Genomic DNA, 56,605 nt, shown 5'->3' on the forward strand with positions numbered 1-56,605 from the left:
GATCCGCTTCTGGATCATCGCCTTGGTGCTGGCGCTGATCGGGCTGGCAACCCTCAAGGTCCGCTGACCGCGCGGGGGTAGGTAGGGTGCGTGCTCAGCACGCACCCTACGGCGCATTGGCCCCGGATCAGCGCAACCCGGCGCAGAAATCCTGAATCCGCGTGCAGGCTTCTTTCAGCGCCGCATCCGATGTCGCATAGCTGACCCGGAAACAGGGCGAAGTGCCGAAAGCCGCACCGAAGACCACGGCGACACCCTTTTCCTCCAGCAGCGCCGTGGCAAAGGCTTCATCATCCGCAATATGCGCCCCCCCCGCCGAGGTCTTGCCGATGCAGCCCGCAATCGAGGGATAGACGTAGAACGCCCCTTCCGGTACCGGGCATTCCACCCCTTCGGCGGCGTTCAGCATCTCGACCACCAGATCGCGGCGGCGCTGGAACAGCGCATTATTGGTCGCGATATAATCCTGCGGGCCGGTCAGCGCCTCGACCGCCGCCCATTGGCTGACCGAACAGGGGTTCGAGGTCGATTGCGACTGGATCTTGCCCATCGCCTTGATCAGCTCCACCGGGCCTGCCGCATAGCCGATGCGCCAGCCGGTCATGGCATAGGCTTTCGATACCCCGTTCACCGTCAGCGTGCGCTCGTAAAGCGCGGGTTCGACCTGCGCAGGCGTGCAGAATTTGAAATCATCATAGACAAGATGCTCATACATATCATCCGACATCACCCAGACATGGGGATGGCGTAACAGAACATCGGTCAGCCCTTTCAACTCGTCCCAGGTATAGCCCGCGCCGGTCGGGTTCGAGGGCGAGTTGAAGATCAGCCATTTGGTGCGCGGCGTGATCGCGGCCTCCAGCGCCTCGGGCGTCAGTTTATAGGCGGTCGCAGCGGTGGCTTCGGCAATCACCGGCTCGCCCCCGGCCAGCAGCACCATATCCGGGTAGCTGACCCAATAGGGGGCCGGGATCACCACTTCATCGCCCGCGTTCAGCGTGGCCATCAATGCGTTATACAGCACCTGCTTGCCGCCGGTGCCGATTGTCACCTGCGCGGGCGTGTAGTCCAGATCATTGTCGCGCTTGAGCTTGGCGCAGATCGCTTTCTTCAGTTCCGGAATGCCGTCAACAGCAGTGTATTTCGTTTTCCCGGCATCAATCGCCGCTTTTGCAGCCTCCTTGATGTTCTGCGGCGTGTCAAAATCAGGCTCACCGGCACCAAGGCCGATGACATCTTTGCCTGCGGCTTTCAACTCGGCGGCCTTCGTGGTCACTGCAATCGTGGGCGATGGTTTTACGCGGGACAGCGTGTCAGAGAGAAAGGCCATGAGGGAGAACTCCAGTTTGTATCTCGGGCGCGCTTTTCTTATGGTGGACCCAAGTGCCGTTCAAGCACAAACAAATCCCGAAAGGACGTGACATGATCGAAACAACCGAAGCGCAGGACTGGTACTCCGGGGAATACGCCACATTCGGCGATCGCCTGACCGCCGCGCGAGAGGCGCAGGGGTTAAGCACTTCCGAGCTTGCCCGCCGTCTTGGTGTGAAGCTGAAAACCATTCAGGCCTGGGAGAATGACACCTCCGAGCCGCGCGCCAACAAATTGCAGATGGTGGCGGGGCTGCTGAATGTCTCGATGCGCTGGCTGCTGACCGGCGAGGGCGAGGGGGTTTCCGAACCGGCCACCCCCGAAGAGATGGAAGCCGGCGCCAAGGCGCTCCTGCGCGATATTCAGCAGATGCGCCAACAGATGACCGCGCTTGCGATCCATATGGGCAAGGCCGAGAAGAGCCTGCGCACGATCCTGAAAGAGGCGTTCTGAGCATGGAGATGTCGGCGCAGGATGCGCGGCTGAAAAAACTGCGGATGCGGTCCTGGCGGCGGGGCATGAAGGAAATGGATCTCATCCTCGGCCCCTATGCCGATGCCGAACTCGACCGCTTCACGCCCGAAGCGCTGGACGCCTATGAGGCGCTTCTGGACGAGAATGATCAGGATCTGTATCTCTGGGTGACAGGCGCGGTCGTCTGTCGGCCCGAGCTTGCGCCGATGATCGCCCGGATCGCAGAGGCGGCGGGGCTACGCCGGGTCTAGAAAATGATCTGAAAATTAACCCGATTTTCGTCATTGGCCGTCATTCTTGCCAGAGATTTTGCAGGAATGGAGCAGTCTGTGACAGTTCAGCACAATATGGGCCTGCCGCTGCGGGGGGAATATCTGGCGCGCTATCTCGACAATCTCGCATTGCTGGAACGACTGCACCGCCTGCTTCTGGATGTCATCAAGGATGATTTCGAACGTCTGGGCATTGTCGATATCAACCCGGTGCAGGCACTGTTGCTGTTCAACATTTCCGATCACGAGGTGACGGCGGGCGAGTTGAAATCGCGCGGCTATTATCAGGGCTCGAATGTCTCCTACAATCTCAAGAAACTGGTGGAACTCGGCTATATGCATCACGAACGCTGTGCGGTGGACCGCCGCGCCGTCCGTGTCCGGCTGACCGATCAGGGCCAGCGCGTGCGCGAGCGCATCCTCGATCTCTTCGCGCGCCACGCGCTCAGGCTGCACGAAGAGGGGGTCATCGAATTCGCAGCGCTCGATGCCGTCGCGCGCACGCTCAAACGGATGGAACGCTTCTGGACCGATCAGATCCGCTATATCTACTGACCCCCGCCCACTTATCGCCAGCGCGCCAGGCCTTGCCCCGCCGATGCAGGGCAGCCGGATCGCGGCGCAGACAGGGTGCCGCCTCAGCGAAAGGGGGGCGAATACAGCAGCCCGCCCTGCGTCCAGGGCACATTCAGTCCGCGCGACATGCCGATCGGGGTCTGCTCGCCGATGGTGCTGGCAAACAACTCGCCGTAATTCCCGACGGTGGAGATGGCGCGCGCCGCCCAGTCATCGCTGATCCCCAGCATCGCCCCGAACCCGCCCTCGCTGCCCAGCAGACGCCGGATTTCAGGATGCGGGCTGTTGGTTTTCAGCTCTTCCAGATTGAGCGAGGTTATCCCGAGTTCCTCGGCGGCGATCAGCGCGAAAATGGTCCAGCGCACGATATCGGCCCAGGCGTCGTCGCCCGCACGCACTACCGGCCCCATCGGCTGCTTCGCCGTGACTTCCGGCAGGATCACATGCTCGCCGGGCTCGGCCAGACTGGCCTTGAGCGCGGAGAGCACTGCAATATCCGCAGTATAGGCGTCGCAGCCTCTCTCAAGATAGGTCGCCTTGCCGTGATCGGTATTTGCCACCGGGATATGGTCGAAGCGCAGCCCGTTGACCTGTGCATAATCCGACAGGCTCTGCGACGCCGTGGTGCCCTGCTCGGCACAGACCTTCGCAGCGTCCAGTTCCCTGACGGATGTGGCGCCGCTTGCCCGCGCCACCATGACCCTCTGCTCACCGTAATAGGCGGGTTCCACGAAAGAGACCGCGCCGCCGGCATTGCGCCGGAAGGTCCAGGTCTTGCTGCGTGCCAGCAGATCGACCTCACCATCGGCCAGAGCATCCAGATATGTCTCGGCACGCAGTTTCACGAAGGAGACGGCGTTGCGATCCCCCAGAATTGCCGCGGCCAGCGCGCGACACAGGCCCACATCGAAACCGTGCCAGTTCCCGTTTGCATCCTTTGCCGCGAAACCGGGTTGATGCTCATGTGTCCCGCAGATCAGTTCGCCACGCGCCTGCACCGTCTCCAGCGTTGTCTGCGCCACAACCGGCCCTGCCACGCAAAACGCGAGAGCAAGCGCCATGGTGAAACGCTGACATGTCATCGTGACCTCTCTGGCAGGGGTGCCACTTTGGCGATGTTTCGTGGCCCTGTACCACGCCGGGTTGCACAGGCTGCCCGAAACTGCGCCGAATTCAACCACGGGGTCAAGGGACGAATGTCCCCAAAGCCCGTCGGAAGAGTTCACAGTCACGGGGGGCGGCGGACCGGAAGGCCCGTCTACTGCCCGAAAACCGGCCCCGCTGCCTGCGCCTGCAGCGCTCTGCTCCGGGCGCTCCCGGACCCGCCCCGCCACAGCCCCGATGCAGACATGTGACGCCGCTTGCACGGCCTGTCGCCCGGCGATCCTGCCGGAATCGGATCTTGCCGGTCTCATCCGTAACAAATCCTTGAGTTCGCGGCCTATCTGCCTATGCTGCGCCGCAGCCAGAAAGTCACCCGTCATGCCGAAATACCTCACGCTCACCGATTACGCCCAGATCACCGGTTCCGCGCCGATCAAGCGCGAGACCCATGGCTGGCGCGCAAAATGCCTGCAGCGGCTGGTGCGGATGGATATGCCCGTGCCGCAGACGATTGCGCTCTCCTTCGGTGTGGTGCGCGAAATCGCGACCGGCGCGCAGATGAACCTGCGCCATCTTCTGGGGCATTTCCCGCAAGACCAGTTGCTTTCGGTGCGCCCGAGTGCCGAGCATCCGCAATGGGGCGGGCCTGCCGCGATCCTGAATATCGGCATGAATGACGAGAAACACGCCCAGATCAGCGCCGCGCATGGCGAACCTGTGGCGACCGCGCTCTATCTGCGGTTCGTGCAATCCTATGCCGAACATGTCGCGCATCTCGACCCGGATATGTTCGACGCGCCCGATCCCTGCCTGCCCGCGCTGCAGGCGGCGCTGCGCGATTACGAGATGGAGATGGAAGAACCTTTCCCTCAATCGCCCGCGCAGCAGCTTGCCGATGTGCTGCGCTCGATGGCGCGCGCCTGGGAGGGCACCTCTGCGCGCCTGTTGCGGCAGGCCAAGGGCGCCCCAGCCGATGCCGGGCTGGGTCTGGTGGTGCAGGCCATGGCGGGCGGGATGGGCACAGGCTTCAGCGGCGCCGGGCTGATCCGTTTCATCGATGCCGAAACCGGTGCGCCCACCGTTGCGGGCCGGTTCAAGACTCAGGGCATCAATGGCATGGACGCCATGCAGAACGGGCAGGACACGCTCTTTATGGCCCGCGATCCGCGTGGCCCCTCGCTGGAAGAACATTGCCCCGAGGCCTATGCCGAACTGCTGCAGCACGGGGCCCGCTCCCGCGAGCGCTTGCGCGAGGAAATGGAAATCGAGTTCACGCTTGATAACGGCAAGCTCTGGGTGCTGGATGCGGTGACCGTGCCGCGCTCGTCGCGGGCTTCGGTGCGGGTGGCGGTCGATCTGGCCAATGACGGCTTCATCGAGCGCGATGAGGCCCTGATGCGCATCGCGCCCAAGGCCCTGAGCGAAATGCTGCACCGGCAGGTTGATCCGCAGGCCCGCGCCGAGGTTTTCGTGCGCGGCATCGCTGCCAGTCCCGGCGCCGCCATCGGGCGGATCGTGTTTTCCTCGACCGCCGCGCAGGCCTGTGCCGCGCGCGACGAGCCCTGTATCCTTGTGCGCCGCGAGACCACGCCGGAAGATATCCGCGGCATGCATTCCGCCCATGCCGTGCTGACCGAGCGCGGCGGCATGACCAGCCATGCGGCGGTGATCGGGCGCGGGCTTGGCGTGCCCTGCGTCGTGGGCGCCTCGCGCATGGAGATTGATGAGCGCCGCAAGACATTGCGCGCGGGCAGCCATGTGCTGCAGGAAGGCGACATGCTGACCGTCGATGGCACCAACGGCCTTGTACTGATCGGAGAGGTCGCGCTGCTGGAGCCCGCCTTGGACGACCGTTTCGCCACGCTGCTCGACTGGGCCGATGCACGGCGCGATATCGGCATCCGCGCCAATGCCGACACCCCCGCCGATGCCCGCCTTGCGCGCGAGTTCAAGGCGCAGGGGATCGGCCTGTGCCGCACCGAGCATATGTTCTTCGAGGATGACCGCCTGACCCTGATGCGCGAGATGATCTTCGCGGATACGCCCGAGGATCGCTCTGATGCGCTGGAACGTCTCTTGCCGATGCAGCGCGCCGATTTCCGCGAATTGTTCGAGATCATGCAGGGCCAGCCGGTCTGCATCCGCCTCTTTGACCCGCCGCTGCACGAATTTCTGCCCCATTCCAAGGAAGGGCTGCGCTTTCTCGCGGATGCGCTGAACAAGCCCCTGTCGGAAATCACCCGCCGCGCCGAGGCCCTGTCCGAGTTCAACCCGATGCTGGGCATGCGCGGCGTGCGTCTGGGCGTCACGATCCCCGAGATCTACGAAATGCAGGCGCGGGCGATTTTCGAGGCCACGGCGGAACTGGCGCGTCAGGCAACGCCGGTGGTGCCCGAAGTGATGATCCCGCTGGTCTCGGCCATGCGCGAGGTCGAACTGATCAAATCGCGGATCGATGCGGTCGCGGCCATGGTGCGCTCGAAACAGGGGATGGATTTCAGCTACCGGATCGGCGTCATGGTCGAGACACCGCGCGCCGCACTCCGGGCAGGGGATATCGCGCTGCATGCCTCGTTTCTGTCCTTCGGCACGAATGACCTGACCCAGATGACCTATGGCCTGTCGCGCGACGATGCCGGGCGCTTCATGTCGGATTACGTCCAGCAAGGCGTCTTCCCCGAAGACCCGTTCCATGTGCTCGATCTCGACGGGGTGGGCGAGTTGCTGGAACTGGGGGCAGGGCGCGGGCGGCGCTCACGAAGTGACCTTACATTGTCGATCTGTGGCGAGCATGGCGGCAACCCGGAATCGATTCGTTTCTGCCGGGCGCTGGGCTTCGATTATGTCTCCTGCTCGCCTTTCCGCGTGCCCGTCGCGCGTCTGGCGGCGGCCCAGCTTGCCATCGAGGATCAGTAACGAACCGTCTGGTTTCACAGTAATTTTACTGCCCAAAAAACCGGCTGTCCTGAGCGGATAAGCGGCATTCCCCGCCGTTTCTGGACCTTTTGGTCATTTTCGGCTATGCGTCTGCCGCTGAAACTGACCGGAACTTTGGGAAATGGTCGCGCATCGCGCCGCCATATAATGCATGATTGTTCGTATTCAGGAACTGGCCGCAGCGACACCTGCGCGGGTGAAACGCTTCGCGACCCGGCAGACGCGGGCGCTCGGGCGCGTGCGGCCCGGCGCATTGGCGCGGCGCAAAAGCCTGACCTTCTCGACCATCTGCACCATGGCAGCACTTGTGGCTCTGCCCAGCGTCGGCTCGCGGCTGGAAGATGCCACGCTTCATTCCGAAGCCCGCGCAAGGCTGGTCATGGCCTCGCTGCAGGACACGAACCCGGCCCATCGCAACAGGCTGATGGTTGATCTGCCCGCGACCGAGGACGCGCGCCTTGCAGCACTGACACCAGAATCCCCGGTCCCGACCGCCACAGCATTCGGCGTCATCCTCCAATCCCCTCAGGCGGCGGCCCCGATCGCGCCGCCCGTGCCGCTCACACTGGACAGCACGGCCGAGGCAATGCCAGAGAACCCGCTGCGCTACTCGCTGCACCCGATGGCGCGGCCATCCGAGGCGACGGTTCAGGATGCAGCAGGGACCGAAACGCGCCTCTCCACCCAAGGCGCCCTCGCTGCGCCCGTGGCTCTGACCCCCCCGACCCATGCGCCGCTCGCCTCGCTGCGCCCGGCGGCACGCCCCGCCAGCATGAACCGGCGCACAGTGCAATATAGCCGCAACTGGCTGCGCTCCGTGCCGCTCCGCGATCTGACCGAGCAGGAAGCCTGCCTCGCAACCGCCATCTATCACGAGGCGCGCGGCGAGAGCATCAGAGGCCAGTTCGCCGTGGCCGAGGTGATCGTCAACCGCGCCGCCTCGCGCAATTTTCCCAATTCGATCTGCGGCGTCGTGTATCAGGGCGCGCGGGGCCAGCGCGGGGGCTGCCAGTTCAGCTTTGCCTGCGATGGCCGCCCCGAGACCATGCCCAACCGCAATGCCGCCAACAAGGCCCGGCGCATCGCCATGCTGATGTCCGAGGGCGCATTCAGCCGCCTGACCGAGGGCGCGCTCTATTTCCACACAACCGCCGTCCGTCCCGGCTGGTCGCAGCGTTTCACGCAAACCTCGCAGATCGGCGCGCATCTCTTCTATCGCGGCTGATCGCGTCATCACCCTGTCTTTCCGCCCGGATACTCCCGCGCATGTCGTAACTCGGGGACATGCAGGCGCAATCGTGACTTGCGACCCCCTTCTGAGGGGGTAAAAGCAATCCCGCAGAGGCAAGGACAGGAAAGGCCCGCGCATGACGTCTGATATCCGCCTGGCTTTTGCCCATCCCGAAGCCCGCGCCGAGGCTTCGGCCGGTGCAAATCCGCGTGACCGGATCAGCCTGCGCGATCATGTCGTCGAGGTCGAGATCGGCGCCTTTCAGGCCGAACGCGGCGTGCGCCAGCGCCTGCGCTTCAATGTGGTGGTAGAGGTACGCCCGCATCCCGCGCCGCTGGAAGATGATGTGGACCGTATCCTTTCCTATGACCGCATCACCGAGGCGATTGCCGCCGAACTCTCCGCCGAACGGCTGAACCTGCTGGAAACACTGGCCGAACGCGTGGCCGAGCGCATCCTGCAAGAGCCGCAATCCATGCGCGCCTTCGTGCGGATCGAGAAACTGGACCGTGGCCCCGGTGCGCTGGGGGTCGAGATCATGCGCAGCCGCGCCTCCCAGCCGCTGCGCAAACTGGATGACAGCGGCGAGGAACAGGCGGTGCACCCGCTGGTGATCTATCTCGACAATGCGATGATCGACGCGCCCGATCTGGCCGCGCGTCTCGATGCGTTCCAGTCCGAAGGGGCGCCAGTGATCCTCTGTGTCGGCATGCCACCGCAGCCCGTGGCCGAGACCGGCCACCGCGCCACCCAGCGCCGGATTGATCTTCTGGCCATCGAGCAGAACGCCTGGCGCCTCGCCTCGCTCGATCCGCGCTGCGTGGTGGTGGCCAGCCGGACCGAAATCGACTGGGCGATGAAACACGGGCAGATGATCGTCTGGGCGCCTTCAAAGCTGATCCTCGATTCCACCGACAGCCCGGATGCCGCGGCGCGCGATGGTCTGGCGCTGGCGCTGTGGCTGGCCGAACATGTGGCCGCGCGCGAATTGCGCCTGCCCGAAGGGCTGTCCGTGCCCCCCGGCAGCCATGTGCCGCAAAGCTGGCTCGCACGCTGAGACTTGCGCCCCGCGCCCGCTTTCGGCATGGAAGCGGGCATGATTTACCGACTGCCACATCTCACTTCCGCCGCGCTGGCCGCGCCCGAATACCCACCCTTGCGGGGGCAGCAGGGCCTGCGCATCGCCGCGGTGGAAGAACGCACCCGCGACGGCGCGCGTAGCCTGCGCCCATTCGACCCCGCGCAGGATCAGGGGCTGGTGCAATTGCCCGCGCCGCTTTGCGGTCTCGACTGGACGCGCCCCCGGATCATGGGCATCCTGAATGTCACGCCTGACAGTTTCTCCGATGGTGGCAGATTCAAGGGGTTTGACGCCGCGCGCCGCCATGCCGCGCATCTGGTGGGTGAGGGCGCGGATATTCTCGATATCGGCGGCGAGTCCACGCGCCCCGGCGCGATTGAGGTGCCCATTGACGAGGAAATCGCCCGCACCGCCCCGCTGATTCGCGCCCTGCGCGCCGATGGGCTGCGCGCCGTGATCTCGATCGACACCCGCAAAGCCGCCGTCGCCGCCGCCGCGATCGAGTCCGGGGCCGATTTCGTGAATGATGTTTCAGCCCTGACATGGGACCGTGACATGGGCCGTGTCGTGGCGGAAGCGGGCGTGCCGCTCTGCCTGATGCATGCGCAGGGCACGCCGCAGACCATGCAGCTCAATCCGCAATATTCTGATGTGACTCTCGATGTTTACGACTGGCTGGCCGCGGCAAGACTGCGCGCCCTGCAGGCCGGAATTGCGCCCGAGCGGCTGATCCTCGATCCCGGCATCGGTTTTGGCAAGACGCTTGAGCATAATCTCGCCCTGATGCAGCGCCTGGGGATGTTGCATGATCTGGGCTGTGTTATCCTTCTGGGCGCATCACGCAAACGCTTCATCGGCACGGTCAGCGGCGTTGAAGTTGCGGCCGCACGCATGGCCGGATCGCTGGCGGTGGCGCTGCACGGGGCCGCACAGGGCGCGCAGATCCTGCGCGTGCATGATGTCGCCGAAACACGACAGGCGCTTGCCCTCTGGCAGGCCCTCAATACAAGAACAGATGAGAGGTCGCAGCAATGACACGCAAGCTTTTCGGCACGGACGGGGTGCGCGGAACCGCAAATACCCACCCCATGACGGCGGAAATGGCCCTGCGCCTTGGCGCGGCGGCAGGCCGTCACTTCCGCCGCAACGGCTCGAACGAACATCGCGTGGTGATCGGCAAGGACACGCGGCTCTCGGGCTATATGTTCGAAAACGCCCTGACCGCCGGGCTGACCTCGACCGGCATGAATGTGCTGCTGCTGGGGCCGGTGCCCACGCCTGCGGTGGGGTTTCTCACCCGCTCGATGCGCGCCGATCTGGGCATCATGATCTCCGCCAGCCATAACGCGCATCAGGATAACGGGATCAAGTTCTTCGGCCCCGACGGGTTCAAACTGTCCGATGCCGATGAAGCCGCGATTGAAGCGATTGTCGCGGGCGAGATCGTGCCCGCGCAACCTGCCAATATCGGTCGTGCCAAACGGATCGAGGCCGCGGGCGGGCGCTATGTGGAATATGCCAAGACGACGCTTGCGCGCGGCACGCAGCTTGGCGGGCTGAAGATCGTGCTCGATTGCGCCAATGGCGCGGCGCATCGCGTCGCACCACAGCTTTTGTGGGAGCTTGGCGCGGATGTGGTGGCCATCGGGGTCAGCCCGAACGGCACGAATATCAATCTCGATTGCGGCTCGACCCATCCGCGTACCTGCGCGGCCAAGGTACTGGAAACCGGCGCGGATCTGGGGATCACGCTGGATGGCGACGCAGATCGCGTGATCCTGATCGACGAACGCGGCCAGATTGCCGATGGCGATCAGCTCATGGCCCTCTTCGCCCGCCGCTTCGCCGAGGCCCAGATGCTGCGCGAGGGCGTGCTGGTGGCCACGATCATGTCCAATCTGGGGCTGGAGCGCTATCTGGACGAGAACGGCATGCGCATGGAGCGCACAGCCGTCGGCGACCGCTATGTGGTCGAACGCATGCGGCAGGGTGGCTGGAATCTGGGCGGCGAGCAATCGGGCCATATCGTGATGACCGATTACGCGACCACGGGCGACGGGCTGATCGCGGCGCTGCAGTTTCTAGCGGCGATGATCGAGACCGGCAAACCCGCCTCGATGCTGGCGCGGTCGTTTGAGCCTGTGCCGCAGATGCTGAAGAATCTGCGCTACGCGCCGGGGGTGGATCTGCTGTCGAAAGCCGAAGTGCAGACCGTGATTGAGGATGCGAAAGCCCGGCTTGACGGGCGCGGGCGGCTTCTGATCCGCAAATCCGGCACCGAACCCTTGGTGCGGGTCATGGCGGAATGCGAGGATGAGGGGCTTCTGGCCGAGATCGTGAACGGCATCATCGCCGAGATGGAAGCCGTGGCCTGAACCGCGCAGAACCCGGACAGACCGGATTTTTCGCTCAGCGGGTCGCTGTTGCTGTGATATCCTGTGCAACATCATCTGCACAGGAGGTTGAACATGCGTCTTACTCCCGTTGTTGTTGCCGCAGCCCTCGCGATGTCCTCCGCGGCCAGTGCCGGTCCGACAGTGGGGCTTGGTCTGTCGTTTTCCTTCGGCTCGGGCACGGTTGATACAGGTGTCGGGATCCGGGTCTTCTCGAACAACAAGCGCAATCGTGCGGTCGGCTCGGCCGGGCTGGATTACATGTTTGGCAGCCAGAGCATGCGCGGAACCATCGGCGCCGGATATCTGACCAGGAACCTCTATGGCGGGTTGGATCTCGGATTTGATTTCGGCACCGGTGATTTCAATTTCGGCCCGAGCCTCGGTGTGACGCGGAGCACGCGCCGCGCCGCGCCGCCACCGCCTGCCGCAGCGCCGCCCTCGGGTCTAGAGTAAATCCTGTGCTTCTCGATTGCATGTGAACAGGTGACTGACCGGCCATGTCGGGCCGCGCCTTTGCACCGCGATTTCCGTGGCGTCCTGTGGTGCGGGTGATGGCGGAATGCGAGGATGAGGGGCTTCTGGCCGAGATCGTGAACGGGATCATCGCCGAGATGGAAGCGGTCGCGTGATCTTGTAGGGTGCGTGCTTTCGCACGCACCTCAGGCGCGTCAGATGGGGTCTTGCCATCGCCCCCCTTTTTCCGCTAGCACAGCATACAGCAGGATACGGGAGACACTGACGCGCGCGTCAGGGCCGAAGGAGCAACCGCCCCGGTAAACTCTCAGGCAAAAGGACCGGTCCTGACGACAGACTCTGGAGAGAGGCGCAAACGCGCCCGCCGAAGGGATAGCGATCTCAGGCGCAAGGGACAGAGGGGGCATGATCCGCGGGGGCATCTCCCGCATATGACATGAACCCCTTGGGCCAGCGCCCGACCCAGCGAGAGGCTGTCCGATGCCCGATCCCGACCTGAAGCGCACCATCCTGCATCCGTTGCATGTCGCACTTGGTGCGAAACTCGTGCCCTTCGCGGGCTATGAGATGCCGGTGCAATACCCGATGGGCGTGATGAAGGAACATCTGCACACCCGCGCTAGCGCGGGCCTTTTCGATGTCAGCCATATGGGGCAGGTGATCCTGCGCCCGAAGACCGGCATGGCGGCGCTTGAACTGGGGCTGGAAGCGCTGATGCCGGTCGCCGTGCAGGGCCTGCAAGAGGGGCGGCAGCGCTACGGGCTCTTCACCAATGTCGCGGGCGGCATCCTCGATGATCTGATGTTCGCCAATCGCGGCGATCATATCCTGATCGTGGTCAATGCCGCCTGCAAACATGCCGATATCGCCCATATGCGCGCGCATCTGGCGGAGGTGGCCGAGGTCGAGCCCGTCACCGACCGCGCGCTTCTGGCGCTGCAGGGGCCAGAGGCGGAAGCGGTGCTGGCAGGGCTTGTGCCGCAAGTGCGCGCCATGCGCTTCATGGACGTGATCACAGTGGACACGCTCTATGGCGCGCTCTGGATTTCGCGCTCGGGCTATACTGGCGAGGACGGTTTCGAGATTTCCCTGCCCGAAGCGCGCGCCGAGGATTTCGCGCGCACGCTTCTCGCGCATGAGGCCGTCGCGCCCATCGGGCTTGGCGCGCGCGACAGTCTGCGGCTGGAAGCGGGGCTGTGCCTCTATGGCCATGACATTGACGAAGAGACCACGCCGGTTGCGGCGGGTCTCTCCTGGGCGATCCAGAAGCCGCGCAGGGCAGGGGGCGCACGCGAAGGCGGTTTCCCCGGCGCCGCGCAGATCCTTGCTGAGCTCGAAACAGGCGCGCAAAAGCAGCGCGTCGGTCTGCGCCCGGAGGGCCGCGCACCGATGCGCGAAGGGGTCATCCTCTGGGACGCGCCCGAGGGCGGACAGGCCATAGGCCGGATCACCTCGGGCGGCTTCGGCCCTTCGGTCGAAGCCCCGGTCGCCATGGGCTACCTGCCCGCTGCCATGGCCGCGCCCGGCACCCGCCTCTGGGGAGAGTTGCGCGGCAAGCGCCTGCCCGCTACCGTCTGCACATTGCCGTTTCGTCCATCCACCTACAAACGCTGAGGAGCGTTGAGCATGAGATACACCGAAGAACATGAATGGCTGCGCGTCGAGGGCGATGTCGTGGTCGTGGGCATCACCGAACATGCCGCCGAGCAGCTGGGCGATGTGGTCTTTGTCGAACTGCCCGAGATCGAGGCCATGGTCGCGAAGGGCGATGAGGTCTGCGTGATCGAATCGGTCAAGGCGGCCTCGGATATTCTCGCGCCCGTGGATGGCGAGATTGTCGCGGTGAATGAGGCGCTGAGTGACACGCCGGGGCTGGTCAATGAAGACCCGCAGGGCGATGCGTGGTTCTTCAAGATGAAGCTCGATGATCTCTCGGTGCTCGACGAATTCATGACCGAGGATGAATACAAGGACTTTCTGGGCTGACCGGTCCCAAAGGGGGCCGCAGAACTGCCGCCCCACCCACCCACCCGCGTCAGTGCTGCGGCCCCCGCGCGCGCTGATGGTCGCCTGTTTTCAATGAGGTTGCGCCAGATGGCTTTCACGCCCACCGACTACAATCCCTATGATTTCGCCAATCGCCGCCATATCGGCCCGACGCCCGAAGAAATGGCCGGGATGCTGGAAGCGGTCGGCTGTGACACATTGGAGCAATTGATCGACCAGACCATCCCGGCCGATCTGCGTCAGGCCGATGCGCTGACCTGGGCGCCCCTGTCCGAAGGCGAGTTGCTGGCCAAACTGCGCGCGGTGGGCGCGAAGAACAAGGTCATGACCAGCCTGATCGGGCAGGGCTATTACGGCACGGTCACACCGCCCGCGATCCAGCGCAATATTTTCGAGAACCCGGCCTGGTACACCGCCTATACCCCCTATCAGCCCGAGATTGCCCAAGGACGGCTGGAGGCGCTTCTGAACTTCCAGACCATGGTCGCCGATCTGACCGGGCTGCCGGTCGCCAATGCCTCGCTTCTCGATGAGGCCACAGCCTGCGCCGAGGCGATGGTCATGGCGCAGCGCGTCGCCAAGTCGAAAATGAAAGCCTTTTTCATCGACGAGAACTGCCATCCGCAGAATATCGCCGTCATGCAGACCCGCGCCGCCCCCCTTGGGATCGAGGTCATCGTCGCCGCCCCCGAGACGCTGCAGGCCGATCAGGTCTTCGGCGCGATCTTCCAGTATCCCGGCACCTATGGCAAGCTGCGCGATTTCACGGGTCAGATCACGGATCTGCATGCGGCCAAGGCTGTTGCCATCATGGCGACGGACCTTCTGGCGCTGACGCTGATCAGGGAACCGGGCGCGATGGGCGCGGATATCGCCGTGGGCTCCGCCCAGCGCTTCGGCGTGCCGATGGGCTATGGCGGCCCGCATGCCGCCTTCATGTCCTGCCGCGATGAGTACAAGCGCTCGATGCCGGGGCGGATCGTGGGCGTCAGCATCGATGCGCGCGGCAACAAGGCGTACCGGCTCTCGCTGCAGACCCGCGAACAGCATATCCGGCGCGAGAAGGCGACTTCGAATGTCTGCACCGCGCAGGCGCTGCTGGCGGTCATGGCCTCGATGTATGCCGTCTTCCACGGTCCCAAGGGCCTGCGCGCGATTGCCGAGCGGGTGCATTTCCACACCGAACGGCTCTATCACGCGCTGCGCGCCGCAGGCGCGAAAGTGGTGGTGAAGGATTTCTTCGATACGATCACGGTCGAGGTTGGTGTCGGGCAGGCCGGTATTCTGGCCGCCGCCCGCGCCGAGGGGCTGAATTTCCGCAAGATCGGGGCCAGCCATGTCGGCATTTCGCTCGATGAGACCACCGACGATCAGGTGCTCCTGCGCGTGTTGCGCACCTTCGGGATCGATGGCGCACCACCCCATCGCGGGCGGCTGGGCTTCTCCGAGACCTTCCTGCGCCAGTCGGATTATCTGACCCATCCGATTTTCCACATGAACCGCGCCGAGACCGAGATGATGCGCTATATGCGCCGCCTGTCCGACCGCGATCTGGCACTCGACCGCGCCATGATCCCGCTGGGATCCTGCACAATGAAGCTCAATGCCGCGGCCGAGATGATCCCGCTCTCATGGCCCGCTTTCGCCTCGCTCCACCCGTTCTGCCCGCCCGATCAGGCGCAGGGCTATGCCGAGGCGATCCATGATCTGGGCGCGAAACTCTGCGAGATCACCGGCTATGACGCCATGTCGATGCAGCCCAATTCCGGCGCGCAGGGGGAATATGCGGGGCTGCTGACGATTCAGGCCTATCACCGCGCGCGCGGGCAGGGGCATCGCGATATCTGCCTGATCCCCACATCCGCGCATGGCACCAACCCGGCTTCGGCGCAGATGTGCGGCATGCAGGTGGTGGTCGTGAAATCCAGCGCCAATGGCGATGTCGATCTCGACGATTTCCGCGAGAAAGCCGCTCAGGCGGGCGACCGGCTGGCGGCCTGCATGATCACCTATCCCTCGACGCATGGCGTGTTTGAAGAAACCGTGCGCGAGGTCTGCCGCATCACCCATGACCATGGCGGGCAGGTCTATATCGACGGTGCGAACCTGAACGCGATGGTGGGGCTCGTGAAACCCGGCGAAATCGGCGGCGATGTGTCCCACCTGAACCTGCACAAGACCTTCGCGATCCCGCATGGCGGCGGCGGTCCCGGCATGGGGCCGATCGGCGTCAAGGCGCATCTGGCGCCCTTCCTGCCGGGGCACCCCCAGACCGGCGGGGCCGAGGGGCCGGTTTCGGCAGCGCCCTACGGGTCGGCCTCGATCCTGCTGATCTCATGGGCCTATTGCCTGATGATGGGCGGGCCGGGGCTGACGCAGGCCACGAAAGTCGCGATCCTGAACGCCAATTACATCGCGGCGCGGTTGCGGGGGGCGTATCCGATCCTCTTCATGGGCAACAAGGGCCGCGTCGCGCATGAATGCATTCTGGACACGCGCCCCTTTGCGGAAGCCGGGGTCACGGTCGACGATATCGCCAAGCGCCTGATCGATAACGGCTTTCATGCCCCGACCATGAGCTGGCCCGTCGCGGGCACGCTGATGGTGGAACCGACGGAATCGGAAACCAAGGTCGAGATCGACCGTTTCATCACCGCGCTTCTGGCCATCCGCGCGGAAATCGCGGCGGTCGAGCAGGGCGAGATCACTGCAGAAGCGAGCCCCCTGCGCCATGCGCCGCACACGGTCGAGGATCTCGTGGCCGACTGGGACCGGGCCTATACGCGCGAAGCGGGCTGTTTCCCGCCGGGCAGTTTCCGGGGCGACAAATACTGGCCGCCGGTCGGGCGCGTGGACAATGTTTACGGCGACCGCAATCTGGTCTGCACCTGCCCGCCGGTGGAAAGCTATCTCGACGCGGCGGAATAGCCACTGCGCGCGGGCAGGGGGAACCTGCCCGCGCTTGCACCCCGGCGCGAGGATCGCGCCTCCCGCTGCACCGCTGCCTTTTCCGTGCGGACCATCAGCAGGTCTACACGGGCGCATCGCCGTCCCGACCGGTTCCCTGTCAACCTCTCGCCCGATTTTGGCCATATCTTGCTGGTAGCACCAAGCGGATCACGGAAGGCACGGGGCGGCGATGACATATCTGCACAAGGGTGAATGGCTGGCGCTTGGCATCATTGCAACAGTGGTGCTCTGGACCGCAATCGCGCAGCAAATCGGCCGGATCGAGATTGACTGGGGCAGCTTCGTGCCCGGTATCCGTTTCTACGGGCTGATCGCAGCTTTCGGTCTGCTGCTGCGCTGGCGCGGCCATGCCGATCATCTGGCCGCCATGTTCATCGTGATCGGCTTGCTGCCGGTCTTCGCCTCGGTCCTCTCGATTGCGAATATGGCGGCATTTCCGCTGCAGCGCCCACTGATCGACGACACGCTTTTCGCCATCGACCGGGCCTTTGGCTATGAATGGGACAAGGCGGTTGCGTGGCTTGCCGCCTATCCGGCATTCTCGCAGCTTCTGGCGAAGATCTATCAATCCTCTTTCCCGCAGATGTTTGTGCTGGTGCTGCTGCTCGGGCTGACCGGGCGCACGGCGCGGCTGCATCATTTCCTGCTGACCGCGATGATCACCTCGCTCGTGACACTGGCCTTCTGGCTGCTCTGGCCCTCTTTCGGCCCAGCCGCCTATCTGGAAATCGCGCCAGAGGTCATCGCTGCGTCAGGGCTGGTTGTCACCCCGGATTATGGCGCGGTTCTCATGCATTTCGCCGAGCATGGTCTGGGGCGCGTGGAATCGCATCTTGTGCTCGGAACCGTGGCCTTTCCGTCCTATCACATCGTCATGGCGCTTCTGGTCGTGTGGTTCGCACGCGGGACAGTGGCGTTCTGGCCTGCGCTCGCGGTCAATCTCTTCATGATCCCCGCCACGCTGACCCATGGCGGACATCACATGATCGACCTTCTGGGCGGGGGGGTCAGCTTCGCGTTTGCGACCCTGCTTGCGGGCAGGCTGTTGCAGGCGCAGAAATCCGCCGCCGCCCCCGTTCCAGCCTAGCCATTCCCGCCCGCAAACCGCCCCGCATCCTCTGCCGCGCGGCGCAGGGCATTGGATTTATTGACGGTTTCCTGATATTCGGCCTCGGGGTCGCTGTCATAGACCACGCCGCCCCCGGCCTGAATATAAAGCGTCTCATCCTTCAGCACGGCAGTGCGCAGGCAGATGCACATATCCATCTCGCCATTGGCCGCGAAATAGCCCGCGCCGCCGCCATAGACGCCGCGCTTTTCGGGTTCCAGCTCGTCAATGATCTCCATCGCGCGGACCTTGGGCGCGCCAGAGACCGTCCCCGCAGGCAGACCCGCCAGGAGCGCTGACAATGCATCCTGCCCCTCGGCCAGTTCGCCGACGACATTCGAGACGATATGCATGACATGGCTGTAGCGCTCGATGATGAATTCCTCGGTCGGGCGCACCGTGCCGATCTTCGCCACCCGCCCCACATCATTGCGCCCCAGATCCAGGAGCATCAGATGCTCGGCCAGTTCCTTCTCATCGGCCAGAAGATCGGCCTCATGCGCGCGGTCCTCCTCGGGCGTGGCCCCGCGCGGTCGGGTGCCCGCGATGGGGCGAATGGTCACTTCGCCCTCGCGCAAGCGCACAAGGATTTCCGGGCTGGCCCCGATCACCTGAAACGGGCCTTCCGCCGCATTCAGGTCGAAATAGAACATGAAGGGCGAAGGGTTGGTGCGCCGCAGCGAGCGATAGAGCGCGAAAGGCGGCAGTGCGAAACGCTGCGACCAGCGCTGCGAGGGGACCACCTGAAAGATATCGCCCGCCCGGATGTATTCCTTGGCCTTCTCGACCGCGGCCAGATAATCGGGCTTGGCGAAATTCGATTGCGGCACCCCGATAGCTGCGCCTTCGCCGCGCAATTCGCGCGGGGCTTGCGGCAGGGCGCGTTCCAGATCGCGCACCGCATCCATCACCCGCTCGGCAGCCTGCGCATAGGCCGCGCGCGCCGTCAGGCCCGAACCGGTCCAGGCCGGGGAGACCACGATCACCTCGCCTTTCACCCCGTCCAGCACCGCCACGACCGAGGGGCGCAGCATCATCGCATCCGGCACTCCGATCGGATCGGGGTTCACATCGGGCAGATGCTCGACCAGCCGGATCATGTCATAGCCCAGATAGCCGAAGAGCCCCGCACTCGCGGCGGGCAGCCCTTCGGGCATCTCGATCCGGCTTTCCGCCAGAGCCGCGCGCAGCGTGTCCAGCGGATGGCCGTCCAGCACCTCCCAGGCGTCCGGGTCGAAACGTGCCGCGCGGTTGATCCGGCTCTGGGCGCCGCGACAATCCCAGATCAGATCGGGTTTCATGCCGATCATCGAATAGCGCCCGCGCAGCTCGCCACCCGTCACCGATTCCAGAATGAAACTGTCGCGGCTGGCTCCCGCGAGCTTGAGATAGAGCGACACCGGCGTGTCCAGATCGGCCGCAAGCCGGGCATAGACAAGCTGGTTCTCGCCGCGCGCCCATCCGGCCTCGAACCGCGCGAAATCAGGGATAAGCTGTGCCATCTGTGATCAGAACCCTGCCTGCACTGCGTCGATGATCTGCTGATTGAGCTGGATCGGCGTGTCCTGACGCAGGCTCGCGGCAAAATAGCCGAACAGATCCTGCGCCATGCTCTGCGCCACCTGCTGCTCCAGCGCCTGACGCAGTCTCGCCACCTCCTCCAGCATCAGATCCGGGCTCTGGACCGCGTTCAACTGCAGCAGATGCAGTCGGGTCGTGCCCTCAACGATACGCACCTCGCCCTCAGCCATCTCAAAACTCTCCGCCACCAGGTCGCGCGGCAGATCCGGCATGATATCCGTGCGCCGCAGCCCGTCAAAGCGCACCGGCACCAGCGCCAGTTCGGGGCCTTCGCTGCCATCGCGCAGGCTCTGGGCCAAGTCCTCGGCCAGCCCGCGCAACCCCTCAAGAACCCGCGCATTGCGCCATTCCGAGATCACCTGAAAGCGCACCTCTTCCAGCGGGCGCGGCGCGGCAGGCAGGCTCTCGACAAATTCCAGCACAAACAGCCCGCCATCTTCCAACTGTCCGATCTCGGGGAAATCGCCCTCCTGCACGGCCTCGGCGGCATTGCGGAACGCCTCATAGGCGGCAATGCCCGATGTCTCGCCGGGCCGCCAGTCGATCTCGCCCTGCTCCATCCGGGTTTCCTGCGCCAGATCCGCGACCGAGGCCCCGCCCGCGATCAGATCCTCAAACAGATCCATGTCATCCATCAGCGCCCGGCGCGCCAGATCCGAGAATTGCTCATCGCGCAACTGATCGCGCACATCCTCAAAGCTGGTTTCCTGCGCGGCAAGGATCGCATTCATGCGGAAAATCGCGGGCCCCAGCGAGGTCTCGACCGGCCCCACAACGCCCGGCCCCTCCAGCGCAAAGACCGCATCCGCCGCCGTGCCCAGCTGGCCGCGCGTCACATCGCCCATATCGGCATCATCCAGATCCAGCCCGCGCTCGGCCACCAGCGCCTCAAACGTGATCTCGCCCGAATTGATCCGCGCCATCGCGGCTTCGGCGCTCGCGGTGTCGGCAAAGACTAGCCGTTCAACCAGCCGCCGTTCGGGCTGCGAGAATTCGGCACTGCGCGCCTCATAGGCCTGCCGCAGGATCGCCTCATCCAGTTCGATCTCGTCGATCATCATTTCCGGCGTGATCCAGGCATAGCGGATGCGCTTGCCCTCGGGCATGGTGTAGCGCTCGATATTGGCCTCATAGAAAGCCTGCAGCGCGGCCGCATCGGGCGTGCCCACCGGCTCTTCCAGCGCATCCGCGCTCAGCGAGATGACGGTCACATCACGGGTCTGGGCCTGATACTCCAGCAGCGGCGTCACATAGGTTTCGGGGGCCGCAGCGCCCGCCGAAACCGCGCGCTGCAGGATAGTGCGCGCCACATCGGCGCGGATCGAATCCTCGAAATCGCGCTCGGACATGTTGATATTCTGCAGCGCGAAACGATAGGCTTCGCGGTCGAAATTGCCACTCAGCCCGCGGAAGGACGGGATCTGCGTGATCTCGCGCTGGATCACACTATCCCCGGCAGAGACGCCCAGCCGCGCGGCCTCATTGTCCAGCACTGCGCCCGTGACCAGTTGTTCCAGCACCATCTGGTCAATCCCGAACAGCCGCGCCTGCTCCATGGTGATCGGCTGGCCGAACTGGGTCTGCAGCGCGCGCAACTCATTTTGCAGCGCGCGGGAAAACTCGCTGGTGGTGATCTTGCGATCGCCCACAGATCCGATCGTGGTCGTGCGCCCGCCAAAGCCCTCGACACCGAAACCAAGCAGGCTGAGCGCAAGCAGCGCCATCAGAAAGCCCGCCGCGATATTCTTCGCATTCATCTTGGTTTTCTTCGGTGGTTTGGACATGATTTCTCTCTGCACTGCGGAACGCGGCCAAGCGGGGCTGCGGGAATTGGAACGTGTGTAAGCAAAGCGATGCGCAGGGGCAAGCGCTGCCGCGTCACGAATTGGCGTGGGTGAAATGCTGCAATCGCTGCGCCAATTCGTTCAGGCCGGTTGCATCGGCATTGGCGAAAGCGATGCGCAGATGCTGGCTGGCGCTTCTGTCGCCCTCGGGCGCGAACATGCTGCCGGGCAAGACCAGCAGGCCCGCCTCTTGCACAAGCTGCCGGGCCAGCCTGTCGTCAGGCATCACGAAAGGATGCGCGACATAGCCGAAATAGGCCCCGGCTCCCTTGATCTGCCAGCCGGGCTGGCGGGCCAGCGCGGCCCGCAAGGCGTGGCAGCGGGCAAGGATCTCGCGCCGCTCGCCCGCCAGCCACTCCTCCAGATGCCTCAGCCCCCAGAGGGCGGCGCGCTGGCCCAGACCCGAGGGGCAGATGGTGACAGAATCGAGGATCTTTTCGATCTGGGCCAGCCGGGCCGGGCTGGCGGCGATGGCCCCTACCCGGTGGCCGGTCAGCCGATAGGCTTTCGAGAAACTGTAGAGATGGATCAGCGTGCCGTCCCAGTCGGGATCGGTGAACAGATCATGCGGCGGGGCCTCATGGCTCAGGAAATCGCGATAGGTCTCATCGAGGATCAGCGCCAGTCCCGTCTCGCGCGCCAGATCGCGGAACCCCGCGATCACGGCAGCCGGATATTCGATCCCGGTCGGATTGTTGGGCGTGACCAGCACAATCGCGCGGCTGCGCGGCGTGATCAGCGCCCTGGCGGCCTCCGGGTCGGGGATCAGGCTGTCATCGCAGGGCAGGGGCACTGCCTCTATCCCCTGCATCGACAGCCACATCGCATGGTTGAAATACCACGGTATTGGCAGGATCACCGCATCGCCGGGGGCGCAGAGCGCGCTGATCGCCGCGCAGAACGCCTGATTGCAGCCCGAGGTGATGGCGATCTGATCCGCGCGCACACCCCCGCGATAAAGCCGCGTCATCCGGGCGGCCAGCGCCGCGCGCAACTCCGGCAGGCCCAGAACCGGGCCGTAGAGATGCGTCGCCGGATCCTCCAGCGCCTCCGCCATCGCCGCGCGCAGAGGGGCAGGCGGGGGCGCGACCGGCGCGGCCTGACTGAGATTGAGCAAAGGGCGCTCGGGCGGAAAGCTCGCCTCGGCGATCCAGCGGCGGGCCTCCATGACCGGCGGGGCCTGTGTCGCGGCAAGATAGGGGTTGAACTGCATATGACCCTCGCGCTGTGCAGGCGGATGATAGGCCGGCACGTAGGCGCGCGCCAGAGGCGGAACTGCACGATTGTATTTGCGCCAGCGGCATGGCACATCGCGCGGATGCTGTCCTATCAACATCTTTATCACGCAGGCAATCTGGCAGATGTGCATAAACATGCACTTCTGGCCTGGGTGCTGGATTACATGACCCACAAGGACAAGCCGCTCAGCTATTTCGAGACCCATGCCGGGCGCGGCTATTACCGGCTCGATTCCTACGAGTCGCGCAAGACCGGCGAGGCCGCAGCCGGTATCGGGCGCGTCGAGCACGCATTCGCCCCCGACCACCCCTATATCCGGGCGATTGATGCCACCCGCGCCGCGCATGGGGCGCAGGCCTATCCCGGCTCGCCCCTGATCGCCGCGCATCTCCTGCGCATGAGCGACCGGATCACCCTGGCCGAGTTGCACCCGCAGGAACATGCAGCGCTTACGCAGATCATGGGCAAGCGCGCCCGGATCGAGAAACGCGACGGGTACGAACTGGTGCAGGCGCTCTGCCCGCCAGAGCCGCGCCGGGGCGTGCTGATGATCGACCCTTCCTATGAGGTGAAGGCCGAGTATGAGACGATCCCGACATTCATCGCCGCCCTCCACCGCAAATGGAATGTCGGCGTGATCCTGCTGTGGTATCCGATCCTTGAGGCCGGGTTGCAGGCGGGCATGATCGCGCGCATCACGCACGATCACCCCGATGCACAGGTTTTCGAAGCCCGCTTCCCCCCGGTCCGCGAGGGGCACCGGATGATCGGCACCGGGCTTCTTGTCCTCAACGCGCCCTGGGGCATGGCGGAAGAAGCCGCGCGCATCACCGCGCTGATGGGCGCCACCTAGCCGCCACTGCCACAAAAAACCTGTGCGCAGGCGCCAAAACCCTTGCCAGCCGCGCCTGTCATCCCTATAGAGCAGCCAATCAAGAAGGCCGAAAGAGCACATCAGCAAGACGGGCAGGGTCGGGCGCAAGCCACGACCCTTTGTGTTTGTTGCCTGTACTCGCGTGATCCGGATGGCCGCTTGAGCCCGAGGAAAGACCGGCGGAGGCAACCGCCAGGCCAGAAACATGATGCAAAGGAAGCAAAACTGAATGTGCGCTAAAGCAACCATGGAAGAATTCGAGGCAATGCTCGCTGAGAGCCTCGAAATGGACACCCCCGATGAGGGCTCTGTCGTTACCGGTACGGTCATCGCCATCGAGGCAGGCCAGGCCATCATCGATGTCGGCTACAAGATGGAAGGCCGCGTCGAACTGAAAGAATTCGCAGAACCCGGCGAAGCCCCGCAGGTCGCTGTCGGCGACAAGGTCGAGGTCTATCTCGAACGCGTCGAGAATGCGCGCGGTGAAGCCGTTGTCAGCCGCGAGAAAGCCCGCCGCGAAGCCGCATGGGACCGTCTCGAAAAAGCCTATGCCGATGAAGCCCGCGTCGATGGCGCGATCTTCGGTCGCGTCAAGGGCGGCTTCACGGTCGATCTGGGCGGCGCTGTGGCCTTCCTGCCCGGCTCTCAGGTCGATGTGCGCCCCGTGCGCGATGCAGGCCCGCTGATGGGTCTGAAGCAGCCCTTCCAGATCCTGAAAATGGACCGTCGCCGCGGCAATATCGTCGTCTCGCGCCGCGCCATTCTCGAAGAGAGCCGCGCCGAACAGCGCGCCGAGGTCATCGGCAAGCTGGTCGAAGGTCAGGTTGCGGATGGTGTGGTCAAGAACATCACCGAATACGGTGCCTTCGTCGATCTGGGCGGTGTGGACGGGCTTCTGCACGTCACCGACATGGCATGGCGCCGCGTCAACCACCCCTCCGAAGTCGTCACCATCGGCGAGACGATCAAGGTGCAGGTCATCAAGATCAACAAGGACACGCATCGCATCTCGCTTGGTATCAAGCAGCTGCAGGCCGATCCGTGGGATGCTGTCGAGACGCAATATGCGCTGGGCTCGGTCCATAAAGGCCGCGTGACCAACATCACCGATTACGGTGCATTCGTTGAACTGGAAGCTGGTGTCGAAGGTCTGGTCCATGTCTCGGAAATGAGCTGGACCAAGAAGAACGTGCATCCCGGCAAGATCGTCTCCACCTCGCAAGAGGTCGATGTCATGGTTCTGGAAATCGACGGTGCCAAGCGCCGCGTGTCGCTGGGCCTGAAACAGACCATGCGCAACCCGTGGGAACTGTTCGCAGAAACCCACCCGGTCGGCAGCCAGATCGAAGGCGAGATCAAGAACATCACCGAATTCGGTCTTTTCGTGGGTCTGGACGGCGATATCGACGGCATGGTGCACCTCTCCGACATCAGCTGGGATCAGCGCGGCGAGGAAGCCATTCAGGATTACCGCAAGGGCGATATGGTCCATGCGGTCGTCTCCGAGGTCGATGCCGAGCGCGAGCGCATTTCGCTCTCGATCAAGGCGCTGGAGAATGACACTTTCTCCGACGCGGTTGAAGGCGTGAAGCGTGGCTCGATCGTCACCTGCACTGTGACCGCCATCGAGGAAGGTGGCATCGAGGTCGAGTATAACGGCACCAAGAACTTCATCCGCCGTTCCGATTTGGCTCGCGACCGTGCCGACCAGCGCCCCGAGCGTTTCCAGGTCGGTGACAAGGTTGATGCGCGTGTGACGAGCGTGGACAGCAAGACCCGCCGTCTGGGTCTGTCGATCAAGGCCCGCGAGATCGCCGAAGAGAAAGAAGCGGTCGAGCAATATGGCTCTTCGGATGCCGGTGCAAGCCTCGGCGATATCCTCGGCGCCGCGCTCAAGGATCGCGGCTGATCTGGCCCGCGCACAGCACGAAAACACTGCAAAAACCCCGGCCTCGTGCCGGGGTTTTTCATTTCCAGCGCCCGAGAGTGCCGCTACGTCACTTGGCGCCCGCACCGGGCACGCCGCTTGACTTGGAAGGGCAAAGCGCAGAACAATCGGCGCAGTTCCCCATGTGCCGGACCGGCCAACAGAAGGGGAAATTCACCATCAGGGAGATCACGATGTCGATGAAATCACTGCTTCTTCCCACGCGCGGCGCGCTTTTGACGGGCGTCGCCGCAACCGCGCTTGTGCTGTCGGGCATGGTCGCGACTGCCGAGACGATCCGCTGGGCGCGGGTGGGCGACTCGCTCACACTCGACCCGCACAGCCAGAACGAGGGGCCGACCCATACGCTGGCGCATCATATCTATGAAACGCTGGTCGAGCGCGAGCTGGATGGCTCGCTCAGCCCGCGTCTGGCGACCGAATGGGGCATCACTGACGAAGATGATACCGTCTGGTATTTCACCATCCGCGAGGGCGTGAAATTCCATGACGGCTCGGAAATGACCGTCGAGGATGTGGTCTTCTCGCTCGACCGTGCCCGCACCACGCCCTCGGGCATGGCAGCCCTGCACGCAGCCGTCGAAGAAGTGACCGCGGTCGATGACACAACCGTGCATGTGCGCCTCTCCGGTCCTGCGCCGCTCTATGTGCAGAACCTGACCAACACTTTCATCATGTCCAAAGCCTGGGCCGAAGCCAATGGCGTCGCCATCGCTCCCAATTACGCAGCGGGCGAGGAAGCCTATTCGATCCGCAACGCCATGGGCACCGGCCCCTATACGCTGGTCGAGCGCGATCCCGAAGTGCGCACTGTCCTGCGTGTCTTTGAAGATCACTGGGATGACGCGCCTGCCGTGACCGAAATCATCTATACCCCGATTGCCGAGGCCGCGACCCGTGTCGCAGCACTCTTGTCGGGCGAAGTCGATATCGTGCAGGACGTGCCGGTGCAGGACATCGCGCGGCTGGAACAGACCGACGGGATCAAGGTCATGCGCGGCCCGGAAAACCGCAATATCTTCTTCAGCTATGACATGAGCTCGGACCGGCTGCGCTCGTCTGATGCGGCGGAAAACCCCTTCGCCAACCCGCTGGTGCGCGAAGCCATGTCGCTGGCGATTGACCGCAACGCGATCCAGCAGGTGGTGATGCGCGGCGAAAGCCAGCCCTCTGCCGCGCCCCTGCCGCCCTTCGTGAACGGCTGGACCGAGGAAATGCACGTCTTTGGCGACCCCGATCTGGCCCGCGCGGGCGAGTTGATGACTGAAGCGGGCTATCCCAACGGCTTCACCGTGCAGCTTGATTGCCCCAATGACCGCTACCTGAATGATGAATCGATCTGTCAGGCGCTGGTGGGGATGCTGGCGCGGATCAATGTCAATGTGAACCTGAACGCGCAGACCCGTTCGCTGCATTTCCCGCTGATCGAGAACTGGGAAACCGATTTCTACATGCTGGGCTGGGGGGTTCCGACCTTTGACAGCCAGTATGTGTTCGATTTCCTCGTGCATAGCCGCGAGGGCAGCTATGGCTCGTTCAACGGCTCGCGCTACTCGAACGCCGATCTGGACGCAAAAATCGAATCGCTGGCGACCATGACCGATCTGGAAGCCCGCGACGCGGTGATCGCCGAGATCTGGGAAGAGGTCATCAACGAGCGCATTTTCCTGAATGTTCACAATCAGGTACTGGCCTATGCCATGCGCGAGGGCGTGACGCTCGATGTGCACCCGGAAAACCAGCCGCGCATGACGACGGTCACATTCGACTGATGCGGGCTTGACCTGCGGACCCGTGCGGGATACCCCGCGCGGGTCAATCTGTTTAGGGCAGAAAGGCTGACCCTTTTAGCCCTGAGATGCGAGGTCCGACATGATCGCCTTCATCCTGCGCCGCCTGGCGCAATCCGTGCTTGTCATGCTGACGGTGGCCCTCGTGGCCTTCGCGCTGTTTCGCTTCGTGGGCGATCCGATCGCCTCGATGGTCGGGCAGGAAACCACGCTGGCTGAACGCGCCGAACTGCGCGAGGCGCTGGGCCTGAATGACCCGTTCCTCATCCAGTTCTGGAATTTCATCCTCCGCGCCGTGCAGGGCGATTTCGGCATCTCCTACCGGTTGCAACAGCCGGTGATGGAACTGATCCTGTCGCGCCTGCCCGCGACGCTGGAACTGGCGCTGGTCTCGGGCGTGATGGCCTTTGTCTTTGGTGTGGGTTTCGGGGTCTATACCGCGCTCAACCGGGGCGGCTGGATCTCGGGCACAGTCATGACCACCTCGCTGATCGGTGTCTCGCTGCCCACTTTCCTGATCGGTATCCTGCTGATCTGGGTTTTCGCGGTCGAGTTGCAATGGCTGCCCTCTTTCGGGCGCGGCGAGACCGTCTATATCGGCAATTGGTGGCGCACCGGGCTGCTGACGGAGTCGGGCCGCGCCTCGCTGATCCTGCCTGCGATCACGCTGGGGCTCTATCAGATGACGCTGATCATGCGTCTGGTGCGCGCCGAGATGCTGGAAGTCCTGCGCACCGATTACATCAAATTCGCCCGCGCGCGGGGCCTCTCGAACCGCGCGGTGCATTTCGGCCATGCGCTGAAAAACACGCTGGTCCCGGTCATCACCATCACGGGCCTGCAGATGGGCAGCATCATCGCCTTTTCGATCATCACCGAGACCGTGTTCCAATGGCCCGGCGTGGGGGCGTTGTTCATCAATTCGGTGCGCTTCGTCGATGTGCCGGTGATGGCCGCCTATCTGATGCTGATCGCGCTCGTTTTCGTCGTGATCAACCTGATCGTCGACCTGCTTTACTATGCCGTGGACCCGCGCCTGCGCGTGGACCGCGCCAATGCCCGGCACTGAGGGGGAAACATGGCTGATTTCGCGCCTGCAGACCGACCCAATTTTCTGGCCCGCGCCTGGGACAGCGATATCGCATGGTCTTTCCGCCATTCACCGCTGGCGATTGTCGCCGCGCTGGTCTCGGTCCTGATCATCCTCGCCGCCGTGCTGGCACCCTGGATCGCCCCGCATGACCCGTTCAACCCGGCCTCGCTGAACCTGATGGACGGCTTCACGCCCCCGATGGAACCCAACCAGTTCACCGGCAATCTCTATTGGCTGGGCACCGACAATCAGGGCCGCGACGTGTTCTCGACCATCCTCTATGGCGCGCGCATCTCGCTTTTCGTGGGCTTCATGGCGGTGCTCTTCGCCATGGTGCTGGGCATCACGCTGGGCCTGATCGCGGGCTATCGCGGCGGCTGGATCGACGCGCTGCTGATGCGGGTCGCGGATGTGCAACTGACCTTTCCGGCGATCCTGCTCGCGCTTCTGATCTTCGGCATCGCACGCGGCTTCATCCCGCCCGCGATGCGCGACGCAATGGCGATCTGGGTGCTGATCGTGGCCATCGGCCTGTCGGAATGGGTGAATTATGCGCGCGTCGTGCGCGGCGCGACCATGGTCGAGAAGAACAAGGAATATGTGCAGGCCGCCCGCGTGATCGGGGTGCATCCGGTGCGCATCCTTGCGCGCCATATCCTGCCCAATGTCATGGGGCCGGTGCTGGTCATCGCCACAATCGGCCTCGCGCTCGCGATCATCGCCGAGGCGACGCTCTCTTTCCTTGGCGTCGGCGTGCCCCCCACCCAGCCCTCGCTGGGCACACTCATCCGCATCGGGCAGGGCTTCCTCTTCTCGGGCGAATGGTGGATCCTGCTCTTCCCCTCGATCACGCTGCTGGCGCTGGCGCTCTCGGTCAACCTGCTGGGCGACTGGCTGCGCGACGCCCTGAATCCGAGGTTGCGCTGATGGCTGAACCTTTGCTTTCCGTCCGCGATCTGGTCGTGGAATTCCCGACAAGGCGTGGCGTGCTGCGCGCGCTCGACAAGGTGTCCTTTGACATTGCCGAGGGCGAGGTTCTGGGCATGGTCGGCGAATCCGGCGCGGGCAAATCCCTGACCGGGGCCGCGATCATCGGGCTTCTGGAGCCACCGGGCCGCGTGGCCTCGGGCGAAATCTGGCTGCGCGGCGAGCGGATCGACAATCTGCCGCGCGAGAAGATGCGCCGCATCCGGGGTCGGCGGATCGGCATGGTGTTCCAGGATCCCCTGACCAGCCTCAACCCGCTTTATACCGTCGCCCAGCAACTGATCGAGACCATCCGCACGCATATGGATGTCTCCGACAGCGAAGCCCGCAAACGCGCCGTGGCGCTTCTCGACCGTGTGGGCATCCCCGCCGCCGCCCGCCGCATCGACGATTACCCGCATCACTTCTCGGGCGGTATGCGCCAGCGCGTGGTGATCGCGCTCGCACTGGCTGCAGAGCCGGAACTGGTCATCGCCGATGAGCCGACCACCGCGCTCGATGTCTCGGTGCAGGCGCAGATCATCGATGTGCTGAAGGAAATCTGCGCCGAGCGCGGCGCCTCGGTCATGCTGATCACCCATGACATGGGCGTGATTGCCGAAACCGCCGACCGCGTGGCCGTGCTCTATGCCGGGCGGCTGGCCGAAATCGGGCCGGTGCGCGATGTGATTCAGGCCGCCGAACACCCCTATACCAGCGGGTTGATGGGCTCGATCCCGACGCTGACCCAGACCGCTGACCGGCTGACCCAGATCCCCGGCTCCATGCCGCGCCTGAACGCCATCCCGCAGGGCTGCCCTTTCAATCCCCGCTGCCCGCATGTGTTCGACCGCTGCCGGGTCGAGCGGCCAGAACTGATCGCGCGCCCGGCCGGGCGGCAGGTCGCCTGCTGGCTCTATGACAAGGAGGCACAGAATGTCTGATGTGCTGCTGTCTGTCGAAGGGCTGACGCGCCGCTTCGATGTGTCGAAACCCTGGCTCAACCGCGTGATCGAACGCGACGAGCGGCAATTCCTGACCGCCAATGCCGATGTAAGCTTCGAGATCCGCAAGGGTGAGACCTTCGCGTTGGTGGGCGAATCCGGCTCGGGCAAATCGACCATCGCCAAGATGATCGTGGGCCTCTTGGAACCCTCCGAAGGGCAGATCCGCTTCGATGGCGATGTGATGGATTTCAACTCGGGCGCGGCGATGCGCCGCTTGCGCCGCCGCTTCCAGATGATCTTTCAGGATCCCTTCGCCAGCCTCAACCCGCGCTGGCGGGTGGGCGATATCATCGCGGAACCGATCCGCACCTTTGATCTGATGAAAGGGGCCGCGATCCGCAACGAAGTGGGGCGGCTTCTGGATCTGGTGGGCCTCTCCGCCACCGACGCCGAGAAATTCCCGCATGAGTTTTCCGGCGGCCAGCGCCAGCGCATCGCCATTGCCCGCGCGCTGTCGTCAAGACCCGAATTCATCGTCTGCGATGAACCGACTTCGGCGCTCGATGTCTCGGTGCAGGCGCAGATTCTGAACCTGATGCGCGATCTGCAGGATGAATTCGGCCTGACCTATCTGCTGATCAGCCATGATCTGAGCGTGGTGCGGCATATGGCGAACCGCATAGGCGTGCTCTATCTGGGGCGGCTGGTCGAAGTCGCGGATGCGAAACGGCTGTTTCTTGACCCCCAGCACCCCTATACGCGGATGCTGCTCGATGCCGTGCCGGATCTGGCGCTCTCGGGACGGCGCAGAACCCCGGTGACGGGCGAGATCCCGAACCCGATCAACCCGCCGCCCGGCTGCGCCTTTCACCCGCGCTGCCCGCATGTGATGCCGATCTGCAAACAGGTGATCCCGCCCCCGATTGAAACCGCGACCGGGCGCGCGGCCTGCTACCTGCTGGCCCCGACCCCGGCCTGACATGCAGACACCGCCCCCGGCAACAGGGGCGGTGCAGTGTCACTTCAGCAAAAAGCCTCAGAAGAAGCCCAGCTTGTTGGGGTTGTAGCTGACCAGCATGTTCTTGGTCTGCTGATAATGGTCGAGCATCATCTTATGCGTCTCGCGTCCGATGCCCGATTGCTTGTAGCCGCCAAAAGCCGCATGCGCCGGATAGGCATGGTAATTGTTCACCCAGACACGCCCCGCCTCGATCGCGCGGCCAAAGCGATAGGCGCGGGTGCCGTCGCGGGTCCAGACCCCGGCGCCCAGACCATACATCGTGTCATTGGCAATCGCGAGCGCCTCGGCCTCGTCCTTGAAAGTCGTCACCGACACGACCGGGCCGAAGATCTCCTCCTGAAACACCCGCATCTTGTTGTGACCCTTGAAGATCGTCGGCTGGATATAATAGCCGCTTTCCAGATCGCCCCCCAGATGTGCGGAATCCCCGCCCACCAGCACCTCGGCCCCTTCCTCGCGGCCAATGGTGAAATAGGACATGATCTTGTCATGCTGCATCTTGCTGGCCTGCGCCCCCACCATCGTGGACATGTCGCGCGGATCGCCCTGGGTGATGGCCTTCACCCGCGCGATGCAGCGGGCGATGAATTCCTCATAGATATCTTCCTGAACCAGCGCCCGCGACGGGCAGGTGCAGACCTCGCCCTGATTGAAGGCAAAGAGCACGAAGCCTTCCACCGCCTTGTCAAGGAACGCATCATCCTCGGCCATGATATCCGAAAAGAAGATATTGGGCGATTTGCCCCCCAGTTCCAGCGTGACCGGGATCAGGTTCACGGTCGCGGCTTCCATGATCTTGCGCCCGGTCGCGGTCGAGCCGGTGAAAGCGATCTTCGCAATCCGGTTCGAGCGCGCCAGCGCGTCGCCCGCCTCGGCGCCCAGACCGTTGACGATATTCAGCACACCTGCGGGCAGCAGATCAGCAATCACCTCGATCAGCACCATGATCGCCGCAGGCGTCTGCTCGGCGGGTTTCAGCACGATGCAATTGCCCGCCGCCAGCGCCGGCGCCAGTTTCCACGCCGCCATCAGGATCGAGAAATTCCACGGGATGATCTGCCCCACCACGCCCAGCGGCTCATGAAAATGATAGGCCACCGTGTCATGGTCGATTTCCGACATGGTGCCTTCCTGCGCGCGCAGCGTGCCCGCGAAATAGCGGAAATGATCGACCGCCAGCGGAATATCGGCGGCGGTGGTCTCGCGGATCGGCTTGCCATTGTCCCAGGTCTCGGCCGCCGCGATCAGGTCCAGATTCGCCTCGATCCGGTCCGCGATCCGCAGCAGGATATTCGAGCGTTCCGCAACGCTCGTCTTGCCCCAGGCCTCTTTCGCGGCATGGGCCGCATCCAGCGCCAGCTCGATATCGGCCTTGTCGGAGCGCGCGACTTCGCAGACCTTGGCACCGGTGATCGGCGTGATATTGTCCATATAGCGCCCGGCGACAGGGGCCACGAACTGGCCACCGATGAAATTGTCATAGCGCGTCTTGAAGGGCGAGGCGGTGCGGAAATCGGCTTGCGTGATCTGGTTCATGGGGGTCTCCTCCTGAATGGACTGCCCGTCGGGGACAGCATGGCCGCACCATAATCCTGATCGCCCGATCCGTCTGCGCGACCATAGTCTACGCGACTTTGGTCGTAATTTTATCCATTGAGACTACATGTTTAGCGCCGGGTCCGATCAGCCCGCGCCCCAGCCCGCTGTCACGCCCCCAAGGCTTCATCTTGCCCGAAATACTCTCACTGAGAGGCCACGGGCCGCAAGGCCCGTCCCCCCTCAGCAGCCTCCCCAAGCTAGAACATCGGCGCGTATTTCCACGCATCCGCATCCGGCGTGACAGCATCCAGATCATACTCCGCTGCCTGCAAGCGCCGGGCGATCCCCAGACCCTGTTCCGCAGCCTGATCGACCAGCGCGCGCCCGCGCGCCAGATCCTGCGCGACACCGCGCCCGCGCATCATGTCGATGCCGTGATTATAGCGCCCCACCGCATCGCCCATCTCGCCTGCGCGCCTGCTCCATTCGGTCGCGCGATCCGGGTCTTCATCCGCGCCCAGACCGTTATGGTCCAATTGGCTCATCCAGTTCATCGCCTGTGTCCAGCCCGCCGCAGCGCAGGCTTCAAAGATGATCCGCGCCTCGGCATGACGGCCGGATTTCGTCGCCAGATAGCCATTGGCGCAGACGATCATATCGACATCACCGCGTCTCGCGCGCTCGACCAGCCGCTCCAGCGTCATCTCTTCGGGGTTGGTGGTGCCATATTGCGAAAAATCCTCCCCGGCCATCGCGGGCAGGGCGAACAGGGCCAAGGCAGCAAGCAGACGCATGTCATCTCCTTTTCGGTCACCGGGTCTTGCGGGTCATGATGCCGCGCGCCGGATCGAACCCCCAGAGTGCCAGCGCCAGAAACGCCGCGAAACTCAGCGCGACCCAGCCCAGCGCCTCGGTATTCAGCCGCAGATAGAGCGCGAAGCGGATCAGTTCGACTGCGTGTGAAAACGGGTTCCAGGCACAGATATCACGCAAGAGCCGCGAGGATTCGGCCATCCGCCACAGCGGATAAAGCGCGGTCGAGAGAAAGAAGACCGGGAAAATGACGAAATTCATCACCCCCGCGAAATTCTCCAGCTGCCGGATGGTCGAGGCCAGGAACAGCCCCACCGCCCCCAGCATCAGCCCCACCACGACCAGCGCAGGCAGCACCCAGAGATAGCCCATCGGCGGCAGCCTGATCCCATAGGCCCACGCAATCCCCAGAAACGCATAGGCTTGCAGGATCGAGACCAGCACCCCCGCCAGAAGCTTGCAGAACAAAAGCCACCACCGGGGCAGGGGGGCGGTCAGCAAGAGCCGCATCGACCCCATTTCGCGGTCATAGACCAGTGACAGCGCCGATTGCATCGCGTTGAAGAGAAGGATCATCGCCACCAGCCCCGGCAGGATATAGGTCTCATAGGTGATATAGGTCTGATAGGGCGGCGTGATCGACAGCCCGAGCGCGGCGCGAAACCCGGCGGCAAAGACCACCAGCCACACCAGCGGGCGCACAAGGGCGGCCAGAAAGCGCTCGCGCTGGGTGACAAAACGCAGTGCCTCGCGCAGCAGGATCGCCGACAGGGCGCGCCAATAGGGGCTCATGGGAGCGCCTCCTCGGTCAGCGCCATGAAATGCGCGGCCAGCCCGTTTTCCGGGGCAATGTCCCGCGCCCGCCCGGTCTCCAGAACCTCGCCCTGATGCAGGATCAGCACGGTATCGTCAGCCGCCACCTCATCCACCAGATGCGTGGCCCAGAGCACCGCAAGCCCGTCCTCGCGCGCCAGCGCATGCACATGGGCGGTGATGCTCGCCCGCGCCCGCGCATCCAGCCCTACGGTCGGCTCATCCAGCAAAAGCAGGCGCGGGCGATGCATCAGCGCGCGCGCGATCTCCAGCCGCCGCCGATGCCCGCCATTCAGATCGCGCGCCTTCTCGCCTGCGCGCTCAAGCATATCCAGCCGCGCCAGAACCTCCTGCGCCCGCGCCGCGCTCTCGCGCCGCGACAGCCCGTGCAAGGCGCCAAAATAGGCCAGATTGCGCGCAACACTCAGATCCAGATCCAGCGTCATCTGCTGAAACACCACCCCCATCTGCGCGAGCGCGGCCAAAGGGCGGGCCTGCAAATCCTGCCCCATCACCGCGATCCGCCCCGCGCGCGCCACAAACAGCCGCGTCAGCAGCGCGAAAAGCGTCGATTTCCCCGCGCCATTGGGGCCAAGCAGCGCGCAGAACTCGCCCGGCTGAACCGCAAAAGAGACGCCTTTCAGCGCCTCTTTCCGGCCATAGCGAAAGCTCAGCCCCGTGACCTCAAGCGCGGCCATCAGCGCTCCGCAGGCCGGTAAGCCGCCCCCCAGGGGAAACGCCCCACCTTGACCGTCCTGACCGGCTCGCCCCGTTCCAGATCAATGATCGTCACATCCCCCGAAACCCCGTTCGTGGTGAACAGGAGTTTCTCGTCATCCGACATCGCCATATGCCAGACCCGGCGTCCGACCAGATGATAGCCCAGCACCTCGTAGCTCTCGATATCCACCACCGCAATCCGGTTGGCCGGACCCAGCGCCACATAGGCGCGGGTCATATCCTCGGTCAGCCGAAACCCCACCGGCTGCACATCATGCGGATGCACATCGGGGATCTCGAAGCGGATCTCGGCCAGTTCCTCGAATGTCCCGGTGTCGAACACATGCAAGCCCCCGCCAATCTCGGCACTGACAAACAGCCGTGCGTCATCACTGGTGAATTCCGCATGGCGCGGCCGCGACCCCACCAGCGAATTGTGAAAGATCGCATGCGTTTCCGTATCGATCCAATGCGCCATATTGGTGGTCTCGGACGTGGTGATGGCGATGGTCCCTGCATGGTTGATCGCCTTGCCCTCGGGTTCCACCCCCACCGGGATCTGCGCCACGATCACCCGGTCCACCACATCCAGAACCGAGGTGATGTTGTCATCCTCATTCGAAATCCAGATATGCCGGTTATCCGGGTGCAGCGCAAAGGTCTCGGGGTTCTCGCCCGAGGGCAGATTATGCAGGATCTGCCGCGTCGCCACATCGATCACCTGAATCGTGCTGTCATCAGAGGCGCAGAGATAGGCCACCGAATAGTCATGGCTGAACATGATCCCGCGCGGACGCGCCCCCACCTTGATCGTCTCGACCACCTCCATCGTAGGCACGTCAATGATGCTGATGGTGTTGTCGCGCTCATTCGAGATCCAGACTTCCTGCGCCATCGCCGGGGTCGCCATCAGCGCGCTCAGGGCAAAGGCGGAAACTGTGTTGCGGATCATTGCTTCAGTCCTTTCAGTCAAAAGCCCTGCAGGCCGTCTCAAGCCGGTCGCGACCCAGCGTGTCAAGCGTGCTCACCTCATGCAGAAAGCCCGGCATGGGTGTCATCGCGACAAGGGCCGTGCGCGTGGCCACCGGCATGGGCTGGCGCATCTGCCCGTTCCAGTCGCGATAGGTGATCGCCGCCCCCTTGAAAGCCGCAAGTTCAAACGCATCGCCCAGCAGATAGTCGCGGATCGCGCCCGCATCATTGCTGTTCAGCCGCGTCACCGCCTCGCCGACCGAGCGCACTGCCGCCCAGGCGGCATAATCCACCGCCCCCATCGGGCGCTCTGCCAGCCGCTTGAAGCGCAGTTGCAACTGCGCCGCGCCATAAGCCTCCACCCGGTCCGACCAGGCATCGGGCCGCGCCCCCGCTGATCCGGCGACCGGGCGCGGCTCCCAGGCGTTGAATTCCAGATAGGGGCCGAAATCGCCCGCCTCATCGGCCACGAGCAGCACGTGATGGCCGGGGAAATCCTGCGTGAAGACCGGAAATTCCTGCCCGATATTGCGCCGCATGTCCGAATCCGTGTCCCAGTCCTTCTCGGCCCGGATCCGCGCCCCGAATTTGGTGGCGGAATGGCGCAGCGCCGTCGCAAATTCCAGATCCGCCGGGCGCTGACCGGTGATCATCACCAGATCGCTCCAGCGCCTGGTGACCAGAAACTGCATCAGCGCATCCGCCCGCATCGCATAGCTCGGCATCGTGTGCAGCACATTCGCGCGACATTCTTCCTCGCGCAGCGCCTCCGATTCGGCGCTGGCATTGAAGATCAGCGCGCCCTCGGCCTCTGGCAGATCGGCCAGCGCCAGCAGTGCGTCAGTGGGCGCGTTCACCACCACAATCCGATGGTCTGCCAGCACCGCGCGCGCAGCCTCCAGCCAATCCTCGCCCAGGGGCACCACCAGATCGCTCAGGCTGTAGTCATGCCCCATGAACCCGCCCGTGGTGGCATTATCCGCAAGCCCCAGCGCGGCCCCCATCCGGCCCAGATCATCAGGGATCGGGTCCAGATTGGTCAGCACCGGCGGGCGCTCGACCTCCATCTCCAGATAGGCAATCGGCACCTCGATATTGGCCTGTGCCGTGCTGGCAACAAAGCTCGCGAGAACGGTCGGAATGATCAGGGATTGCTGTGTCATGCGGCCTCCTCCCAAAGGCTGCGCCAAGGGTAGCCCGGCATCGCGCCGACCCGAAATTAGACCTTGGTTGCATAGACGATGGTCCTATTCCCAAGCGCGCGCGGTGCTGCCTAGGCTTGCGCGATCATGCCAACGGAGGAGACAGACATGACACGCATTGCGATATTCGCCGCAGCTTCGGTTCTTTCACTTGGTGGCGCGGCCCATGCTGCTGGCGGCGATCTGGCAACCCAGCCAATCGAGCTGGAGGCGCTGCAGGTCGGCACCGGCGATAATGGCTTCGGCATGGAACCAAATGAATACCGGATGCAGACCGGGCAGAGCTACCGGCTGACCATTCAGGCGGTGGGCTGGCATGAATGCAACTGGGAAGCGCCGTCGTTCTTCAAGAACACCTGGCTGCGCAAGATCGAGGCCGGGAATATGGAAATCAAGGTCGCCCAGCTCAACGAGCTTGAGATGGACTCTGATGGCGAGGCAGAACTCTTCTTCGTCCCGATCCGTCCCGGCACCTATCAGTTCGGCTGTCGCGGGCTGGAAGATCGCGGCATGACCGGCAGTTTCATCGTCGAATGACCGCGCAGGGGCAGGGCTGACGAGGCCGGACGCGACCAACTGTTTTCAGGCCGGATCTCATCCCTTCGTCGCATAGCCCATGGTCGAATAGCGCGCGGAAAACGGCTTCGCTAGGCTCATCCCAAGCCTGAAATACCCGGAGGAGAGACGATGAATACCACCCTGACCCGCCTGCCAGCCGCAGCCCTTGCCCTGTGCCTGTCGGCCACTCTGGCGCATGCGCATGGCGATGTCGCACCGCAACCCGTGAATACCGAGGGGCTGCCGGATCTGACCGGCGGCTGGGAGTTCGAAAACCCGTTCCGCGACCCGTCAAGCGAATACTGGGAACGCGCGCTGCGCATCGGTGACAGCGCCTATAACCAGAATTGTGCGCGCTGCCACGGGCTCGAAGTCGTCTCGGGCGGGCTGGCCCCCGACCTGCGCTTCCTCATGGCCGAGGAAATGGACGATGAATGGTTCCTGGAGCGCATCCGCCGCGGCTCCGGCGACCGGATGCCCGCCTACGAGGATCTGATGAACCAGCAGGCGATGTGGGCGATCCGCACCTATATCGAAACCCGCCCCGACCCTGATGGCATTGCCGAACATATGCCCCGCCTGCGCGATATCCGTGACGGGCTGCGCGCCAAGCAGGAAGCCATCGCCGCAGGCAGCGCCAGCGCCGAGGATTACGCCGAGGAAATCGCCGCCCTCCATGTCGAGTTGATGGAGATCGCGCTGGCCGTGCCCACCATGTCCGGCGCGCCCAAGGCCGACAGCATCGCGCGGCGTGCGGCGGTGATACTGGAACGCGGCGGCGAACGCGCGCTGCGCGAAGCGGATGAAACCCTGACCATCGGCCTGTCAGTGGCCCGCTGATGCGGTGCCGGACGGAGATGCGAATGCGACTGAGAACCTCCCTGTCAGCTCTTGTGCTGATGACTGTCCTGACCCTCGCCGGGTCAGGACTTTTTGCGCGTGAATTTCCCTCCGACGATTCCGGCCGCGACCGCGTGGGCATCGACTATGACGAGATCATGGCGCGCGGCTATATCGAGATCGGTGTCTATGAGGATCTCGCTCCCTATTCCTGGCGCGACAGTTCCGGGCAATTGCAGGGGGTGGATGTGGCCCTTGCCCGCCTGATCGCCGAGGCGCTGGGCGTTGGTCTGCGCGTGACCGACCTGCCCGCCGACGAGGATGTGGATACCGACCTGCGCAACTATATCTGGCGCGGGCATTACATGGGGCGGCGCGTGGTGAATGTGCTGATGCGCGTGCCCTATAACCGCGAGCTGGATTACCGCAATGAACTGGCAGCCCTGACCGGACGCTATGCGCAGGAACGCATCGCCATCGCCTATCGCCGCTCGGACTACCCGGATGAGCCGCCCTGGCCGGGCAGTTTCACCACAAGAACCGTCGCCGTGGAAAATCACTCGCTGTCTGATTTCTACCTGACCGGGCTGCAGCAGGGCGCGCTGATCCGCAACATGACCCGCCGCCGCACGCTGCCAGAGGCGATTGACCTGCTGCGCGCGGGCGAGGTGAGCGCCGTCATGGGCATCCGCTCGCGTCTGGAGCACTATCTGCGCGACGCGCCGGAATTTGCCGTTGAGAGCGGGCCCCTGCCGGGGCTCGCCATAGGCTCATGGCCAATCGGCATCGCGACCGCCTTCTACACCGCGCGCATGCTCAGCTATGAGCTCGATGACATCCTGACAGAGGCCGTGCGCGACGGGCGCATCGAGGCGATCTACCACGCGCATGGACTGACCTGGGAAGCGCCGGGGCGCTGAGACCCCGCCTGTAGGGTGCGTGCTCCAGCACGCACCCTACTGCACGCATCACCCTTTCGCGCGCACCCGCTGCAGAAGCGGCATCAGCGCGCCCATATCCGGCCCCTGCGCCTGTCCCGTCAGCGCCAGCCGCAAGGGCATGAACAGCCCCTTGCCCTTGCGCCCCGTGGCCGCTTTCACCGCCCCGGTCCAGTCCTTCCACGCCTCCGCTCCATAGGGCGGCGGCGGCAGCAGGTCCAAAGCCTGCGCCACAAATTCCGCATCCTCGGGCGCGATCACCGGCTCTGCCCCATCGCGGCACAGCGCCCACCATGCCCCCAGATCCTCAAGCGTGCCGATATTCTCGCGCGCCACATCCCAGAATTGCGGGGCCAGCGCCTCGGGCACGCCCAAAGCCGCGATCTGATCCGCCACCGCCGCATAGGGCCGCCCCTGCAGATCGGCCCGCGTCAGCGGCCACAGATCCTCGGGGTCAAACTTCGTCGGCGCCGCGCCGAATTGCGCCAGATCGAAGCCATCCGCGATCTCATCGAGCGTCAGCCGCAATTCCACCGGCTGGTTCGAGCCCAGCCGCGCCATCAGCGACAACAACGCCGCCGGTGTCACCCCCTGCGCCCGCAGATCGCGCAGGCTCAGCGTGCCCAGCCGCTTGGACAGGGCCTCGCCCTGCGCGCCCGTCAGCAGCGAATGATGCGCGAAATCGGGCGGGGTGCCGCCCAGCGCCTGAATGATCTGGATTTGCGTCGCCGTATTCGTCACATGATCCGAGCCGCGCACGATATGCGTGACCCCCATCTCCATGTCATCCACCACCGAGGCGAGCGTATACAGCACCTGCCCATCGGCCCGGATCAGCACCGGGTCCGAGACGGATGCCGCATCAATCGAGAGCGGCCCGAGGATCCCGTCCTCCCATTCGATCCGCGCCTGATCCAGGAGAAACCGCCAATAGCCCGCACGCTCTTCGCGCAGCTTCGCCTTGGCCGCCTCATCCAGCCCCAGTGCCGCCCGGTCATAGACCGGCGGCCTGCCCATATTCAGCTGCTTCTTGCGCTTCAGATCCAGCTCGGTCGGCGTCTCGAAACATTCATAGAACCGCCCATCCGCGCGCATCTGATCGGCAGCGGCCTGATAGCGCTCCAGCCGCTTCGATTGCTGCTCGATCCGGTCCCATCCCAGACCCAGCCATTCCAGATCCTGCTGAATCCCGTCGATATATTCTTGTTTTGACCGCTCCTGATCGGTGTCATCCAGCCGCAGGATGAATTGCCCGCCGGATTTGCGTGCTATCAGATAATTGAACAGCGCTGTGCGCAGATTGCCGATATGCAGATAGCCCGTAGGCGAGGGCGCGAAGCGGGTGATGATGCCGGACATGACCTGAGCCACCTTTGAGATAAACCAGCCTTCCTGTTTCATATGGCAGGACGTGTTGCAAGTCCCGTCCCATGCGCGAAATCCTGCCATAGGGGATTTTGCCCAAGACAGGCTGGCCTTGCAGCGATAGATTCGCGCCAATGCGCGGGTGTGACCGTTTCGGTTCGGAGGAAAAATGCGTCTGATCAAAGCCCTGATTGCCATGTGTGTCGGTCTGGTTGTCCTCATGGGGGCCGCGCTCTTCCTGCTGCCGACCCAGCGCATCGCCACATTGGCCACGGAACAGTTCCAGCTTGCGACCGGGCGCACGCTTGTTCTCGGCGGGGCGGTGAAGCCCAGTTTCTACCCGGTGATCGGCGCCACCGCGCAGGATGTCACCATCGGCAATCCCGATTGGGCGGGCGCGGGGCCGATGCTGGAAGCGGGCGAGATGGATATCGGGCTGAACCTTGCCGCGCTGATCCGCGGCGATATCGAGGTCAGCCGCGTCGTGATCCAGAACCCGCGCCTGCATCTGATCCGCGACCGAGAAGGCCGCGTGAACTGGGATTTCACCCGCGCGGCCACGCCTGACGAGGCTGTGGCCGCTGGTGCCCCGCCTGCAGAGGTTCGCGCGCGCAATGTCTCGCTGGCCGAGGCGCGCATCATCGGCGGCAGCGCCCGGATCGAGGATGCGCAATCGGGCCGCGACCTGCGTCTGGCCGGGCTGGATGCGACCCTGCGCATGCCCGCGCTGACCGGCCCCGCCGAATTGCGCGCCGCTGGCCAGATGAACGGCCAGCCTTTCGAGGTGACCGCCTCGACCGACAATGCCGAACGCTTCCTCTCCGGCGCAGTGACCCAAGTGATGCTCGACACCACTGCTGCCGGGTCCAGCATCACTTTCGCAGGCCGCATGGGGCTTGCGGATCTGGCGCTGGACGGCCAGCTTGCCGCCAATATCCCCGCGCTGCGCCCGCTGATGCAGCTTGTGGGCGAAGTGGGGGGGGATATCGACGCCTCCTATCTGCCGCTTGGCCTGAACGGGCAGCTTACCCGCACCGCAGACGGGCGGCTTTTCGCGCGCGAGGCGCAGTTCCGGGCGGGCGGGATCCGGCTCGCGGGTGCCGCCGATCTGGCGCCGGGGGGCGAACGCCCCCGCCTGACCGGGCAGTTCACCGGCGATGTGCTGGATCTGCGCTCTGCCGGTGGCGCGGGGGGGGATGCGGGCGGCGCAGCCCCCGAGGGCTGGTCCCGCGCGCCCATCGACGCCTCTGCCCTTGGTCTCCTTGATGCCGATGTCTCGGTCACGCTGAACGGGCTGCGCACCGATCTGACCACTCTGGGCCGCACACGGCTGGGCGTGACCATCGACCGCGCGCGGGCCGTGCTGGATCTGCGCGAGGTGGCGCTCTTCGGCGGGCAGGTCGCAGGCGAGTTCGTGATGAACAACCGCTCCGGCCTGTCGGTGGGCGGCAATCTGCGCTTCCGGGGGATCGATCTCTTGCCCCTGCTGACCGAAATGGCCGAATACCGGCGGCTTCAGGGGCAGGCCAATTTCGATCTGCAATTCCTTGGCGTGGGCAATTCCATGCATGCGATCATGCAATCTTTGCGCGGTGACGGACGAATTGATTTTTCACAGGGTGAAATAATCGGCTTCGATCTGGCCGGAATGTTGCGAAACCTGGACATGTCCTACATGGGAGAGCGGAATCGTACCGTATATGACCGGGTTACTGGCACATTTGCGATATCAGACGGGGTTTTGCGCAATTCTGACCTGCGTCTGGAGGCATCGGGCTTCTCGGTGACTGGCGAAGGCGCGATAGGCCTTGGCGCGCGCAATCTGGATTTCCGTCTGGTGCCTGCCGCGGTGCGCGGCGAGGACACATTCCGCGTGCCGCTGATGATCACCGGCCCATGGTCCGAGCCGCGTTTTCGGCTGGACCTGGAAGCACTTGCGCGCGAACAGATGCGGGTTGAGCAGGAGCGGCTGGAAGAAATCGCCCGCGAAGAAGCCCGCCGTCTGGAAGAGCGCACCCGCTCGCAACTGGAAGAGCGCTTGCAACGCGATCTGGGGATGGAACGGCAAGAGGGCGAGCGCGTTCAGGACACAATCCGCCGCGGCGTAGAGCAGGAAATCGGCAACCGCTTGCAACGCCTGCTGGGGGGCGGGAATTGAGGGCGGTTCCGGAGATCAGGGATGCGGATAGCCTGAAGGCTTGGCTGGAGGCATTGCCGCAGGGGACGGAGGCTGAGCGCGAAGAGGCGCGACGTTGGGCCGTGGCGATTGCGCATCGCGCAGCGATGCGGGTTTTGCCAGTGGAATGGGGTGGAACCGCTGCGCCACCAAGCACGGATACATCGATAGCGTCTTTTTTCCAGGAGCTGCCTTGTCTGATGATTTCTGGTTGCGCTGCAATGAAGGGCATTACTGCGCTTGTGGACAATGCGGAATATGCAGCGCAAAGTGAAGCGACATCAGACGCGGCATCGTTTGCAGTTGCGGCAATAGGCTTGCTCCCCGAGATCAATGCCAAAATGGCGTCAACCGGAATTGACAGTGCTTGCAAGCTATCCGAGCAGGTTCTTGGCGTGCCTGAACAAGACTACTGGTCCAGCTTGGGGGCAGAAATTCAGGCAGCAACTGGCCTGACTGACTACATGTCAAAGCCGTTAGCCGACAACGCGCCCTATCTTATTAATAAATGGTCCGTGTTGCGCCCGCAAGTTCTGGCGCTGGGCGAGGGCTGGCGCTTCTGGGTGGAGTGGTATGACAGCGCCCTCCACGGTCGCCCGCAGGATTACGACCTGCTGACCAAGATCGCCCTGATCGACCCCAAGGACTGGGACAAAGGCGCTGATCACGTCAATGCGTTAATCCAGAGGATTGTTGCAGAACATCAGGAGCGCCCGCCAATCGCGCCCGTGAAGCTAACACCAACCATGATCAGGCGCGTCCAGTCGTCGGTCCAAGAGAATGGACCAGTACTTGCGCTTCAACTTGGCGCACTTATGGACGTTGCTGATCAAGAGATTGAGCGCATCCGTTGTACCAACAGTTTGGAGCCAGATATTCGCGATGGAATGCTGGGCGCACTCAATAAGCTAAAAGAGGCTGCAACAGAAATTCTTGACCTGTTGCCGAAATTTGGGGTGCAGTCGGTTGAAGAAATAGAACATATCGCAAGCTGGGGAGTGGTTCTGAAAGAACAGGCGCAGCACTGGAATATTGAGGCCAAGAAATTCGTCGCTGGCAGGCCGGCAGACGAACGGGTGGTTTTCGCAGGTCGTCTTGCCTTGGCCTCTGCCGTCGCTGGTTCATTGGGCCTTATGGGGCTTGGGACATTCGCCGCAGTCGCAGGGGGCGCTATACTACTCAAGGACAAGCTTGATATTCCGAAAGCAATAAATGCGATCAAGTCGGGAACTCCACCATCTTAACCCGTCCGCCCTGAAGCACCGCCCATTCCTTCGCCCAATGGAGCCACCCCATGCCGCACCTGCATCTGACTCTCCCGCTCGACCGCGCGCCCGATGAAATCACCCGCCCGGACCCTGCCAAACTCATCGCGGGCGACCAGGTGCACAGCACATGGCTCGCCGAAGACCGCGCGCCGCTTTACGCGGGAGTGTGGCACTCCACCCCCGGCAAATGGCGGGTCAGCTATGACGAATGGGAATATTTCCACGTCCTGACCGGGCGCGGCACCCTGACCGATGCGACCGGTCAGACCACCCCCTTGGAGCCCGGCGGGCGGCATATCCTCCGCCCCGGTTTCAGCGGCATATTCGAGGTGATCGAAGACCTGACCAAGGACTTCGTGATCCTGACCTGACACGCGCTCTCGACAAGCCCCACGCAATCGCGCTACCTCATGCGCCATGACACCTGATCTGATCCAAACGCGCGGCACGCTGACGCCGCAAAAACCGCTCGACAGTCTGACATGGCTGCGCGTGGGCGGACCTGCCGACTGGCTGTTCCAGCCTGCCGATGCCGAGGATCTGAGCGATTTTCTGCGCGCGCTCGACCCGGAAATCCCTGTGTTTCCAATGGGGGTAGGCTCGAATCTGATCGTGCGCGACGGCGGCATCCGCGCGGTGGTGATCCGGCTGGGGCGCGGCTTCAACGGGATCGGGATCGGCCAGACCATCACGGCGGGCGCGGCGGCACTTGACGCGCATGTGGCGCGCAAAGCGGCGGATGGCGGGCGCGATCTGACCTTTCTGCGCACCATTCCGGGCAGTATCGGGGGCGCGGTGCGGATGAATGCGGGCTGCTATGGCACCTATGTCGCCGATCACCTGATCGAGGTCGAGGTGATGGACCGGACGGGGCTGCGCCATGTGCTGCCTGCGGCGGAGCTGAAGCTCGCCTATCGCCATTCGGACCTGCCCGAGGGCACGATCATTCTGGGCGCGCGGTTTCAGGCACCCGAGGGCGACCCGGCGGCGCTGCATGCGCGGATGGAGGAGCAGCTTGCGCGGCGCGATGCGACCCAGCCCACGAAAGAGCGCAGCGCCGGATCGACCTTTCGCAACCCGGCGGGGTTTTCCTCGACGGGGCGTGCGGATGACACGCATGAGTTGAAAGCCTGGAAGGTAATCGAGGATGCGGGCTTGCGCGGCGCACGGCTGGGCGGCGCGCAGATGTCGCCCAAACACCCGAATTTCCTGATCAATGCGGGCGGGGCCACGGCGGCGGATCTGGAGGCGCTGGGCGAGGAAGTGCGAAAAAGGGTTTTGCAAGCGCGTGGGATTTCGCTACACTGGGAAATCATGCGGGTCGGCGAAGCCGTGCCGGATGCACAGGTGCCAAAGCTACGGTTGAGCGCCGAAGAGAACGAATAACGCCCGGAAATTCGGGCAAAAAAAGGCCGCAAAGGCCAGAGGCAGTGGGAATGGGCATGTCGAGCAGGGCAGCCCCCCGGATATGTGTGCTGAAAGGCGGACTCTCGTCAGAGCGAGAGGTGTCGCTGTCCTCAGGGCATGAATGCGCGAAAGCGCTGCGGGTGGCAGGATATGAGGTGATCGAGCTGGATGCGCGCGGCGATGTCGTGCAACGTCTGGTCGAAATCGCGCCGGATATCGTTTTCAACGCGCTGCATGGCCGGTTCGGCGAAGATGGCTGCGTTCAGGGCATTCTGGAATGGCTGCGCATTCCCTATACGCATTCGGGTGTGCTGGCATCGGCGCTGGCAATGGACAAGGAGCGCTCGAAAGCGGCTTTCCGGGTGGCGGGGCTGCCGGTTGTGGCGTCGTGTCTGGCGCCCAAATCCGATGCGATGGCCGCGCATCTGTTGACGCCCCCCTATGTGATCAAGCCCAATAATGAGGGCAGTTCGGTCGGCGTCTATCTGGTGCAGGAGGGGGCAAACCGCCCGCCAGCCCTGTCAGAGGACATGCCCGAGACAGTGATGGTCGAGGCTTTCGCGCCGGGGCGGGAGTTGACGACGACCGTCATGGGCGACCGCGCGCTGACGGTCACGGATATCCTGACCGATGGCTGGTATGATTACGACGCCAAATACAAGCCCGGCGGGTCGCGCCATGTGGTGCCTGCCGATATCCCCGCTGATATCCATGATGCCTGTCTGGATCTGGCGCTGCGGGCGCATCAGGTGCTGGGCTGCCGGGGTGTCAGCCGCACCGATTTCCGCTGGGATGAGAGCCGTGGCCTGGAGGGGCTGATCATTCTGGAAGTGAACACCCAGCCGGGCATGACGCCGACATCGCTGGTGCCTGAACAGGCCGGGCATTGCGGGATCAGCTTTTCCGATCTGTGTCGCTGGATGGTGGAGGATGCCTCATGCGACCGCTAGACCCGGATGATCGCGACGCGCCGCTATCCGCGCTGAGCGATGCGCAGGGGTTCTGGGATCATCTGGGGGCGGCGCGCGCCGAGGAATATGCGCAGGAGGATATCCTGCCGATCAGCGCGGTGCCGCGCGCGCGCGTACCCGCACCGGCGGCGCGCGGAGCGTCCGCCGAGAGGTTTGATATCGGGGATTGCCGCCTGGGCAGTCTGGATCACACTCTGCAGGCGCGTGGCGCGGCAGACGCTGTTGCGCCGGACCTGATGCAGGCCGATCACGGCGCGGTGGCGCCGGAGCAGCCTGTCCTGCCCGAGCAGATCGCGGGATTCGCGGCCGTGGCACCGCCTGCGGCACCGCGCAGGGGCAAGGCGCGGCGGCGGCGTTTCGGCGCGGGGCGCGTGGGTTACCGGATGCAGCGTATCTGGCTGACGCCGGCCTATCGCGCTTTTTTCAAATACGGCCTGCCTGCGCTTGCCGTGGTGTCTGCGGTCGCCCTCTATTTCTCGAACCCGGTCAATCGTGAGGCGCTCGCTGGCACCATCGAGGCGATGTATTCGGCCTTTGTGGACCGTCCCGAATTCATGGTGACAGAGCTGAGATGGCATGAGGTCACGCCGGAACTGGATGCGGCGCTTTCGGCGCGGCTGGATCTGGATCTGCCGCAATCCTCGTTCCGGCTGGATCTGGATGCGCTGCGCGCCGAGATCGAGGCGCTGGACTGGGTGCGCTCTGCCGATCTGCGGCTTCTGTCCGACGGGGTGCTGACGCTGAGTGTCATCGAGCGCGTGCCTGCGATCCTGTGGCGCAATGGCGGCGGGCTGGAACTGCTGGATACCGAAGGGGTGCGCGTGGCCTATGTTGCCAGCCGCGACATGCGGCCCGATCTGCCTCTGATCGCGGGGGCGGGCGCGAATGAGCAGATCCGCGAGGCGCTGGATCTGCTGGATGCCGCCGCGCCGCTGGGGGAACGGCTGATCGGTCTGGTGCGGATCGGCGAACGGCGCTGGGATGTGGTGCTGGACCGCGATCAGCGCATCCGCCTGCCCGAGACCGATGCGCTGGCAGCCCTTGAGCGCGTGATCGCGCTGGAACAGGCGCAGGATCTTCTGACCCGCGATCTGGTCGTGGCGGATCTGCGCAACCCCGCCCGTCCCGTTCTTCAGATCAGCGCCGGGGCGATGGACACCCTGCGCGAAATACGCATGCAATCCCAGGAGTCTTTTCGATGATGATGGATCCCTACGCTTCGCAACGCGCCATGCGCCAGATGCGCCGCACTGCCATGCAACGCAGCGTGATTGCCGTGCTGGATATCGGCACCTACAAGATCGCGGCGCTTGTACTGAAGCTTGAGACCGGGGCCGAGGATCTGTCGCGGGCCGGAATCGGCAATATGGCAGGTCAGGTTGGCATGCGGGTGATCGGTGCGGGCACAACGCGCTCCAGCGGGGTGCGCTATGGCGAGGTTTCGGCCATGGCAGAGACCGAAAGCGCGGTGCGCACAGCGCTTCAGGCCGCACAGAAAATGGCGCAGACCCGTGTTGATCATGTGATGGTCTGCCTGTCGGGGGGCAATCCGCGGTCCTATGGGCTGGCGGGTGATGTTGAGATCACTGACGGGTTGGTCGGCGAGAATGACATTGCGCGTGTGATGGCGGCCTGTGACATGCCCGATTTCGGGGCAGGGCGCGAGGTGCTGCATGCCCAGCCGATCAATTTCGTGCTGGATCACCGCTCTGGCCTGTCCGATCCGCGCGGGCAATCCGGGCGCAAACTGTCCTGCGACATGCATCTGGTGACGGTGGATGCAAGCCTTGTGCAGAATATCTGCAATGTTCTCAAGCGCTGCGATGTCGAACTGGCCGGGATCGCGTCCAGCGCCTATGCCTCGGGCATGTCGGCGCTGGTCGAGGATGAGCAGGAGCTTGGCGCGGCCTGTATCGATCTGGGCGCGGGCAGTTCCAGCGTGTCGATCTTCATCAAGAAACACATGATCTACACCGATTGCGTGCGCATGGGGGGCGGGCATGTCACATCGGATATCTCCAAGGGTCTGCAGATCGATTTTGCCACCGCAGAGCGGATCAAGACAGTGCATGGGGGCGTGCAGGCGACCTCGATGGATGATCGCGAGATGATCGCGCTCTCGGGCGATAGCGGGGACTGGGACAAGGATCGTCGCCGTGTCAGCCGGGCCGAGCTGATCGGCATCATGCGCCCTCGGATCGAGGAGATTCTGGAAGAGGTCCGCGCGCGGCTGGATGCGGCAGGGTTCAGCCATCTGCCCAGCCAGCAGGTCGTGCTGACCGGGGGGGCGGCGCTGGTGCCGGGGCTGGACGGGCTGGCCGCGCGCATCTTCGGCCAGCAGGTGCGCCTTGGCCGTCCGATGCGGGTGCGCGGCTTGCCTCAGGCGGCGTCGGGGCAGGCGTTTTCCAGCGCTGTGGGCATGTGTCTTCTGGCCACGCGGCCGCAGGATGAGTGGTGGGATTTCGACCTTCCGGTCGAGACTTACCCGGCGCGCTCGCTCAAGCGGGCAGTCAAATGGTTCAGAGACAACTGGTGATCGCAAAATCAAGTGTCGGGGCCGAAATTCGGCGGAAAACCGCATAAAAGTTGCCAGATATGGTGGGAATTTGTGAGATTTTTGATGACCTCGGCTTGTAAGCGCTGTAGGATTCAAGAAAAATCAGGCACCCGAAGCGCTCGACTGGCAAGAGCGTCGGCAAAAGAGAGGCGGAGTGAGTGACATGGCTTTGAATTTTTCGGAAGCGCCCCGGCAAACTGACCTTGCCCCACGCATCACGGTCTTCGGTGTGGGCGGCGCAGGCGGGAATGCTGTCAACAACATGATTGAGAAGCAGCTTGAGGGTGTCGAATTCGTCGTGGCGAATACCGATGCGCAGGCGCTTCAGCAAAGCCGTGCCAGCGGTCGCATCCAGATGGGCGTCAAGATCACCGAAGGGCTGGGCGCGGGGGCACGCCCCTCTGTCGGCTCTGCCGCTGCCGAAGAGACCATCGAGGAAATCATCGATCATCTGGCCGGGTCGCATATGTGCTTCATCACCGCCGGTATGGGCGGCGGCACCGGCACCGGGGCGGCGCCGATCATCGCGCAGGCCGCGCGCGAACTGGGTGTGCTGACGGTGGGTGTTGTCACCAAGCCTTTCCAGTTTGAAGGCAACAAGCGCATGCGCCAGGCCGAAGAAGGGATCGAGGCGCTGCAGCAGGTGGTCGATACGCTGATCATCATTCCCAATCAGAACCTGTTCCGTCTGGCCAATGAGCGCACCACTTTCACCGATGCCTTTGCTATGGCCGATGACGTGCTCTACCAGGGCGTGAAGGGTGTGACCGATCTGATGGTCCGTCCGGGCCTGATCAACCTCGACTTTGCCGATGTGCGCGCGGTGATGGATGAGATGGGCAAGGCCATGATGGGCACCGGCGAGGCCGAGGGCGAGGATCGTGCGATCCATGCCGCCGAGAAGGCGATTGCCAACCCGCTGCTGGACGAAATCAGCCTGCATGGCGCGCGCGGTGTGCTGATCAACATCACCGGCGGCTATGACCTGACCCTGTTCGAATTGGACGAGGCCGCAAACCGTATCCGCGAGAAAGTGGATCCGGATGCGAATATCATTGTCGGCTCGACCCTTGATCCGTCGATGGAGGGCACGCTGCGCGTGTCGGTCGTCGCCACCGGGATCGATGTGGGCGAAAAGGCGCAGGCCGAAGAGCTTCCGCGCCGCAGCTATGCCGAGCCCGTGCGCGCGCCGTTGGCCGAAAAGCCCGCCGCACGGCCCGAACCCGCTGCTGCCCGCCCCGAGCCCGCACCGCGCCCCGAGCCCGTGCGTCTGGCCGAAGCCGCGCCGCAGCCGGTTGCTGAGACTGCGCCGGAGCAGCAGAATCTGTTCTCCGAAGAACCTGTCCGCCGCCCCGCCCCGATGCCGCAGCGCCCGGTCGCGCAACAATATGAACCGATCGAAGAGCCGGTGCGTCAAGCGGCAAGCTATGCGCGCGAAGACAGCTTCGACATTGACTCGGTGCTGTCCGAGCGGGGGCATCCGGGCGCGCAATCCTATGGCCATGCTTCGGAAGCCGCTTTCACCGCGCCGCGCCGTCAGATGGCGGGCACCCCTTCGCCCGAGACACTGGCCCGGTTGCAGCGCGCGGTGCAGAAAGCGCCCGAACATGCTCAGGCGCGTCCGGCAGCGCAGGCGCCGCGCCCTCAGCCTATGGCCGAGCGTGAACCGGAAAGAGGATCGCGTTTCGGGATCGGCTCGCTGATCAGCCGCATGGCAGGGCATGGTCACGAGCCGCAGCAGGCGGCCCATGCACAACAGCGCCGCGTCGCGCCGCCGGTCTCGCATTACGACGAAGAGGTGGCCCCGGCTGCATCCGAGGACCGGATCGAAATTCCGGCCTTCCTACGCCGTCAGGCCAACTGAGCCGGGCAAGCGCCTTCAAAGACAGCAAAAAGCCGGCATTGCGCCGGCTTTTTTCATGCGTTTCGCGTGGATCGCAGATCAGCTTTCGATCAGTGCGGCCATGCGCTCGGCTTCCTGCATGCAAGGCGTGAGCGTCGCGCGGTTCTCGCCGGGGTAGAAGCGGGCGCGCAGGGCGGTGGGCATGGCGGCGGCGTGCTCGATCAGCACGCGTGGGCCGGTCTTGGTGCTTTCTTGCTGCCATGCCCGCGCTAGTGCGATCTGGGCGGATTTGGAGGCGCCATAGGCGCCCATGAATTTCCCGCCTGCGATCTGATCCTCGACGAAGAGCGCCGTGGCGCGGGCAGGGGCCGCCACCAGAAGTGGCGCCACCATCGGGATCAGGAACCCGGTCGCGCGGATATTGATCGCCACGCATTTGTCCCAGTCCTTGAGCGCGATGTGATCGGCGGGGCTCATGGGCGGGGCCTGGATGGCAGTATGCGCCCAGAGATCGAGATGCCCCCAGCGGTCATGGATGTCGCGGCACAGATGCCGGATCGCATCGTCCTTGGTGATGTCCATGGCGGCGAGCGTGGCGCTGCCGCCGCGCGATTTGATACGGTCGTCAAGCTCTTCCAGCGCGCCCATCGTGCGCGCCAGAGCCACGACATGCCAGCCGCGCGCGGCCAGCGTTTCGGCCAGTGCCGCCCCCAGACCGCGCGAGGCGCCGGTGACGAGGGCAATTTTCTTGTCGGATGCTGTGTTCATGCCCGCTCCCATCCCACCTTGCGCCAGATTCGGCAAGAGGGGAGGGCGCTTTTGAGAAGGCCCGCGTCACTGTGTCAATCGGCAAGAATCCGCTTGACTCGAATCTTTTCCTGCGTCGCACTGATTTGGGTCCGTTCCGGGCAGATTTGAACAGATCTTTTTCGGATGAGGCCCCATGTCACGATCGCTGGTTCCGGCGCTTTTCTCTGCGCTCGTCCTGACCTTTGCGGCCCTGCCTGCGCAGGCTGACCGGCTTGTTGCGCGCGTCAGCCTTTCGGCTCAGGTCATGCATGTCTATCACCACGGTCAGTTGCTCTATGAATGGCCGGTCTCGACCGCGCGCAGCGGCAAGATCACCCCCACGGGCACCTGGCGGCCGCAATTCCTGTCGCGCAATCACCGCTCCAGCCGCTACAACAATGCGCCCATGCCCTATGCAGTGTTTTATTCCGGGCATTATGCGATCCATGGCACGGATGAGATCGGGCGTCTGGGGCGTCCGGCTTCGGCCGGATGTGTGCGGTTGCATCCGAGCAATGCGCGCACCTTCTTCGACATGGTGCGCGCCGAAGGCATGGCGCAGACCCGCGTGATCGTGGTGCGCTGAGCGGGCGGCACTTTCTGAGTCTCCGAGGCAACATGCCGCGCCCCATGATCTGGTGGGGTATCATTCATGCTACCCAAAGCATCGGGGTTTGCCTATAGTCCTTGCGGAGAGGTCTGGAACAAACCCGAGGGAGAGGACATGCGCTGTCCGTTTTGCGGCAATACCGATACGCAGGTGAAGGATTCACGCCCCGCAGAAGACCATGGCGCGATCCGAAGGCGGCGTTTCTGCCCGGCCTGTGGCGGGCGCTTCACCACCTATGAACGGGTGCAGTTGCGCGATCTGGTGGTGGTGAAATCGAACGGGCGGCGCGAGGCCTTTGACCGCGAGAAGCTGGAACGTTCGGTGCGGATCGCGATGCAGAAACGCCCGATCGAGCATGAGCGGATCGACCAGATGATTTCCGGCATCGTGCGGCGGCTGGAAAGCATGGGCGATACCGATATCCCCTCGAAGATGATCGGCGAGATCGTGATGGAGACGCTGGCGCGGATCGATACAGTGGCCTATGTGCGCTTCGCCTCGGTCTACAAGAACTTTCAGGAAGCCGATGATTTCGACAAATTCGTGTCGGAGCTGCGCCCTGATCCCAAGGATGCCGGGTAGGTTGTGACCAGCGAGACGGATCGTCGCTTCATGCGGCTGGCCATCGCGCTGGGTCAGCGCGGGCTGGGACATGTCTGGCCCAATCCGGCGGTCGGCTGCGTGCTGGTGCGCGATGGTCAGGTGCTGGCGCGCGGCTGGACCCAGCCCGGCGGCAGACCCCATGCCGAGGCCATGGCGCTGGCGGCCTGCGATGCGCGCGGGGCGACCGCCTATGTCAGCCTTGAGCCCTGCGCCCATCATGGCAAGACCCCCCCCTGTTCCGGGGCGCTGATCGCGGCGGGCGTGACGCGGGTGGTGACGGCGCTGACCGACCCCGATCCGCGCGTGGCGGGGAAGGGCCATGCGATGCTGCGCGCCGCCGGGATCGAGCTGGTCGAGGGGGTCGAGCGTGAGGCCGCGCGCGCCGCCAATGCGGGCTTTCTGCTGCGCGTGGCTGAGGGACGGCCCTTGGTGACGCTGAAACTGGCGCTGACGCTGGACGGGCGGATTGCCACCGCCTCGGGCGAGAGCCGCTGGATTACGGGGCCGGAGGCGCGGCGCATGGTGCATCTGATGCGCGCGCGCCATGATGCGGTGCTGATAGGGGCCGGGACCGCGCGCGCCGATGACCCGGATCTGCGGGTGCGGGGACTGGGTGTGGCACATCAGCCGGTGCGGATCGTGGCCGCGCGGGGGCTGGATCTGGCCCCGTCGGGGCGGCTTGGGTCCAGCGCGCGCGAGGTGCCGGTCTGGCTGCTGCATGGGCCGGGGGCACCTGCGGCGCAGCGCGCCGCCTGGCAGGCTGCGGGGGCGGAGCTGATCGCACTGGAGGGCGGCTACGAGGCGGGCGCCATGCTGCAGGCGCTGGGCGCGCGCGGGCTGACGCGGGTGTTCTGCGAAGGGGGCGGGGTGCTGGCGGCGTCGCTGCTGCGCGCGGGGCTGGTGGATGAGCTGGTGGTCTTCTCGGCGGGCAAGCTGATCGGGGCGGAAGGGCGCGCGGGCGTCGGCGCATTGGGGCTGACGGCGCTGGCGGATGCGCCGGGCTTTGATCTGGTCGAGCAGCGGGCGCTGGGGGGCGATGTGCTGCATCGCTGGCGGTGCAGGCGCCGCTGAGGGGACAGGGGGGCCTTGCCCCCAGCGGCAGAGCCGCTTCCCCCCAGAGTATTGGGGGCAAGAAAATGACTGTGAGAATTGTATCTTGTCTCTGCCCTTGATCAGGGCTTGCGAGGAGTGCAACGCTGCGCCAAGGCTGGCGGCATGACAGGTTTTCGCTCTTATATGGATTTGGCGCTGCGCGAGGCGCGGGCGGCGGCGGCGCGCGGTGAAGTGCCGGTGGGCGCAGTTGTGGTCGCAGCCTCGGGGGATGTGATCGCGCAGGCAGGCAACCGCACGCGGGAACTCTGTGATCCGACAGCGCATGCGGAGATTCTGGCCTTGCGGGCGGCCTGTGCGGCGCTCGGGCAGGAGCGGCTGACGGGCTGCGATCTCTATGTGACGCTGGAGCCCTGCCCGATGTGCGCAGCGGCGATCTCGAACGCGCGGATTGCGCGGCTTTATTACGGGGCGGGTGATCCGAAATCGGGGGGCGTGGCGCAGGGGCCGCGCATCTTTGCCCATCCGCAATGCCATCATGTGCCGGAAGTCTATGACGGGATCGGCGCGATCGAGGCGACAGCGCTCTTGCAGGGGTTTTTCACGCGGCTACGGTGAGGGCCATGGAACAGATCATTGCCTATTGCGAACGCACAGATTTCACCTATTGGAGCGAGCCGGTCAATGCGCTGAGCAATGGTGCCTTTCTGCTGGCCGCGCTCTGGGTCTGGCCGATGACGCGGGGCCTGCCGCTGGCACGGGGCATGGCGGTGATGCTGGCGGTGATCGGGCTGGGCTCGTTCCTGTGGCACACGCATGCGACGCGCTGGGCGGCGCTCGCCGATGTGCTGCCGATCCTGGGCTTCATCCTGCTCTATCTCTTCGCGGCGACGCGGGATTATCTGGGCGCATCCGGGGTGGCGGCAGGCGCAGTGACGTTGGCCTTTCTGCCCTATGCGGTGGGTTTTGGCTGGGCGCTGGGGCTGATCGTGCCGGGGCTGGGGGCGAATGCAGCCTATCTGAGTGTCGCGGCTCTGATCGCGGGGTATGGGCTTTATCTGCGGGGCAGCGCCACGGGGCGGGGCTTGCTGATCGGGGCTGCGATCCTGTGTGTCTCGCTGGGGTTCCGGATGCTGGACAGGCCCATCTGTGCGGCGTTTCCGCTGGGCACGCATTTTATGTGGCATATCCTCAACGCCGTCATGCTGGGCTGGATGATCCGGGTCTATTGCCGCCATCTGCGGCGTGCATGACAAAGCCCCGGCCTTGCGGGGCCGGGGCTCTGGATGGTCATTCAGCGAGGGATCAGGCCAGCGCCGCGATGGTGCGTTCCAGATCGCCTGCGGCCTTGTCCAGCACGTCCTTGTCCGGGCCCGACAGGCTGGCCGCCTTCTCGCGGGTCTCGGTCAGCAGCGCCTCAAGCACCGCGCGGCCCTCGGGGCCAGCGGCGAAGGCGCGTTCGGCCAGAACCGTGGTGCCCGCAGGCGTGATCTCGGCAAAGCCACCGGTCACGACATAGCGGGACTCGCCGCCTTCGCCTTCGGTGATCAGGATACCGGGGCGGAGCGTGGTGATCATCGGCGCATGCTCGGGCATGGCGGTCAGATCACCTTCAGCGCCGGGGATCTGCACCGCCCGGACAGCACCCGAGGCAAGCTTGCGCTCGGGGCTGACGAGGTCGAATTGCATCGTATCGGCCATGATGGACCCCCTTAGGCCGCAGCGGCCAGACGCTGCGCTTTTGCGATCACTTCGTCGATATCGCCGACCATGTAGAAGGCGGCTTCGGGCAGGTGGTCATATTCGCCAGCCACAACTGCCTTGAAGGAAGCGATGGTTTTCTCCAGCGGAACCTGAATGCCGTCCGAACCGGTGAAGACCTTGGCCACGTCGAAGGGCTGCGACAGGAAGCGCTGGATTTTCCGGGCGCGGGCCACGGTCAGCTTGTCCTCTTCCGACAGTTCGTCCATCCCGAGGATGGCGATGATGTCCTGAAGCGACTTGTAGCGCTGGAGGATCCCCTGCACGTCCCGCGCAACCTGATAATGCTCTTCGCCCACAATCTGCGGGTCCAGAATACGCGAGTTGGAATCGAGCGGGTCCACAGCCGGGTAGATGCCGAGTTCCGAAATCGCGCGCGACAACACGGTGGTTGCGTCGAGGTGCGCAAACGAGGTTGCCGGTGCCGGGTCGGTCAGGTCGTCGGCAGGCACATAGATGGCCTGCACGGAGGTGATCGAGCCTGCCTTGGTCGAGGTGATGCGTTC

53 protein-coding genes and 1 riboswitch (2 of these 54 running past the window's edge) are annotated in these 56,605 nt (G+C 64.3%); of the genes, 38 read left to right on the plus strand and 15 right to left on the minus strand.

Translation table 11 applies throughout. The features are described from left to right. Positions 1-67, plus strand: the end of a protein-coding gene (gene mraY, locus BG457_RS15000) for a phospho-N-acetylmuramoyl-pentapeptide-transferase (RefSeq protein ID WP_071798135.1). Its footprint begins 1,019 nt before the window's first position; only the last 67 of its 1,086 coding nucleotides appear in the window; its start codon lies beyond the left edge, outside the window; its stop codon occupies positions 65-67. A 60-nt stretch (positions 68-127) separates the two neighbouring features. Here the strand turns inward: mraY and BG457_RS15005 are convergent, their stop codons facing one another. Further along, the gene (locus BG457_RS15005; RefSeq protein WP_071798138.1) at positions 128-1,330 is read right to left on the minus strand and encodes a pyridoxal phosphate-dependent aminotransferase; all 1,203 of its coding nucleotides are present in this window, start codon (positions 1,328-1,330) and stop codon (positions 128-130) included. A gap of 92 nt (positions 1,331-1,422) precedes the next feature. On the opposite strand from BG457_RS15005, the gene BG457_RS15010 reads away from it, so the two are divergent. From BG457_RS15010 to BG457_RS15020, 3 genes are all read left to right on the plus strand, one after another. Next, positions 1,423-1,824 carry a helix-turn-helix domain-containing protein gene (locus tag BG457_RS15010; RefSeq protein WP_071798141.1) on the plus strand — a complete coding sequence of 134 codons (402 nt, stop codon included), beginning with the start codon at positions 1,423-1,425 and terminating at the stop codon, positions 1,822-1,824. Between the two features lie 8 nt (positions 1,825-1,832). Beyond that, entirely contained in the window at positions 1,833-2,096 is a 264-nt protein-coding gene (locus BG457_RS15015) for an FAD assembly factor SdhE (RefSeq protein WP_071799203.1), read from the plus strand. Positions 2,097-2,162: 66 nt separating this feature from the next. Next, on the plus strand, positions 2,163-2,672 hold the full coding sequence (locus BG457_RS15020; protein ID WP_139257792.1) for a MarR family winged helix-turn-helix transcriptional regulator: 510 nt from the start codon (positions 2,163-2,165) through the stop codon (positions 2,670-2,672). 83 nt (positions 2,673-2,755) lie between these two features. Here the strand turns inward: BG457_RS15020 and BG457_RS15025 are convergent, their stop codons facing one another. Beyond that, positions 2,756-3,775, minus strand: a complete 1,020-nt coding sequence (locus BG457_RS15025; RefSeq protein WP_071798144.1) for an amino acid ABC transporter substrate-binding protein — start codon at positions 3,773-3,775, stop codon at positions 2,756-2,758. Positions 3,776-4,175: 400 nt separating this feature from the next. On the opposite strand from BG457_RS15025, the gene BG457_RS15030 reads away from it, so the two are divergent. The 11 genes from BG457_RS15030 to BG457_RS15075 all read left to right on the plus strand — a co-directional run bounded on the left by BG457_RS15030 (position 4,176) and on the right by BG457_RS15075 (position 17,980). After that, positions 4,176-6,713: a putative PEP-binding protein gene (locus BG457_RS15030; RefSeq protein ID WP_071798147.1), complete on the plus strand. Its 2,538-nt coding sequence runs from the start codon at positions 4,176-4,178 to the stop codon at positions 6,711-6,713. Positions 6,714-6,885: 172 nt separating this feature from the next. Continuing rightward, entirely contained in the window at positions 6,886-7,959 is a 1,074-nt protein-coding gene (locus tag BG457_RS20610) for a cell wall hydrolase (RefSeq protein WP_245771017.1), read from the plus strand. A gap of 142 nt (positions 7,960-8,101) precedes the next feature. Then, positions 8,102-9,022, plus strand: coding sequence for a dihydroneopterin aldolase (locus BG457_RS15040; protein ID WP_071798150.1), 921 nt, complete (start codon positions 8,102-8,104; stop codon positions 9,020-9,022). Positions 9,023-9,061: 39 nt separating this feature from the next. Then, a complete protein-coding gene (gene folP / locus BG457_RS15045) occupies positions 9,062-10,081 on the plus strand; it encodes a dihydropteroate synthase (protein ID WP_071799206.1) in 1,020 nt (339 codons plus the stop codon). Then, on the plus strand, positions 10,078-11,421 hold the full coding sequence (gene glmM / locus BG457_RS15050; protein WP_071798153.1) for a phosphoglucosamine mutase: 1,344 nt from the start codon (positions 10,078-10,080) through the stop codon (positions 11,419-11,421). The genes folP and glmM overlap by 4 nt, the downstream gene beginning before the upstream one ends. 93 nt (positions 11,422-11,514) lie before the next feature. Continuing rightward, on the plus strand, positions 11,515-11,895 hold the full coding sequence (locus BG457_RS15055; RefSeq protein ID WP_139257794.1) for a hypothetical protein: 381 nt from the start codon (positions 11,515-11,517) through the stop codon (positions 11,893-11,895). A 44-nt stretch (positions 11,896-11,939) separates the two neighbouring features. After that, complete coding sequence (locus BG457_RS20645; protein ID WP_281249242.1) at positions 11,940-12,071, plus strand: hypothetical protein; 132 nt, start codon at positions 11,940-11,942, stop codon at positions 12,069-12,071. A gap of 87 nt (positions 12,072-12,158) precedes the next feature. Next, positions 12,159-12,249, plus strand: a riboswitch (glycine riboswitch). A 147-nt stretch (positions 12,250-12,396) separates the two neighbouring features. Beyond that, positions 12,397-13,530, plus strand: coding sequence for a glycine cleavage system aminomethyltransferase GcvT (gcvT, locus tag BG457_RS15060; RefSeq protein ID WP_071798158.1), 1,134 nt, complete (start codon positions 12,397-12,399; stop codon positions 13,528-13,530). Between the two features lie 12 nt (positions 13,531-13,542). Next, positions 13,543-13,902, plus strand: coding sequence for a glycine cleavage system protein GcvH (gene gcvH / locus BG457_RS15065; protein WP_071798160.1), 360 nt, complete (start codon positions 13,543-13,545; stop codon positions 13,900-13,902). Between the two features lie 108 nt (positions 13,903-14,010). Continuing rightward, entirely contained in the window at positions 14,011-16,851 is a 2,841-nt protein-coding gene (gene gcvP, locus BG457_RS15070; RefSeq protein ID WP_071798162.1) for an aminomethyl-transferring glycine dehydrogenase, read from the plus strand. 211 nt (positions 16,852-17,062) lie between these two features. Beyond that, positions 17,063-17,980, plus strand: a complete 918-nt coding sequence (locus BG457_RS15075; protein WP_071798164.1) for a phosphatase PAP2 family protein — start codon at positions 17,063-17,065, stop codon at positions 17,978-17,980. Here BG457_RS15075 and trpE read toward each other — a convergent pair. From trpE to BG457_RS15090, 3 genes are all read right to left on the minus strand, one after another. Beyond that, entirely contained in the window at positions 17,977-19,503 is a 1,527-nt protein-coding gene (gene trpE / locus BG457_RS15080; RefSeq protein ID WP_071798166.1) for an anthranilate synthase component I, read from the minus strand. The two genes, BG457_RS15075 and trpE, sit on opposite strands and share 4 nt — an antisense overlap. 6 nt (positions 19,504-19,509) lie before the next feature. Then, positions 19,510-21,366: a peptidylprolyl isomerase gene (locus BG457_RS15085; RefSeq protein ID WP_084657666.1), complete on the minus strand. Its 1,857-nt coding sequence runs from the start codon at positions 21,364-21,366 to the stop codon at positions 19,510-19,512. A 94-nt stretch (positions 21,367-21,460) separates the two neighbouring features. Then, entirely contained in the window at positions 21,461-22,639 is a 1,179-nt protein-coding gene (locus BG457_RS15090) for an aminotransferase (protein WP_071799207.1), read from the minus strand. Positions 22,640-22,744: 105 nt separating this feature from the next. Here BG457_RS15090 and rlmJ point away from each other — a divergent pair, with 105 nt between their 5' ends. From rlmJ to BG457_RS15125, 7 genes are all read left to right on the plus strand, one after another. After that, a complete protein-coding gene (gene rlmJ / locus BG457_RS15095; RefSeq protein WP_071798169.1) occupies positions 22,745-23,518 on the plus strand; it encodes a 23S rRNA (adenine(2030)-N(6))-methyltransferase RlmJ in 774 nt (257 codons plus the stop codon). 250 nt (positions 23,519-23,768) lie between these two features. After that, on the plus strand, positions 23,769-25,448 hold the full coding sequence (rpsA, locus tag BG457_RS15100; protein ID WP_071798171.1) for a 30S ribosomal protein S1: 1,680 nt from the start codon (positions 23,769-23,771) through the stop codon (positions 25,446-25,448). Positions 25,449-25,666: 218 nt separating this feature from the next. Beyond that, the gene (locus BG457_RS15105) at positions 25,667-27,259 is read left to right on the plus strand and encodes an ABC transporter substrate-binding protein (protein WP_071799208.1); all 1,593 of its coding nucleotides are present in this window, start codon (positions 25,667-25,669) and stop codon (positions 27,257-27,259) included. Between the two features lie 100 nt (positions 27,260-27,359). Further along, positions 27,360-28,346, plus strand: a complete 987-nt coding sequence (locus BG457_RS15110) for an ABC transporter permease (RefSeq protein ID WP_071798174.1) — start codon at positions 27,360-27,362, stop codon at positions 28,344-28,346. A gap of 9 nt (positions 28,347-28,355) precedes the next feature. After that, the gene (locus BG457_RS15115) at positions 28,356-29,297 is read left to right on the plus strand and encodes an ABC transporter permease (RefSeq protein WP_071798175.1); all 942 of its coding nucleotides are present in this window, start codon (positions 28,356-28,358) and stop codon (positions 29,295-29,297) included. Continuing rightward, positions 29,297-30,280, plus strand: a complete 984-nt coding sequence (locus tag BG457_RS15120) for an ABC transporter ATP-binding protein (RefSeq protein ID WP_071798178.1) — start codon at positions 29,297-29,299, stop codon at positions 30,278-30,280. The genes BG457_RS15115 and BG457_RS15120 overlap by 1 nt, the downstream gene beginning before the upstream one ends. Continuing rightward, positions 30,273-31,262 (plus strand): ABC transporter ATP-binding protein, encoded by a 990-nt coding sequence (locus BG457_RS15125; RefSeq protein WP_071798180.1) that lies wholly within the window; start codon positions 30,273-30,275, stop codon positions 31,260-31,262. The genes BG457_RS15120 and BG457_RS15125 overlap by 8 nt, the downstream gene beginning before the upstream one ends. A 57-nt stretch (positions 31,263-31,319) precedes the next feature. Here BG457_RS15125 and adh read toward each other — a convergent pair whose 3' ends face one another. The 6 genes from adh to BG457_RS15155 all read right to left on the minus strand — a co-directional run bounded on the left by adh (position 31,320) and on the right by BG457_RS15155 (position 37,324). After that, positions 31,320-32,840, minus strand: a complete 1,521-nt coding sequence (adh, locus tag BG457_RS15130; RefSeq protein WP_071798182.1) for an aldehyde dehydrogenase — start codon at positions 32,838-32,840, stop codon at positions 31,320-31,322. Positions 32,841-33,100: 260 nt separating this feature from the next. Beyond that, positions 33,101-33,637 (minus strand): tetratricopeptide repeat protein, encoded by a 537-nt coding sequence (locus tag BG457_RS15135; RefSeq protein ID WP_071798184.1) that lies wholly within the window; start codon positions 33,635-33,637, stop codon positions 33,101-33,103. Between the two features lie 16 nt (positions 33,638-33,653). Further along, entirely contained in the window at positions 33,654-34,448 is a 795-nt protein-coding gene (locus BG457_RS15140) for an ABC transporter permease (protein ID WP_071798186.1), read from the minus strand. Further along, on the minus strand, positions 34,445-35,167 hold the full coding sequence (locus BG457_RS15145; protein WP_071798188.1) for an ABC transporter ATP-binding protein: 723 nt from the start codon (positions 35,165-35,167) through the stop codon (positions 34,445-34,447). The genes BG457_RS15140 and BG457_RS15145 overlap by 4 nt, the downstream gene beginning before the upstream one ends. Then, on the minus strand, positions 35,167-36,141 hold the full coding sequence (locus tag BG457_RS15150; protein WP_071798190.1) for a PQQ-dependent catabolism-associated beta-propeller protein: 975 nt from the start codon (positions 36,139-36,141) through the stop codon (positions 35,167-35,169). Before BG457_RS15150 ends, BG457_RS15145 begins: the two co-directional genes overlap by 1 nt. 13 nt (positions 36,142-36,154) lie before the next feature. Next, a complete protein-coding gene (locus tag BG457_RS15155; RefSeq protein ID WP_071798192.1) occupies positions 36,155-37,324 on the minus strand; it encodes an ABC transporter substrate-binding protein in 1,170 nt (389 codons plus the stop codon). A gap of 147 nt (positions 37,325-37,471) precedes the next feature. On the opposite strand from BG457_RS15155, the gene BG457_RS15160 reads away from it, so the two are divergent. From BG457_RS15160 to BG457_RS15170, 3 genes are all read left to right on the plus strand, one after another. Continuing rightward, positions 37,472-37,900, plus strand: a complete 429-nt coding sequence (locus BG457_RS15160) for a cupredoxin domain-containing protein (protein WP_084657667.1) — start codon at positions 37,472-37,474, stop codon at positions 37,898-37,900. 150 nt (positions 37,901-38,050) lie between these two features. Then, positions 38,051-38,761 (plus strand): cytochrome c-550 PedF, encoded by a 711-nt coding sequence (gene pedF / locus BG457_RS15165; RefSeq protein WP_071798195.1) that lies wholly within the window; start codon positions 38,051-38,053, stop codon positions 38,759-38,761. 23 nt (positions 38,762-38,784) lie between these two features. Next, positions 38,785-39,681: a transporter substrate-binding domain-containing protein gene (locus BG457_RS15170; protein ID WP_071799209.1), complete on the plus strand. Its 897-nt coding sequence runs from the start codon at positions 38,785-38,787 to the stop codon at positions 39,679-39,681. Between the two features lie 48 nt (positions 39,682-39,729). Here BG457_RS15170 and gltX read toward each other — a convergent pair whose 3' ends face one another. Continuing rightward, complete coding sequence (gene gltX / locus BG457_RS15175) at positions 39,730-41,058, minus strand: glutamate--tRNA ligase (protein WP_071799210.1); 1,329 nt, start codon at positions 41,056-41,058, stop codon at positions 39,730-39,732. Positions 41,059-41,233: 175 nt separating this feature from the next. Between gltX and BG457_RS15180 the strand changes: the two genes are divergently transcribed. The 8 genes from BG457_RS15180 (at position 41,234) to ftsZ (ending at position 51,307) form a co-directional block, all read left to right on the plus strand. After that, on the plus strand, positions 41,234-43,222 hold the full coding sequence (locus BG457_RS15180) for an AsmA family protein (RefSeq protein WP_071798198.1): 1,989 nt from the start codon (positions 41,234-41,236) through the stop codon (positions 43,220-43,222). Beyond that, positions 43,219-44,484 carry a hypothetical protein gene (locus BG457_RS15185; RefSeq protein WP_139257798.1) on the plus strand — a complete coding sequence of 422 codons (1,266 nt, stop codon included), beginning with the start codon at positions 43,219-43,221 and terminating at the stop codon, positions 44,482-44,484. The genes BG457_RS15180 and BG457_RS15185 overlap by 4 nt, the downstream gene beginning before the upstream one ends. Before the next feature lie 50 nt (positions 44,485-44,534). Then, positions 44,535-44,879: a cupin domain-containing protein gene (locus tag BG457_RS15190; protein ID WP_071798201.1), complete on the plus strand. Its 345-nt coding sequence runs from the start codon at positions 44,535-44,537 to the stop codon at positions 44,877-44,879. A 46-nt stretch (positions 44,880-44,925) separates the two neighbouring features. Next, positions 44,926-45,894 (plus strand): UDP-N-acetylmuramate dehydrogenase, encoded by a 969-nt coding sequence (gene murB / locus BG457_RS15195; RefSeq protein ID WP_071798203.1) that lies wholly within the window; start codon positions 44,926-44,928, stop codon positions 45,892-45,894. A 50-nt stretch (positions 45,895-45,944) separates the two neighbouring features. Beyond that, positions 45,945-46,865: a D-alanine--D-alanine ligase gene (locus BG457_RS15200; RefSeq protein ID WP_175546812.1), complete on the plus strand. Its 921-nt coding sequence runs from the start codon at positions 45,945-45,947 to the stop codon at positions 46,863-46,865. Beyond that, complete coding sequence (locus BG457_RS15205; protein ID WP_084657668.1) at positions 46,853-48,088, plus strand: cell division protein FtsQ/DivIB; 1,236 nt, start codon at positions 46,853-46,855, stop codon at positions 48,086-48,088. The genes BG457_RS15200 and BG457_RS15205 overlap by 13 nt, the downstream gene beginning before the upstream one ends. Further along, a complete protein-coding gene (gene ftsA, locus BG457_RS15210) occupies positions 48,088-49,422 on the plus strand; it encodes a cell division protein FtsA (protein ID WP_071799213.1) in 1,335 nt (444 codons plus the stop codon). The genes BG457_RS15205 and ftsA overlap by 1 nt, the downstream gene beginning before the upstream one ends. A 184-nt stretch (positions 49,423-49,606) precedes the next feature. Beyond that, positions 49,607-51,307 carry a cell division protein FtsZ gene (gene ftsZ / locus BG457_RS15215; protein WP_071799214.1) on the plus strand — a complete coding sequence of 567 codons (1,701 nt, stop codon included), beginning with the start codon at positions 49,607-49,609 and terminating at the stop codon, positions 51,305-51,307. 78 nt (positions 51,308-51,385) lie between these two features. Here ftsZ and BG457_RS15220 read toward each other — a convergent pair whose 3' ends face one another. Then, positions 51,386-52,054, minus strand: a complete 669-nt coding sequence (locus BG457_RS15220; protein WP_071798205.1) for an SDR family NAD(P)-dependent oxidoreductase — start codon at positions 52,052-52,054, stop codon at positions 51,386-51,388. 175 nt (positions 52,055-52,229) lie between these two features. Between BG457_RS15220 and BG457_RS15225 the strand changes: the two genes are divergently transcribed. The 5 genes from BG457_RS15225 (at position 52,230) to BG457_RS15245 (ending at position 55,591) form a co-directional block, all read left to right on the plus strand. Further along, the gene (locus tag BG457_RS15225; RefSeq protein WP_071798208.1) at positions 52,230-52,661 is read left to right on the plus strand and encodes a L,D-transpeptidase; all 432 of its coding nucleotides are present in this window, start codon (positions 52,230-52,232) and stop codon (positions 52,659-52,661) included. A 138-nt stretch (positions 52,662-52,799) separates the two neighbouring features. After that, positions 52,800-53,267, plus strand: a complete 468-nt coding sequence (gene nrdR, locus BG457_RS15230; RefSeq protein WP_071798210.1) for a transcriptional regulator NrdR — start codon at positions 52,800-52,802, stop codon at positions 53,265-53,267. A gap of 3 nt (positions 53,268-53,270) precedes the next feature. Further along, complete coding sequence (gene ribD / locus BG457_RS15235; RefSeq protein ID WP_071798212.1) at positions 53,271-54,359, plus strand: bifunctional diaminohydroxyphosphoribosylaminopyrimidine deaminase/5-amino-6-(5-phosphoribosylamino)uracil reductase RibD; 1,089 nt, start codon at positions 53,271-53,273, stop codon at positions 54,357-54,359. Between the two features lie 144 nt (positions 54,360-54,503). Further along, complete coding sequence (locus BG457_RS15240; protein WP_071798214.1) at positions 54,504-54,956, plus strand: nucleoside deaminase; 453 nt, start codon at positions 54,504-54,506, stop codon at positions 54,954-54,956. Positions 54,957-54,961: 5 nt separating this feature from the next. After that, on the plus strand, positions 54,962-55,591 hold the full coding sequence (locus BG457_RS15245) for a hypothetical protein (RefSeq protein ID WP_071798216.1): 630 nt from the start codon (positions 54,962-54,964) through the stop codon (positions 55,589-55,591). Between the two features lie 52 nt (positions 55,592-55,643). On the opposite strand, the gene BG457_RS15250 is transcribed toward BG457_RS15245, so the two are convergent. Beyond that, positions 55,644-56,039, minus strand: a complete 396-nt coding sequence (locus BG457_RS15250) for a F0F1 ATP synthase subunit epsilon (protein ID WP_071798218.1) — start codon at positions 56,037-56,039, stop codon at positions 55,644-55,646. Between the two features lie 11 nt (positions 56,040-56,050). Continuing rightward, positions 56,051-56,605: the 3' portion of a F0F1 ATP synthase subunit beta gene (gene atpD, locus BG457_RS15255; protein WP_175546813.1), read on the minus strand. It continues 870 nt past the right edge of the window; only the last 555 of its 1,425 coding nucleotides appear in the window; its start codon lies beyond the right edge, outside the window; it ends in the stop codon at positions 56,051-56,053.

This window comes from Natronohydrobacter thiooxidans (assembly GCF_001884735.1).
Classification (GTDB): Bacteria; Pseudomonadota; Alphaproteobacteria; order Rhodobacterales; family Rhodobacteraceae; genus Roseinatronobacter; species Roseinatronobacter thiooxidans_A.

What these genes read in the sequence shown, in the direction of transcription:
- BG457_RS15005 (WP_071798138.1), bottom strand. Translation starts at nt 1,330, where the DNA reads ATGGCCTTTCTCTCTGACACGCTGTCCCGCGTAAAACCATCGCCCACG.
- BG457_RS15010 (WP_071798141.1), top strand. Translation starts at nt 1,423, where the DNA reads ATGATCGAAACAACCGAAGCGCAGGACTGGTACTCCGGGGAATACGCC.
- BG457_RS15015 (WP_071799203.1), top strand. Translation starts at nt 1,833, where the DNA reads ATGTCGGCGCAGGATGCGCGGCTGAAAAAACTGCGGATGCGGTCCTGG.
- BG457_RS15020 (WP_139257792.1), top strand. Translation starts at nt 2,163, where the DNA reads ATGGAGCAGTCTGTGACAGTTCAGCACAATATGGGCCTGCCGCTGCGG.
- BG457_RS15025 (WP_071798144.1), bottom strand. Translation starts at nt 3,775, where the DNA reads ATGACATGTCAGCGTTTCACCATGGCGCTTGCTCTCGCGTTTTGCGTG.
- BG457_RS15030 (WP_071798147.1), top strand. Translation starts at nt 4,176, where the DNA reads ATGCCGAAATACCTCACGCTCACCGATTACGCCCAGATCACCGGTTCC.
- BG457_RS20610 (WP_245771017.1), top strand. Translation starts at nt 6,886, where the DNA reads ATGATTGTTCGTATTCAGGAACTGGCCGCAGCGACACCTGCGCGGGTG.
- BG457_RS15040 (WP_071798150.1), top strand. Translation starts at nt 8,102, where the DNA reads ATGACGTCTGATATCCGCCTGGCTTTTGCCCATCCCGAAGCCCGCGCC.
- folP (WP_071799206.1), top strand. Translation starts at nt 9,062, where the DNA reads ATGATTTACCGACTGCCACATCTCACTTCCGCCGCGCTGGCCGCGCCC.
- glmM (WP_071798153.1), top strand. Translation starts at nt 10,078, where the DNA reads ATGACACGCAAGCTTTTCGGCACGGACGGGGTGCGCGGAACCGCAAAT.
- BG457_RS15055 (WP_139257794.1), top strand. Translation starts at nt 11,515, where the DNA reads ATGCGTCTTACTCCCGTTGTTGTTGCCGCAGCCCTCGCGATGTCCTCC.
- BG457_RS20645 (WP_281249242.1), top strand. Translation starts at nt 11,940, where the DNA reads ATGTCGGGCCGCGCCTTTGCACCGCGATTTCCGTGGCGTCCTGTGGTG.
- gcvT (WP_071798158.1), top strand. Translation starts at nt 12,397, where the DNA reads ATGCCCGATCCCGACCTGAAGCGCACCATCCTGCATCCGTTGCATGTC.
- gcvH (WP_071798160.1), top strand. Translation starts at nt 13,543, where the DNA reads ATGAGATACACCGAAGAACATGAATGGCTGCGCGTCGAGGGCGATGTC.
- gcvP (WP_071798162.1), top strand. Translation starts at nt 14,011, where the DNA reads ATGGCTTTCACGCCCACCGACTACAATCCCTATGATTTCGCCAATCGC.
- BG457_RS15075 (WP_071798164.1), top strand. Translation starts at nt 17,063, where the DNA reads ATGACATATCTGCACAAGGGTGAATGGCTGGCGCTTGGCATCATTGCA.
- trpE (WP_071798166.1), bottom strand. Translation starts at nt 19,503, where the DNA reads ATGGCACAGCTTATCCCTGATTTCGCGCGGTTCGAGGCCGGATGGGCG.
- BG457_RS15085 (WP_084657666.1), bottom strand. Translation starts at nt 21,366, where the DNA reads ATGTCCAAACCACCGAAGAAAACCAAGATGAATGCGAAGAATATCGCG.
- BG457_RS15090 (WP_071799207.1), bottom strand. Translation starts at nt 22,639, where the DNA reads ATGCAGTTCAACCCCTATCTTGCCGCGACACAGGCCCCGCCGGTCATG.
- rlmJ (WP_071798169.1), top strand. Translation starts at nt 22,745, where the DNA reads ATGCTGTCCTATCAACATCTTTATCACGCAGGCAATCTGGCAGATGTG.
- rpsA (WP_071798171.1), top strand. Translation starts at nt 23,769, where the DNA reads ATGTGCGCTAAAGCAACCATGGAAGAATTCGAGGCAATGCTCGCTGAG.
- BG457_RS15105 (WP_071799208.1), top strand. Translation starts at nt 25,667, where the DNA reads ATGAAATCACTGCTTCTTCCCACGCGCGGCGCGCTTTTGACGGGCGTC.
- BG457_RS15110 (WP_071798174.1), top strand. Translation starts at nt 27,360, where the DNA reads ATGATCGCCTTCATCCTGCGCCGCCTGGCGCAATCCGTGCTTGTCATG.
- BG457_RS15115 (WP_071798175.1), top strand. Translation starts at nt 28,356, where the DNA reads ATGGCTGATTTCGCGCCTGCAGACCGACCCAATTTTCTGGCCCGCGCC.
- BG457_RS15120 (WP_071798178.1), top strand. Translation starts at nt 29,297, where the DNA reads ATGGCTGAACCTTTGCTTTCCGTCCGCGATCTGGTCGTGGAATTCCCG.
- BG457_RS15125 (WP_071798180.1), top strand. Translation starts at nt 30,273, where the DNA reads ATGTCTGATGTGCTGCTGTCTGTCGAAGGGCTGACGCGCCGCTTCGAT.
- adh (WP_071798182.1), bottom strand. Translation starts at nt 32,840, where the DNA reads ATGAACCAGATCACGCAAGCCGATTTCCGCACCGCCTCGCCCTTCAAG.
- BG457_RS15135 (WP_071798184.1), bottom strand. Translation starts at nt 33,637, where the DNA reads ATGCGTCTGCTTGCTGCCTTGGCCCTGTTCGCCCTGCCCGCGATGGCC.
- BG457_RS15140 (WP_071798186.1), bottom strand. Translation starts at nt 34,448, where the DNA reads ATGAGCCCCTATTGGCGCGCCCTGTCGGCGATCCTGCTGCGCGAGGCA.
- BG457_RS15145 (WP_071798188.1), bottom strand. Translation starts at nt 35,167, where the DNA reads ATGGCCGCGCTTGAGGTCACGGGGCTGAGCTTTCGCTATGGCCGGAAA.
- BG457_RS15150 (WP_071798190.1), bottom strand. Translation starts at nt 36,141, where the DNA reads ATGATCCGCAACACAGTTTCCGCCTTTGCCCTGAGCGCGCTGATGGCG.
- BG457_RS15155 (WP_071798192.1), bottom strand. Translation starts at nt 37,324, where the DNA reads ATGACACAGCAATCCCTGATCATTCCGACCGTTCTCGCGAGCTTTGTT.
- BG457_RS15160 (WP_084657667.1), top strand. Translation starts at nt 37,472, where the DNA reads ATGACACGCATTGCGATATTCGCCGCAGCTTCGGTTCTTTCACTTGGT.
- pedF (WP_071798195.1), top strand. Translation starts at nt 38,051, where the DNA reads ATGAATACCACCCTGACCCGCCTGCCAGCCGCAGCCCTTGCCCTGTGC.
- BG457_RS15170 (WP_071799209.1), top strand. Translation starts at nt 38,785, where the DNA reads ATGCGACTGAGAACCTCCCTGTCAGCTCTTGTGCTGATGACTGTCCTG.
- gltX (WP_071799210.1), bottom strand. Translation starts at nt 41,058, where the DNA reads ATGTCCGGCATCATCACCCGCTTCGCGCCCTCGCCTACGGGCTATCTG.
- BG457_RS15180 (WP_071798198.1), top strand. Translation starts at nt 41,234, where the DNA reads ATGCGTCTGATCAAAGCCCTGATTGCCATGTGTGTCGGTCTGGTTGTC.
- BG457_RS15190 (WP_071798201.1), top strand. Translation starts at nt 44,535, where the DNA reads ATGCCGCACCTGCATCTGACTCTCCCGCTCGACCGCGCGCCCGATGAA.
- murB (WP_071798203.1), top strand. Translation starts at nt 44,926, where the DNA reads ATGACACCTGATCTGATCCAAACGCGCGGCACGCTGACGCCGCAAAAA.
- BG457_RS15200 (WP_175546812.1), top strand. Translation starts at nt 45,945, where the DNA reads ATGGGCATGTCGAGCAGGGCAGCCCCCCGGATATGTGTGCTGAAAGGC.
- BG457_RS15205 (WP_084657668.1), top strand. Translation starts at nt 46,853, where the DNA reads ATGCGACCGCTAGACCCGGATGATCGCGACGCGCCGCTATCCGCGCTG.
- ftsA (WP_071799213.1), top strand. Translation starts at nt 48,088, where the DNA reads ATGATGGATCCCTACGCTTCGCAACGCGCCATGCGCCAGATGCGCCGC.
- ftsZ (WP_071799214.1), top strand. Translation starts at nt 49,607, where the DNA reads ATGGCTTTGAATTTTTCGGAAGCGCCCCGGCAAACTGACCTTGCCCCA.
- BG457_RS15220 (WP_071798205.1), bottom strand. Translation starts at nt 52,054, where the DNA reads ATGAACACAGCATCCGACAAGAAAATTGCCCTCGTCACCGGCGCCTCG.
- BG457_RS15225 (WP_071798208.1), top strand. Translation starts at nt 52,230, where the DNA reads ATGTCACGATCGCTGGTTCCGGCGCTTTTCTCTGCGCTCGTCCTGACC.
- nrdR (WP_071798210.1), top strand. Translation starts at nt 52,800, where the DNA reads ATGCGCTGTCCGTTTTGCGGCAATACCGATACGCAGGTGAAGGATTCA.
- BG457_RS15240 (WP_071798214.1), top strand. Translation starts at nt 54,504, where the DNA reads ATGACAGGTTTTCGCTCTTATATGGATTTGGCGCTGCGCGAGGCGCGG.
- BG457_RS15245 (WP_071798216.1), top strand. Translation starts at nt 54,962, where the DNA reads ATGGAACAGATCATTGCCTATTGCGAACGCACAGATTTCACCTATTGG.
- BG457_RS15250 (WP_071798218.1), bottom strand. Translation starts at nt 56,039, where the DNA reads ATGGCCGATACGATGCAATTCGACCTCGTCAGCCCCGAGCGCAAGCTT.